General features: G+C 42.2%; 36 protein-coding genes and 1 tRNA gene. 9 read left to right on the top strand and 28 right to left on the bottom strand.

Annotated elements, in window-relative coordinates; genetic code table 11:
* The 9 genes from CYK47_RS11660 to CYK47_RS11620 form a co-directional block, all read right to left on the bottom strand.
* Nucleotides 1-1,208 (bottom strand): SwmB domain-containing protein (locus CYK47_RS11660; protein WP_122901955.1); only part of this gene is annotated, 1,208 nt, incomplete at its 3' end.
* Nucleotides 1,209-1,459: 251 nt separating this feature from the next.
* Complete coding sequence (locus CYK47_RS11655; RefSeq protein WP_122901953.1) at nucleotides 1,460-2,632, bottom strand: beta-barrel domain-containing protein; 1,173 nt, start codon at nucleotides 2,630-2,632, stop codon at nucleotides 1,460-1,462.
* Entirely contained in the window at nucleotides 2,632-4,770 is a 2,139-nt protein-coding gene (locus CYK47_RS11650; protein ID WP_122901951.1) for a type I secretion system permease/ATPase, read from the bottom strand. Before CYK47_RS11650 ends, CYK47_RS11655 begins: the two co-directional genes overlap by 1 nt.
* Complete coding sequence (locus CYK47_RS11645; RefSeq protein WP_122901949.1) at nucleotides 4,770-6,305, bottom strand: TolC family outer membrane protein; 1,536 nt, start codon at nucleotides 6,303-6,305, stop codon at nucleotides 4,770-4,772. Before CYK47_RS11645 ends, CYK47_RS11650 begins: the two co-directional genes overlap by 1 nt.
* Nucleotides 6,306-6,457: 152 nt before the next feature.
* Nucleotides 6,458-7,198, bottom strand: coding sequence for an LPS export ABC transporter ATP-binding protein (gene lptB / locus CYK47_RS11640; RefSeq protein ID WP_122901947.1), 741 nt, complete (start codon nucleotides 7,196-7,198; stop codon nucleotides 6,458-6,460).
* Nucleotides 7,198-7,755: a lipopolysaccharide transport periplasmic protein LptA gene (gene lptA / locus CYK47_RS11635; RefSeq protein WP_122901945.1), complete on the bottom strand. Its 558-nt coding sequence runs from the start codon at nucleotides 7,753-7,755 to the stop codon at nucleotides 7,198-7,200. The genes lptB and lptA overlap by 1 nt, the downstream gene beginning before the upstream one ends.
* The gene (gene lptC, locus CYK47_RS11630; RefSeq protein WP_122901943.1) at nucleotides 7,745-8,287 is read right to left on the bottom strand and encodes an LPS export ABC transporter periplasmic protein LptC; all 543 of its coding nucleotides are present in this window, start codon (nucleotides 8,285-8,287) and stop codon (nucleotides 7,745-7,747) included. The genes lptA and lptC overlap by 11 nt, the downstream gene beginning before the upstream one ends.
* 27 nt (nucleotides 8,288-8,314) lie before the next feature.
* The gene (locus tag CYK47_RS11625) at nucleotides 8,315-8,857 is read right to left on the bottom strand and encodes a KdsC family phosphatase (RefSeq protein ID WP_122901941.1); all 543 of its coding nucleotides are present in this window, start codon (nucleotides 8,855-8,857) and stop codon (nucleotides 8,315-8,317) included.
* The gene (locus CYK47_RS11620; RefSeq protein ID WP_122901939.1) at nucleotides 8,857-9,834 is read right to left on the bottom strand and encodes a KpsF/GutQ family sugar-phosphate isomerase; all 978 of its coding nucleotides are present in this window, start codon (nucleotides 9,832-9,834) and stop codon (nucleotides 8,857-8,859) included. Before CYK47_RS11620 ends, CYK47_RS11625 begins: the two co-directional genes overlap by 1 nt.
* A gap of 229 nt (nucleotides 9,835-10,063) precedes the next feature.
* On the opposite strand from CYK47_RS11620, the gene cysS reads away from it, so the two are divergent.
* Nucleotides 10,064-11,485, top strand: coding sequence for a cysteine--tRNA ligase (cysS, locus tag CYK47_RS11615; protein WP_122901961.1), 1,422 nt, complete (start codon nucleotides 10,064-10,066; stop codon nucleotides 11,483-11,485).
* 62 nt (nucleotides 11,486-11,547) lie between these two features.
* Nucleotides 11,548-11,623 (top strand) — tRNA-Gly (locus CYK47_RS11610).
* 78 nt (nucleotides 11,624-11,701) lie between these two features.
* On the opposite strand, the gene CYK47_RS11605 is transcribed toward CYK47_RS11610, so the two are convergent.
* The 5 genes from CYK47_RS11605 to CYK47_RS11585 all read right to left on the bottom strand — a co-directional run bounded on the left by CYK47_RS11605 (nucleotide 11,702) and on the right by CYK47_RS11585 (nucleotide 17,629).
* The gene (locus CYK47_RS11605) at nucleotides 11,702-12,472 is read right to left on the bottom strand and encodes a Rossmann-like and DUF2520 domain-containing protein (RefSeq protein WP_122901937.1); all 771 of its coding nucleotides are present in this window, start codon (nucleotides 12,470-12,472) and stop codon (nucleotides 11,702-11,704) included.
* Nucleotides 12,473-12,555: 83 nt separating this feature from the next.
* Nucleotides 12,556-14,067 (bottom strand): OmpA family protein, encoded by a 1,512-nt coding sequence (locus tag CYK47_RS11600; protein WP_122901935.1) that lies wholly within the window; start codon nucleotides 14,065-14,067, stop codon nucleotides 12,556-12,558.
* A gap of 126 nt (nucleotides 14,068-14,193) precedes the next feature.
* Complete coding sequence (locus tag CYK47_RS11595; protein WP_122901933.1) at nucleotides 14,194-15,279, bottom strand: lysozyme inhibitor LprI family protein; 1,086 nt, start codon at nucleotides 15,277-15,279, stop codon at nucleotides 14,194-14,196.
* A gap of 87 nt (nucleotides 15,280-15,366) precedes the next feature.
* On the bottom strand, nucleotides 15,367-16,602 hold the full coding sequence (locus tag CYK47_RS11590) for a dihydroorotase (protein ID WP_122901931.1): 1,236 nt from the start codon (nucleotides 16,600-16,602) through the stop codon (nucleotides 15,367-15,369).
* 10 nt (nucleotides 16,603-16,612) lie between these two features.
* Nucleotides 16,613-17,629 (bottom strand): aspartate carbamoyltransferase catalytic subunit, encoded by a 1,017-nt coding sequence (locus tag CYK47_RS11585; RefSeq protein ID WP_122901929.1) that lies wholly within the window; start codon nucleotides 17,627-17,629, stop codon nucleotides 16,613-16,615.
* 345 nt (nucleotides 17,630-17,974) lie between these two features.
* On the opposite strand from CYK47_RS11585, the gene rlmKL reads away from it, so the two are divergent.
* A complete protein-coding gene (rlmKL, locus tag CYK47_RS11580) occupies nucleotides 17,975-20,182 on the top strand; it encodes a bifunctional 23S rRNA (guanine(2069)-N(7))-methyltransferase RlmK/23S rRNA (guanine(2445)-N(2))-methyltransferase RlmL (RefSeq protein ID WP_122901927.1) in 2,208 nt (735 codons plus the stop codon).
* Between the two features lie 47 nt (nucleotides 20,183-20,229).
* Here rlmKL and clpB read toward each other — a convergent pair whose 3' ends face one another.
* Together clpB and CYK47_RS11570 are read right to left on the bottom strand one after the other, a co-directional pair.
* Nucleotides 20,230-22,809 carry an ATP-dependent chaperone ClpB gene (clpB, locus tag CYK47_RS11575; RefSeq protein WP_122901925.1) on the bottom strand — a complete coding sequence of 860 codons (2,580 nt, stop codon included), beginning with the start codon at nucleotides 22,807-22,809 and terminating at the stop codon, nucleotides 20,230-20,232.
* 342 nt (nucleotides 22,810-23,151) lie between these two features.
* Nucleotides 23,152-23,577, bottom strand: coding sequence for an OsmC family protein (locus tag CYK47_RS11570; RefSeq protein ID WP_122901923.1), 426 nt, complete (start codon nucleotides 23,575-23,577; stop codon nucleotides 23,152-23,154).
* A 145-nt stretch (nucleotides 23,578-23,722) separates the two neighbouring features.
* Here CYK47_RS11570 and crp point away from each other — a divergent pair, with 145 nt between their 5' ends.
* Both crp and CYK47_RS11560 read left to right on the top strand, forming a co-directional pair.
* Nucleotides 23,723-24,430 (top strand): cAMP-activated global transcriptional regulator CRP, encoded by a 708-nt coding sequence (gene crp / locus CYK47_RS11565; RefSeq protein WP_122901921.1) that lies wholly within the window; start codon nucleotides 23,723-23,725, stop codon nucleotides 24,428-24,430.
* Between the two features lie 181 nt (nucleotides 24,431-24,611).
* Entirely contained in the window at nucleotides 24,612-25,661 is a 1,050-nt protein-coding gene (locus CYK47_RS11560; protein ID WP_122901919.1) for an NADP(H)-dependent aldo-keto reductase, read from the top strand.
* A gap of 141 nt (nucleotides 25,662-25,802) precedes the next feature.
* On the opposite strand, the gene CYK47_RS11555 is transcribed toward CYK47_RS11560, so the two are convergent.
* From CYK47_RS11555 to CYK47_RS11530, 6 genes are all read right to left on the bottom strand, one after another.
* A complete protein-coding gene (locus CYK47_RS11555) occupies nucleotides 25,803-26,582 on the bottom strand; it encodes a M48 family metallopeptidase (RefSeq protein ID WP_122901917.1) in 780 nt (259 codons plus the stop codon).
* 95 nt (nucleotides 26,583-26,677) lie between these two features.
* Nucleotides 26,678-26,983 carry a hypothetical protein gene (locus CYK47_RS11550; protein ID WP_122901914.1) on the bottom strand — a complete coding sequence of 102 codons (306 nt, stop codon included), beginning with the start codon at nucleotides 26,981-26,983 and terminating at the stop codon, nucleotides 26,678-26,680.
* Nucleotides 26,984-27,124: 141 nt separating this feature from the next.
* Nucleotides 27,125-28,444: an adenylosuccinate synthase gene (locus CYK47_RS11545; protein ID WP_122901912.1), complete on the bottom strand. Its 1,320-nt coding sequence runs from the start codon at nucleotides 28,442-28,444 to the stop codon at nucleotides 27,125-27,127.
* Nucleotides 28,445-28,512: 68 nt separating this feature from the next.
* Nucleotides 28,513-29,679, bottom strand: a complete 1,167-nt coding sequence (locus tag CYK47_RS11540; RefSeq protein ID WP_122901911.1) for an ATP phosphoribosyltransferase regulatory subunit — start codon at nucleotides 29,677-29,679, stop codon at nucleotides 28,513-28,515.
* Between the two features lie 259 nt (nucleotides 29,680-29,938).
* Nucleotides 29,939-30,229 carry a hypothetical protein gene (locus CYK47_RS11535; RefSeq protein ID WP_164709192.1) on the bottom strand — a complete coding sequence of 97 codons (291 nt, stop codon included), beginning with the start codon at nucleotides 30,227-30,229 and terminating at the stop codon, nucleotides 29,939-29,941.
* 3 nt (nucleotides 30,230-30,232) lie between these two features.
* A complete protein-coding gene (locus tag CYK47_RS11530) occupies nucleotides 30,233-31,258 on the bottom strand; it encodes a type I glyceraldehyde-3-phosphate dehydrogenase (RefSeq protein WP_122901908.1) in 1,026 nt (341 codons plus the stop codon).
* Between the two features lie 496 nt (nucleotides 31,259-31,754).
* On the opposite strand from CYK47_RS11530, the gene alaS reads away from it, so the two are divergent.
* From alaS to csrA, 3 genes are all read left to right on the top strand, one after another.
* Complete coding sequence (alaS, locus tag CYK47_RS11525; RefSeq protein WP_171407321.1) at nucleotides 31,755-34,448, top strand: alanine--tRNA ligase; 2,694 nt, start codon at nucleotides 31,755-31,757, stop codon at nucleotides 34,446-34,448.
* 62 nt (nucleotides 34,449-34,510) lie between these two features.
* Nucleotides 34,511-35,791, top strand: coding sequence for an aspartate kinase (locus tag CYK47_RS11520; RefSeq protein ID WP_122901906.1), 1,281 nt, complete (start codon nucleotides 34,511-34,513; stop codon nucleotides 35,789-35,791).
* A gap of 271 nt (nucleotides 35,792-36,062) precedes the next feature.
* Nucleotides 36,063-36,317, top strand: coding sequence for a carbon storage regulator CsrA (csrA, locus tag CYK47_RS11515; RefSeq protein ID WP_122901904.1), 255 nt, complete (start codon nucleotides 36,063-36,065; stop codon nucleotides 36,315-36,317).
* 60 nt (nucleotides 36,318-36,377) lie between these two features.
* Here the strand turns inward: csrA and rnhB are convergent, their stop codons facing one another.
* Complete coding sequence (gene rnhB / locus CYK47_RS11510; RefSeq protein ID WP_122901902.1) at nucleotides 36,378-36,968, bottom strand: ribonuclease HII; 591 nt, start codon at nucleotides 36,966-36,968, stop codon at nucleotides 36,378-36,380.
* 84 nt (nucleotides 36,969-37,052) lie between these two features.
* The gene (locus CYK47_RS11505; RefSeq protein WP_122901900.1) at nucleotides 37,053-37,442 is read right to left on the bottom strand and encodes a hypothetical protein; all 390 of its coding nucleotides are present in this window, start codon (nucleotides 37,440-37,442) and stop codon (nucleotides 37,053-37,055) included.
* A gap of 205 nt (nucleotides 37,443-37,647) precedes the next feature.
* Between CYK47_RS11505 and CYK47_RS11500 the strand changes: the two genes are divergently transcribed.
* Nucleotides 37,648-38,202 (top strand): cytochrome b, encoded by a 555-nt coding sequence (locus tag CYK47_RS11500; protein ID WP_122901898.1) that lies wholly within the window; start codon nucleotides 37,648-37,650, stop codon nucleotides 38,200-38,202.
* Here CYK47_RS11500 and CYK47_RS11495 read toward each other — a convergent pair.
* The 4 genes from CYK47_RS11495 to CYK47_RS11480 all read right to left on the bottom strand — a co-directional run bounded on the left by CYK47_RS11495 (nucleotide 38,199) and on the right by CYK47_RS11480 (nucleotide 41,570).
* Nucleotides 38,199-38,543, bottom strand: a complete 345-nt coding sequence (locus CYK47_RS11495) for a hypothetical protein (RefSeq protein ID WP_164709191.1) — start codon at nucleotides 38,541-38,543, stop codon at nucleotides 38,199-38,201. The genes CYK47_RS11500 and CYK47_RS11495 overlap by 4 nt on opposite strands.
* A gap of 47 nt (nucleotides 38,544-38,590) precedes the next feature.
* On the bottom strand, nucleotides 38,591-39,589 hold the full coding sequence (locus CYK47_RS11490) for an adenosine deaminase (protein ID WP_122901896.1): 999 nt from the start codon (nucleotides 39,587-39,589) through the stop codon (nucleotides 38,591-38,593).
* A gap of 73 nt (nucleotides 39,590-39,662) precedes the next feature.
* Nucleotides 39,663-40,985 (bottom strand): NCS2 family permease, encoded by a 1,323-nt coding sequence (locus tag CYK47_RS11485; RefSeq protein ID WP_122901895.1) that lies wholly within the window; start codon nucleotides 40,983-40,985, stop codon nucleotides 39,663-39,665.
* A gap of 318 nt (nucleotides 40,986-41,303) precedes the next feature.
* The gene (locus CYK47_RS11480) at nucleotides 41,304-41,570 is read right to left on the bottom strand and encodes a hypothetical protein (RefSeq protein WP_122901894.1); all 267 of its coding nucleotides are present in this window, start codon (nucleotides 41,568-41,570) and stop codon (nucleotides 41,304-41,306) included.
* Between the last annotated feature and the right edge of the window lie 157 nt (nucleotides 41,571-41,727).

Here is a 41,727-nt window from a genome sequence, read left to right as displayed (position 1 = left end):
TCAGCAATCTCAACGTCTTTACCATCAACCGTTAAAGTGAAGTCATCTGTGCTTGGTGGGTTTGCTGCGTCGAGATCTTCATTGAAATCAAGCGCAACTTGACCGTTTTCAGTCACTTGGGCGTTTTCAAGCTGTGGTGCAACAGCATCCACTGTTGAGTTGTTTTGAACTGGACCTGTTGTAAAGTCCGCAACATCATTACCCGCTGCGTCTTGCAGTGCCTTGTCGTCATCTTGATCCGATGGATCTTGATAAGACACTTCAACCTCTTGACCCGGCAAGATTGGATTCACCGGCACTAACGTCACTTGGTCACCGTCAACGATCACTTCAGCAATCTCAACGTCTTTACCGTCAACCGTTAAAGTAAAGTCATCTGTGCTTGGCGGGTTTGCTGCGTCTAGATCTTCAGTGAACTCAAGCGCAACTTGACCGTTTTCAGTCACTTGTGCGTTTTCAAGCTGTGGCGCAACAGCATCCACTGTTGAGTTGTTGTCAATAATCCCTGTGGTAAAGTCCGCAACGTCATTGCCCGCTGCATCTTGCAGTGCCTTGTCGTCATCTTGATCCGATGGATCTTGATAAGACACTTCAACCTCTTGACCCGGCAAGATTGGATTCATCGGCACTAACGTCACTTGGTCACCGTCAACGATTACATCAGCAATCTCAACGTCTTTACCATCAACCGTTAAAGTGAAGTCATCTGTGCTTGGTGGGTTTGCTGCGTCGAGATCTTCATTGAAATCAAGCGCAACTTGACCGTTTTCAGTCACTTGGGCGTTTTCAAGTTGTGGTGCAGTACGATCACCAGCCGAACCACCAGCACCGCCTAGCGCCGCAATCCCCACACCGCTTAAGATCGGCCATAAATATGGAAAGCCACTATACTCAGATTCAGCGTATAAAAGTGGCTCAATTTTATCAAGCGGCACATATTCAACCTGTGTTAGGTCGTAATAAAATAATGCCTCTTCGTTGGTACGAAAGACCAGTGAACTTTCTTCAGGTACAAAGTTGACAATTTCTAAAACTTGTCCATTTTTTAAAGTAATAACAACTTTGTTTCCAATGTATTCAATGCTTTTAATGTGTTCAGGATCAATATCAATTAAAACAACTGAATTTTCATTGAGTTCTACGCCAGCTAAAGGATTTTCAACCAAATGATTGTTCCAAGCCGACTTAGAAATTACTTGCACTTGCATATAGCAGCCCCAATTTTTACGTATCTCTACATGATCATTATTTAACTAAAAAACATTAAATAATTTACATATTATTCTAACATAATTTGCCTATTTTTCATACCAAAAAACGTGAATCAAGTCACAATAATATTAGTTAAAGTTGAAAAAATACCTGAATTTTCTCAATAGTTTAAACTTAAAAAAGCAGATTATTCCTATAAAAAAACCCACCAATTTGGCGGGTTTTTAGGTTGAAAATTACGTAAATATTAACGTTCGCGTAATGCTTCTTGTGCTTTGTTAAATGGTTTAATCAAGTAATCAATAATAGTTTTACCACCTGTTTTAATATCCACCGTTGCAACCATACCTGGGGTAATTGCAAATTCTTGACCTGCTTTATTGGTCAGTTTGTCACTGTCGGTACGAATATAAACACGGTAGTAGAACTGATCTTGCTTGACTTCATCACGAATGGTATCTGGTGAGATAATCGTCACCTTACCATCTAAACCGCCATAGATTGAGTAGTCATAAGCTGTGATTTTCACTAAGGCTTCTTGACCTGGACGGATAAAGGCAATATCACGCGGTGAGATACGTGCTTCAATCAGCAATTGCTCATCTAATGGCACAATGGTCATGAGCTTACCATTTTGTGGAATAACCCCACCAATCGTCATGACATCAATTTCCTTAACGACACCACGCATAGGTGATTTAAAAATGGTACGATTTAAAGTATCTGATTTACCACGTACCACTTGTTGTTGGGTTTGAATATCAGTACTGGCTTTAGCCAATTCTTCACGCGACTTCACATAGTATTGGTTACGAATATCATTCATCTGATTGCTTAAGTCATTGGCTTGACGTTTTAAACGCAATACTTCTACTTCGCTGGCTGCCCCTTTGGCTACCAACGGCTCCGTCATACGCAACTCTTGCTCAACCAAGCTTAAAGCCTGACGCAAGCCCGATAAAGATTCTTCTAAGTTAGCGCGGCGTGAATTATATAATGCGGTTTCTTCATTCACTAATTTGGTTTCTTTCATCACTTCAGGTGGAAAAGCCAGTGCAGTTCCGTTGACTTCCGCACGTAAACGCGCAGCTGTCGCTAGTGATGAAAGTAACAGCGATTCAGATTCACCGACATTAGATTCAAACCGAGTTGGATCGAGTTGTGCAAGCACTTGACCTTGCTCGACAATCTCACCTTCTTTGACATTAAGCTTGGTTAAAATACCCCCTTCTAAGGATTGCACCACTTGTTCCTTGGAAGACGGGACAACTTTACCTGTACCTGTTGATACTTCCTCAAGTTTAAATAACCATGCCCAAGTCAACAACGCAGCTAAACCAATACAGATAATCCAAATCATAATACTTGATTTTGGTAATGGTGGTTCGAGCTCGGTGACTTTTTGTACTTTCTTACTCATCATTTCGCTCCTGCTGCGGGTGCCGGACGTTTTTGGGTAGATTGATTTAAAATTTGATCGCGTGGGCCATCCATTACGATTTTACCGTCGTTGACCACAATAATACGATCTACCAACTGCAATACTGCACGGCGATGGGTTGCCACCACCATGGTACGATTGGTGAGCCAGCCTTTGAGATGATCAATTAATTGTTTTTCGGACACGTCATCAATGGCTGCGGTCGGTTCATCCAGTAATAAGATATTCGGCTGACGAATCAATAAGCGTGATAATAAGAGTGCTTGACGTTGCCCGCCTGAGAAGCCAACCCCGCCTTCTAAAATCACATGATCTAAACCTTCTTTTTTCTCTTGCACAAAGTTGATTGCACCGGTGATTTTTAAGGCTTGTAAAATATCATCATCGGTTGCCAATGGCGCACCTAAGGTGAGATTTTCACGGACTGTACCGTAGAACAATTGCGCCCCTTGATTAAGTAAGCCCATATCACGACGCACGTCCGATGGATCGATTAAATTCAGTTCGACACCATCAAGTTTAACCTTACCTTGTACAGGTTCTTGCATCCCTGACAGTAATTGCAATAAGGTCGATTTACCTGCACCATTACGCCCTAAAATAGCAATCTTTTCACCTGGCTTAATCTCAAGCTTTGGAATCACTAAGGTTGGTTTTGGATCATCAGGACCATATTTAAAAGTCACGCCCGCCAATTCATAATGCCCTTGAATCGCTGGACGATGAATTAATGAGGTATGATCAGGCTGATCCACAGGTTTACTCATTAATTCATCTAAACCTTTTTTAGCAACTTTGGCTTGTTGTAAACGCCCAAGTACACCAGCAAGTTGCGAAATTGGCGCTAACATCCGCGATGATAAAATCGAACACGCAACCAATGAACCCACAGTCATCTCACCATCCATGACCGCAAATGCGCCCACCAACACGACAATCGCAAATGCCAAACCCTGCAGTTTTTGTGTCCATGCCGTCATTAAACCCACGATCTTACGTTGACGCATGGCAACATCTGCGGATACTTCGTTCATGTGATTCCATTGGTTTTGGAAACGTGCTTCAGCACGCAGTAACTTAACATCTTCGATGCCTTGTACTGCCTCAACCAACATCGCATTACGAATGGCACTTTCACGCATGCCTTCTTGTGCCAATTTAGCTAATGGTTTTTGCGCTAAAATCCCCGGTAAGATCATAAGCGGTACAATCACCAACATCACCCAGAATAAATTGCCGCCAATCAGCCAGAAAATCCCCAAGAATAAGAAGAAGAATGGTAGATCAGCAATTGCAGTGACCGTGGTTGAAGTCACCAGCTCACGTACCCCTTCAAGTTCACGAATTTGTGAAATGAATGTACCCGTGGATTTAGGACGCTCTTTATTTTTAATCCGAATCGCATGACCAAAGACCCGATCTGAAATTCTTAAGTCTGCACGTTTACCAATGATATCAGAGAGATAAATTCGACTAACACGCAGCACAAATTCAAAGATCGCGGCAATTAAGACCCCACTTGCCAACACCCACAGTGTTGGAATGGATTGAGCTGGAATAACACGGTCATAGACGTTCATCGAGAATACAATGGTCGCGAGGGCTAAAATGTTGGCCAACAATGAGGCAAACATAATATCCATATAACGTTTCCAGTCTTTTAATACAATCGACCAGAACCAATTTTTCTCAAATGGTTTAATGTATTCATCAACACGCGCATCAGGCACTGATTTTTCAGGCCTTAAGATATACACATAGCGCGCATGCTCTTTGAGCTGCTCTAGGGTCAAGGTTTGTGCTAAACCTTGATCACCACTAAATTGCACATTGCTATTGCCTTCGCTGTCGACTGTGTCAATGACTGCAACTTGACCACCATTAAACTCAACCAATACAGGCAAACGCCATGGATTGACCAAGTCCTCAGAAAAAGCGGCTTTACGTATGCTCAAGCCAATTTGGCGTGTCATGACGTTTAGAACATCATCTACAGTTTGGTTGGGATTCCAGTCCAATTGTAAACGAATACGCTCTTCCGACGGTTCAATACGGTAGTGCCGAGCGATGGTTAAAACCGCTTGCAGCCATGGTTGGTAGTTGATTTTCGTACTCATTATTGAACTTCAAACCCCTGAATAGAAATATTATTTAGGTCATATAAATCGCGTGAGCGTCCTGTTTGGGCAATGTAGTTGACAATTGCCGTATAGATATCATAGCGAGCTGCTTCTATCTCTTGCGCTGCACTATGAATCGATTGCTCCGCGTTTAACAGATCCACCACAGTACGCGTACCGAGCTTATATTGTTCTTGGTAGAGCTCTTTGGTGCGTGTTGCAGTTTCCTTACGCGCCATCAATACACTCATTTCACGCTGTTTATTTTCAATTTCTTCTCGTAACACGCGTACTTGATCGAGTACGTTTAAGTATTCGGTGTTCATACGGGCACGGGCTGCTTGTTCTGCATAACTCGCTGCTCGGGTACGTGAAGCCGTCGCGCCACCTTGATAAAAGTTGCTGCTCGCTTCAAGCATAATTGAATTATAAAAACCGTCATCCTTATTATTATTTGGGTTACGCCCATTGACGGCTTGGCTGACTGAGCCTTTGACATTTAAGGTTGGATAATTACTTAAACGGGTTTGCTCAATTTCAGCTTTGGCCACTTGAATTTGCGCTTGTGCCAACATCATTTTGGGCACTTGGTTAAATTCAGGCTCTTGATACAAATTTGAGTCTACAATTAGACGTTCTGGTAGACTCCATTCTAAGCCTGAAACATCAAAGCCCAACAAAGTACGTAGTTTTTGTTGATATTGGCGCAATTGAGTTTGTTGCACAATCAAATTAGAACGTGAAGCCTCTAAATAAGATTGCGCTTGTACTGGGTCGGCTTGACTACTAATGCCAGCGCGTGCACGCAAATTGGCGATTTCGTTAATGCGAGCAATACCACTAATTTGCTGTTCAGCAATTTTGGTGATTTCTTGATAACGTTTAATATTCACAATCGCATTAGCCGCTTGGAAAGCCACGTCATCTACACTCACCAAAACATTGGCTTGTTCAGCTAATAGCTGTGCTTCCTCAACATTGACATTACTCCTGACCTTACCAAAGTCATAGAGCATTTGGGTCACATTTAGACTAAAAACCTGTCTGCCACGTTCACCACTGGTTAAATCACCAGTCCCCAAACCACCTGAAATTTGTGGATAGTAGCCAGCTTTGGCCACGTCAATATTGGCATTTTGCGAGGCTAAACTCGCAATCGCCTGTGAAATATCCGGATTACGTTGCACAGCACGCAAAATCGCTTCATTAAAACTTAAGCGATTGATGCTTGGGGTATAATTTGCCCCGCTTGGTAGGTTCGGATCAAAACGTGTCACCATCGGCAATTCGGGAATCGCGGATGTGTCGATCTGGAAGTTACTCAGCTCTTGAACATTTGCTTTATTAAAGTTTTCGTTACTTTTAGGCGCCAAAAAGTTACGGCTGTTTTCCTTCAAAGTATTGAAATACTGTCTAGGTGTATCCGCATACGCTGTAGCGACCGCAAGAGATAATGTTAAAATTACTCCCTTAATCACATTAGCATGTACCCCACATCCTTGTTTTGCTTTAGTTTCTTGTCTAAATGCCATAATCAATAAGTATGAATGAGCTAATATTTTTGGGTATTTTACCTTGTTTATAAAGAAATATTTGTTTTTTTATTTTCAAGGACTTGTTTTTCCTATCATACATAAAAAAACGACCAGTCATAGACCAGTCGTCGAGTTATTTACAATTTTATTTATACGGTAAAATCTTCGCCCAAATACACTTGCCGCACTTTTTCATTGGCTAAGATATCTTTGGGTGTCCCTTCTGCAATGACCGCACCTTCACTGACAATATAAGCACGCTCACAGATCGCCAAAGTCTCACGCACATTATGGTCAGTAATCAGTACGCCAATACCACGATCCTTTAAAGTGGTAATAATATCTTTGATATCACCCACCGAAATGGGATCCACCCCAGCAAAGGGTTCATCCAGTAACATAAATTTAGGATCAGCCGCTAAAGCTCGTGCGATTTCAGCACGGCGACGTTCCCCCCCAGATACACTCATTCCCAAAGAATCTTTGATATGGGTGATTTTAAAATCTGTTAACAACTCATGCAGACGTTGCTTACGCTGCTCTTTATTGAGATCTTTACGAGTTTCTAAAATCGCCATGATATTTTCCGAAATGGTCAATTTGCGGAAAATCGAAGCTTCTTGCGGTAAATAACCAATGCCTTGACGCGCACGTTCATGCATCGCCAAGTCAGATAGATCGAGATGATCGAGATGAATTTCGCCTTTATCCATGCGCACCAGTCCAACCACCATATAGAAACTGGTGGTTTTCCCCGCACCATTGGGGCCGAGTAAACCTACAATCTGCCCACTTTGCATGCTAAAGGACACATCTTTGACCACCCAGCGTTTACTATAATTTTTGGCTAAATGCTTGATGGTTAAGGTTTGCGGCTGAGAACTAGGCATTAGTCACGCGCTCCTGGGAAGGATTTAGTGCTCGATGGTGGAATAATAATTTGTACACGACCTGTAGATGAACCAGTTTTATTTGGCGTACCAATCGCTTCAATATCACCTTTGTTCATACTATAACGTAAGGTCGCGCCTTTAAGGCTAGCGCCATCTTGCTCAAGCATCGCATTGCCAGACAAGGTCAAAATTCCAGTTTCCGCGTTATACACAATTTTATTGGCTTGACCCTTGGCTAAGCCTTTATTGGCTTCTAGTTTTTGCTGAAAACGTGCTGGTGAGCCTGTTGCCGTAATGGTGCTAATTTCTTTTTTAGCATTTAAATTGGCTACAATGGATGCTGCTTGTAATTTCATGGTGCCTTGTTCCACCACAACGTTACCGCTATAGGTCATCACACCACTTTTTTCATTAAAGCTCCCGCGGTCTGCCACCAAGGAAATTGGCTGATTACGATCAGATGGCAAGGCCCATGCTGTGCTACCTGTAAGCATGGCAAATCCAAGAACAGCTGCTTTTAGCCATGTGCTACTCTGCTGAAAATTACGGTTCATACGTTCCTCGAATATTAAAAAATTCGTATTGCCCTTCATTTAAATTGGCTTTCAAACCTTGGCTTACAAATTCAGCTTGCGGTGATTGCACAATCACCATTTTATCCGTTTCGATATCGCGGCTTTGGGGATATAAGGTCAATTCTGTGGTGTCCAGCTGCATTTTACCTTGGGTTAAAATCTTGCTGGCCGAAACCTGTTCTGAAAGTACCACTTTTTCATTGTCATTATAACTATGCGCTTTTTTTGCAGCAAAAGTAGAGTTAACTTCTCCATTTTGATACATAGAGGCATTTAAGTTATCCAAATTCGCGGTTTGCTTTTGCATGTCTTGCTCCAGTCGATCGACTGTGGCTTTGACATATAACTGCCCATCTTCATTGGTTTGGGTTAAATGAATATTCTCAGCAGAATAAGTCATGCTTTGTGCAGCATCGGCTGCCAGCTTTTGCTCTTTGCCGCTGTAATAGTAGTAACCACCACTTACAGCAGCAACTACAACTGCTGCGACGTATAAAACTTTAGTATCCATCGCTGTGGTTTCACTTAAACGGTTGAATTATTTATGTGGGATTGCGGTATATTTTTCAAGTAACTCTTCGTATACACCTTTTGACATTAACAACATGTCACAAATCTCACGTACTGCACCACGGCCACCAAAGGCTTGGGTGACTAAATCAGCACGGCGACGCACTTCTAAATGACCATTCGGTACAGTCACTTTCATACCTGCAATGGCAAAGGCAGACAAATCTGGCCAATCATCACCCATATATAAGCAATCTTCAGGTTTGATATTAAGCTGTGCACATGCTTCGCGTAAGGCTGTACCTTTGTCTTCACGACCTTGATAGACCAAATCCACACCAAGATCAGACATGCGTTTTTCAACAATGTGACTTTTACGACCAGTAATAATAATGACTTTAAGACCTGCTTGTTGTACCAACTTCATGCCTAAACCATCACGGATATCAAAGGATTTAATCTCATCACCGCTATTGGTTAAGGTCACAAAACCGTCACTTAAGATCCCATCAACATCCAGTACCAAGGCTTCAATGTGACGCGCTTGTTCCAACAAAATATAAGAAGCCATTAATTTACCCCAGCTTGAATTAAATCATGCATGCTAATGACCCCAATCACTTGATTGGCGTCATTCACTACTACAAATTGGTTAATCTTTTTATCACGCAATTTTTCTAAAGCCTCGACTGCGCGTGCCTCTGCCGAAATGGTCGATGGATGTGCAATCATCACCTCAGAGACCGGCAAATTCACATCAAAGCCTTGTTGTTTATCAATTAAACGACGTAAGTCACCATCGGTAAAAATACCCAATAAAGTGTCATTTTCATCCACAACCGTGGTAAGTCCTAAGCGTTTGTCAGAAATCTCATACAACACTTGGTTCATGGGTGTACTTGGTGAAACTTTGGGTAAGTCTTTGCCTGTATGCATTAAGTGCTTAACATGCAATAACAAACGCTTACCTAAGGCACCCGCTGGATGCGAACGCGCAAAATCATCAGCGGTAAAACCACGCGCATCAAGCAGCGCCACAGCCAACGCATCACCTAAAGCTAAGGTTGCTGTGGTACTTGAGGTTGGTGCTAAACCTAAAGGGCAAGCTTCTGTGATATTCCCCAAGGTCAACGCAACATCGGCATTTTGTGGCATTGGGCCAGATGCATCACCACTAATCGTAATGAGTGGCACTTGTAAATGCTTAATCAATGGCATCAGCATCATGATTTCATCGCTTTTGCCCGAATTTGAGATGGCAATGAGCACATCACCGCGCATTAACATGCCTAAATCGCCATGTCCTGCCTCACCGGGATGCATAAAGAATGACGGTGTCCCTGTAGAGGCAAAGGTTGCCGCCATTTTACGCCCAATATGCCCTGACTTGCCCATACCTGTGATCACAAGGCGGCCTTGACATTGCAAGATAATCTCGCAGGCACGGGTAAAACGTGCATCAATCTGGCTTGCTAAGACTTGCAAGGCTTGTTCTTCAATCTTTAATGTTTCTAAGGCAACTTGTTCAAAGTCGACGAGATTGGGCATGTTTGGTGGATTCAATGTCTTAACCTTCACGCTACAGCGTGTATCAGGGGGTATCAGCAAAAATGAATTTTCGCAAATTTTAGCATATCTATGCAAATGGCATTTTTAAAATCGCTTGCTTTTTGCAAGATCACTGCGCTGTTTGGGAAAATAGCCTAGAAAACTTTGTGAAAAATGGGCGTTACGTTATGATTAGCGCATCTTTTTGTTAATTTTTATTGAAAAAGCCATGCAACCATTTGTTCTCTATAACTCAGAGCAGCGCAAAAAAGTAGAATTCGTACCCCGTGTTGAGGGGCAAATTGACATGTATGTCTGCGGTATGACAGTGTATGACTACTGTCATATTGGACATGCGCGTGTCATGGTTGCATTTGACTACATTATTCGTTTCTTACGTAGTCAGGGCTGGAAAGTCAAATATGTACGCAATATCACCGATATTGACGACAAAATCATTAAACGTGCCAATGAAAATGGCGAATCCATTACGCAATTAACCGACCGCTTCATTCAAGCGATGAATGAAGATGCCGAAAATTTAGGTTGCTTACATCCAGATGAAGCACCGCGCGCGACTGACTATATTGGTCAAATGCAAAATATGATTGGCACTTTGGTAGACAATGGCACCGCCTATCCATCAAGCAATGGCGATGTATATTTCCAAGTGGAAAAATTTGCCAAGTACGGTCGTTTATCTGGTCGTAAACTCGAAGACATGCAAGCTGGCGCATCTGAGCGCGTGGATGTTGAAGTTGAGAAAAAACACCCATTTGACTTTGTGTTATGGAAACATGCCAAAGCAAATGAACCGTCTTGGGCGTCACCTTGGGGCAATGGTCGTCCGGGTTGGCACATTGAATGTTCAGCCATGTCAACCTGCTGCTTAGGCAACCATTTTGATATTCATGGCGGTGGTTCAGACTTAACTTTCCCGCACCATGAAAATGAAATCGCGCAATCTGAAGCGTCAACAGGCGAACAATATGTCAATTATTGGATGCATGTCGGCTTTATTAACGTCGATGGCGAGAAAATGTCGAAGTCACTCGGTAACTTCTTCACCATTCGCGATGTAATGGACAAATTCCACCCTGAAGTGATTCGTTACTTTATCGTGTCTTCACACTATCGTAGCCCAGTCAACTTCTCTGATTTTGCCTTAAAAGAAGCCAAAACCACATTAACCCGCTTCTATCACTCATTTAAAGCGTATCAAGCCGTTTATGGCAATGAAGTCATTGGCAGCTTAGATGAAACTTTAGTCGAGCGCTTTAATGCAGCTATGCGTGATGACTTTAATACCTCTGAAGCGATTGCCGTATTATTTGAAATTAACAAATCCTTAAATACCGCAGTGAAAGAGCAAAATGCTGAGCAAGCACATATTGCTTATGCCACTTTACGTCACTTAACCGATATTTTAGGTTTAGTGCAGTACGATGTCGATGAATTCTTAAAATCAGATATTGGTCAGGACGCGTTAGGTTTAAGCCCTGAACAAATTGAAGATTTAATTCAACAACGTAAAGATGCTAAAAAAGCCAAAGAATTCGCGCGTGCCGATGAAATTCGCCAAAGCTTACTTGATCAAGGTGTAGTTTTAGAAGATACCCGTCAAGGTACAGTATGGCGTCGTGCCGATTAATTGAGCATTCGATATTATAGAGCGTTGACATTCTACTTTGATGCTCTATAATAGCCCTCATTGCGGGAATAGCTCAGTTGGTAGAGCATAACCTTGCCAAGGTTGGGGTCGGGAGTTCGAGTCTCCTTTCCCGCTCCAGAATACGAAAAAGCCGAGATCATTGATCTCGGCTTTTTTTATGCTTAAAATTTAAAGGGAGTGATGACTCCCCTATTGTTATTGCTGCTGTTGAATCTGCTGACTCATGAGCGCATAGACTTGTTGCAAATCTTCACGCTTGGCACCCATCAGCATCTGTTGATGCATATTTAAAATATGTTGGTCACCGCGTATGGCCGGCCCTGTTTGCACCTGTTTCGGATCATGCTGAGTGGCTTTATGCGTTGTTTCTCGCATCAGTGGATACAATAAACTAAAATCAACCTGCTGAGCATCGAGAACTTGTTTGGCCATCGCAAAACAAGAATTACTAAAATTACAGGCAAATACCGCAGCCAAATGCAAACTTAAACGTTGTTCTGAGTTATACGCATATACACGCTGACTGATTTGATCGGCTAAAGCTAATAATTGTGCTTGATCCTGCTCATGTTTAGCTTCAATAAACAGTGGTGTATTGGCCCAATCAATTTGGCTTTCAAAACTAAAAGTTTGTAACGGATAAAATACACCGGCTCGCGGATGAATGTGGCTTAAAACATCCAGATGAGTACTACCCGAGGTATGCACAATCAGCACATCTTTTAAATAAGGCGCAACTTCGCTGATCACGCTTTGAATTGCTTGGTCACTCACCGCAATAATCGCGAGGTCAATCTCAGGGTTTAAGGCTTGCACTTGTGTAATGGCATTTGCCCCTACTTGCTGTGCCAATTGCTGTGCTGAACTCAGCCTACGACTGTACACATCTATAACTTGATGCTGCTTGGCTAAAACCTTGGCTAAATGGTGGGCGACGCGTCCTGCACCCAATACACTCATTCGCATAATCTGTTCGGTATTGTAAAATTTCTCACAGCATGCCAATAAAAAAAGGACGAAGCAATTCGTCCTTTTTTATCTAAGGCAGATTAAGGCTGTTTTTTAACGCCTTGATCATCTACTGTACGCACTGTACCTGTTTCGGTATTTACTACTTTAAACTCAATACGACGGTTTTTAAATTTACCCGCCTCAGTGGCATTGTCCGCTACTGGTTTTTCTTGACCAAAACCAACCGCTTTGAGCTGAGCTGGTTGAACACCTTGGCTCACTAAATATTTGGCCACGGCTTGAGCACGTTGTAGTGACAAGGTTTTGTTGGATTCAGCGTTGCCAATGCTATCGGTATGACCTTCTACGGTTAATACCACATGCGGTGCACCTTTCATCAATTCAGCAGCTTGATCTAAGATGGCTTTATTGGTTTCAGGAATCGCACTTGACGCGGTAGCAAAGTTTATAATCTGCAAGTTTAAAGCACTAGCAATATCCAATGCCGTCACGTTATTGCGGTCAATACTTGATAAAGCCTGACCCGCTTGCGTCACACTATCATTAATCGCGCGATCGACTTCGGCAGGCGTACTGGCTGGCAGCGCTGCTGCATCGCTCGCAGCCATAGCGCCCACAGCAGGCAATACTGAAAGTTTCACTTTTTTCAGCAATGGATTGATTTTGGCAGCTAAGTTTTCTGCATCAGCAGGATTCGCTGATTGAATGGTCAGTCTATCGCCTTGCCACTCTAAGTTGGTATTTGGTACACCCTTAACATGCTTTAAGACGGTTGGAATCAAATCTTGATCAGCAAAATTATTGCCATACATCGGGTTACTGTCCGCACCACAGCCAGTTGGGTTATTAAAGATTTGTTTCACCTCTTTTTGTAAAATATCCATGTATTTCGGATTATTTAAATATACCTGACAAGTGACTAAATCACCCGTCGCACCTGTATTTAACTGTAAACGTGCCGCTTCAGTTGCTGCTGCTTGCGTCGCCGCAGATGTTGCAGGATCCACTTTTTTATCACCATTACAGGCTTTAAATAAAAATGCCAACAGTGCTGCGAGAATTAAAAAGGCGATCAAAGGCAGTAAAAACCCTGATTTCTTCTCTTCTTTAGGATGCTGCACAGGTGTAGGCGTTGGATGTACGTTTTGTGCAGTGGCAGTGCTTACACCTAAACCCGTCAAAATTGGTAATGCCCATGTGGGTAAATGGCGTTGAATATTGGCCCACTGGGTACTTAAAAAGTGCGCAATCCCATCGCCATCTGCGGTACCGGCTTCATTTTCAAGTACATTTAAAGTTGGGGCAATGGCTCGGTTTAAGGTCGCTTCGGTTTGATCCACAGGAATAGTCGGACTTAAATGCTGTAATAACTGCTGTTTCAGACCGCTATTGCCATTAAACAGATCAGCAAGCCTTGGATTAAGCTGATTTTGCAAGCTTTGGATTAAGCCTGGCTTAGATTTCAGTAATGCGAGTAGAATCGGATAAAAAGCACCTAATGCCTGATTTTTTTCCACGACATAGTCTTTTTCACCATCTAATACCATCGCAGAGACTTTCTGCTTGAGTACCTCAATGATATCTAACATAACAAGACCTCATTTTATTGTGATTATTTTGTACTTGTAATCTAAGTTACATTTTTAGTGTAAAGAGGCTTTCTTTAGACTATGTAAATAATTGTATGATTTATGGTCAATCCTGATAGACGACAATTACTCTTGTTTTTCTGCAGCGCCTTGCGCCTCTTGTACTACACGCTCAATGCGTATGCGTTCCGCTTCTAAACGCGCTGCTTCATAGGCGCCTTGTTCTTGGCGCTCTCGCGCCAATTGATCTGCTTGTTGTTGCCGCTTGATCGCTTGCGCAGCACGCTGTTGTTGTTCGGCACGTACCTGTACTGCAGCAGCGCGTGCTTCTGCACTTTGTGCGAATTGTTGCTCGAGTTGTTGGATTTTGCTGTTTAAAAGTTGTGTTCTGGCCCGTGTCATTTTAGCTTCACAATCAAAGTACGCAGCCTCCGCTTGCTCGGCGTCTTGGCTTTCCAATTCACATTCGAGTTTGCGTTTTTTCAGCCATAAACGCTGCTCAGGCAATAGGTATTTGCGAATTTGTGGCGTCGTGGCATTCCAAACTAAATTAATTTGTTGATTTGCCACATCACGGCGGTTTTTAGCTTCTTCAGCCAACACATTGCGGTAGGCAGCTTGGGTCTGTTGCTGTTGTTCGATATATTGCTGTTCTTGTTGTTGCTGCTCGGCAATGGCATCTTGTAAAGGGATGCGCAGTAAAGCATCTAGACTCACATCACGAATAAAACTCGCCAATGGTTCGGGATTATCTAAAGTGACATACAGTTTGCTGCCATCATCGGTTGGTTGCACCACATAATGCAGCTGCACCAAGGCTTGAACATGATTTAATTCTAAATTGGCCAATAGCGCTTGCTGAGCGACTGTCGGCTGTTCGCGGATGGCACGTGTGGCATTGGCATCGACTAACATATCTGGCGGCAGTTTGGCCACTAAGGTAGTAATACAACCTAGCTTAGTGGTTTTTTCATCGGCTTGATCGGTACGCACATCGGTCACGTTAAATTGCCATCTTGATAATTGCTGGCGTAATTGCGCCAAATCTATGTGTAGATCAGCATTTTTGGTTAGCTCTTGCAGATATAAAACAGATTGTTGTTGCACGTTTTTTTCTAAATTTTGTATCAGTAATTGTTTGGCACTATCTGCGTTGCATTGATTTTTTTCTAGCGCCTCTTCCCGTTGACAAGCTGCGAGCAATATCGCCACAACCAAGCATCCTATTGTTTTTCGCATAGCATCCCTCTTTGCATAAAAAAAGTCAGCCGAAGCTGACTTTTTACCTGTACTTCAGGTTTATGCATTGAATGTACGCAATGCTTTACCTTTGAGTACCTGTTGCAGCAATGGCGTGTTTTTACCTTGTGACAAAATTGTGGTTTTGTCTACTGTCCATGTCAGTGCTGGGTCCACTAAAACCAAGCCCGCTTCATGCTGCCAACGCTCAGCCATTTGTGCCACTTGCGCTGGTGCAAGCGTGACTTTTTCAACCCATTCCAAAGCTGATAATAAGCCTTCATCGACCAGTTGTATACCAAGGGCGATGAACGTATCAAATGCGCTAATCCCTGGCTCAGTTTCGGCAAAAGGTGCCATTTTTGCTGAGCTACTCAGTGGTTCGTGATGGGTACAAATCGCATCAATCACACCATCTTTTAAACCTTGACGTAAGATTGCTTTGTCTTGTTCTGAGCGTAGCGGTGGGCGCACATGTGCAAGTGAGTTAAAACCATCAATTAAAGCATCGGTTAAATGCAATTGGTGCATCGCCACATCACAAGTGACTGGTAAACCTTTGGCTTTGGCTGCTTGAATCAGTGCAACTGATGCACCGCTTGACAGTAAACCAAAATGCGCACGAACTTTGGTTGCTTCAACCATCAGTAAGTATTTTGCAATCGCGACCGTTTCAGCAAGGGCTGGAATCATTGGTAAGCCTTGGCGTGAAGCGATAAAGCCTTCATGTACGCAGCCATCTTTGGCAATTTGTGGCTCTTCGGCATAGAACACCACAGTCATATTCAGACCTGCTGCGTACTCTAAGGTACGAATCACGACATCATCGTCAGCAAAGGCTGCATTGGCATTGGTCACGGCGCTACAACCGCCTTTTTTAAGACCTGCCATATTAGCCGGTTGATTACCTTTAAGACCTTGGGTTTGTGCGCCAATCACTTCTAAATAAATGCCGCCATCCAACATGGCTTTTTCCACTAAACCATGAATTAAAGCACCATTATCTTGTACGATAGGTTTTGAATCTGGTGGAGTAAAGACATGTAAGATCCCATTTTCACGTGCCGCACGACCTTCTGATTTTAAAGTACCGTGTTGCTGTTGACCCGGCTCACGTAAACGCGCACATAAGTCCACCATGGTTGGCATGAGCCATTTACCTTGACCATCAATAGTTTCATCCACAGTCTCTAGCGCAGCAATGCGTTTGCCATTTTGGATATAGACGGTTTCAATGCTGTCGGTTTGAGCAATTGGGTCAAGTACGCGTACGTTTTCAATTTTTACAATAGTCATGACTGATCCCTTAACCTGCAATCGCTTCAATTAAACCTTGTTCTTCAAGCTGACCTTGCATTGCAAGCGCCAAAACTGCCATACGTACCGCAATACCATTGGTGACCTGATTGAGAATCACTGCCTGTGGGCCGTCGGCAATACTTGAATCAATTTCCACACCGCGGTTCATAGGTCCTGGATGCATCACGATACAATCTGGTTTTGCTAATGCCAAACGTTCTTGGTTTAAACCATACATACGGTAAAATTCAGCTTGAGAAGCCAATGCTGGTGAATCAATGCGTTCGTTTTGAATACGTAAAGTAATAATCACGTCACAGTCTTTGATCCCAGCTTCCATATCATTAAATAAACGTACTTCAGAGCCATATTCGTCAAAACCGTACGGTAAGAGCGTATTTGGTGCAATCACACGAATATCTTTACAGCCTAAAGTTTGTAGTGCTGCAACATCTGAGCGTGCCACGCGTGAATGTTTGATATCACCAATAATAGCAATCGACATATCTTCAAAATTCTTTTTGGTTTCACGGCGAATGGTCAACATATCCAGCATCGCTTGGGTTGGATGCGCGTGACGACCATCACCGGCGTTAATAATTGCCACATTTGGACAAATGTCTTTGGCAATAAAATGCGCTGCGCCTGAAGATGAATGACGCACCACAAAAATATCAGTCGCCATAGCTTCTAAGTTCCATAGCGTATCGCGTAGTGTTTCACCTTTAGAGGTACTTGAACGAGCAATATCAATATTGAGTACGTTAGCAGAGAGACGTTTAGCTGCAGCTTCAAAAGTAGTACGGGTACGGGTTGAATTTTCAAAAAACAAGTTCATCACCGTTTTGCCTTCGAGCAAATTATTGGTGATCAACTGATTTTGTTCATTAAAGAAAGATTGTGCAGTGTCTAAAATTTTAGTCAGGGTTTGTTTTGAAAGACCTTCAATGGTCAAAAAATGTTTTAAATTGCCGTGTTTATTGAGTTGAATCTGGCTCGGGGTGTGTAATGCAGCAACGTGCATGAGAGATTCCTTATCGGTTAAGTTGATGCATTATACAGAGATTAAAGGCTTTGGGCAGATGAGCTGAAGACCATTCGTACAAAAAGCAGCTGAGTAACTAAAAATTAAAACTAAAATTCTTATTTGATAATTCAATTAGATAATTTAAACAGATTCTCGGTATACTGTCTGCTTTCATAAAATAAAGCTTAGATTTTATTCAGAATCTGGCAGCAGCAACAACGCTGATTTTTTCGCATTTTTAAGGCAAAGTATCAAAAGCCCAAAACAATCCAAGCAGTGCTCACCCAAAGTCATGAAAATACGCTAAAATAATAGATTGCTTTATTGCTTTTGGAAATTTACATGAATTCGAAACCCCGTCTTTCTACGTATTGGGTCACCTGTGCAGATGGACTTGAACTCCTCCTTCAAGAAGAAATCGAAAATTTAGGAATTCAAAAGATTGAGCGTTTACCGGGTCGTTTAATTTTCCAAGGCACACTCGAACATGCCTACCGTATTTGCATGTGGTCGCGTTTAGCTTCGCGTGTATTGCTGCCAATCCATACCCATCCAATTGAATTTAGCCATGACGCGCGTGACGTTGCAGAAGAACTCTATGAAGGTGCAATGGCGTTTGATTGGTCGCTGATCTTTGCCCCACAAAGCACTTTTGCGATTCGTTTACATACCGAACGTGAAATTAAAGTGAATACCCAATTTGCCACTTTACGTGCTAAAGATGGTGTGGTGGATTCCTTTATGGAAGCTGTGGGTAAACGTCCAAGTATTGATACCAAAGCACCTGAAATCACCATGTATATTTTGGCAGGTAAAACTGAGCACACCTATTGCTTAGATTTATCAGGTGATTCATTGCATAAACGTGGCTACCGTCATTACATGACTGATGCGCCAATTAAAGAAAACTTAGCGGCGGCCATTTTACATAAAGCACAGTTGGCTAAAGTCGATCCTGAAATCTTACTTGATCCAATGTGTGGTTCAGGTACCTTTATTATCGAATCATTAATGATTTTAACCGACCGTGCCCCAGGTTTAGTGCGTCGTTTTGGCTTTAACGGCTGGAACGGTCATGACCACGAACTGTGGATGAACATTAAGGCTGAAGCTGCTGAGCGTCATCAAGCTGGTTTAGCTAAAGATTTACCCAAAATTTATGCCTTTGATGCCGATTGGGAAGCAGTAAAAGCCACTAAGAAAAATATTGCTGCGGCAGGTTTTGAAAGCCTTCTTGATCAAATTCAAATTGAAGAACGTACCTTAGCCGATTGGCCTGATTTTAAAGCCGAAGCTAAGCGTGCCTTTGTGGTCACCAACCCACCGTACGGTGAGCGTTTAGGTGAGAAATCTTCAAACCGTGCTTTGTACTTAGGTTTATCCGCACTGTTACAAAAGCATTTCCCAAATCAAACTGCAGCAGTCATTGCCTCGCAAATTGAACAAGCCGACGTTCTTGCATTTAACGAGCCACAAACTTTACGTTTAATGAACGGTAAATTACCAATTTACATTCGTTCAGGCAAAATTAAACCAGCAAGCGTGGTGTTACCGTTCTTAGCCGAATGGCAACCACAACAATACGAGCCAATTGAAGGCGCGATTGAGTTTGCTAACCGCTTGACTAAAAACATGCAAACTTTAAAGAAATGGGCAGTTAAAGAAGGCGTATATTGCTTACGTTTATACGATGCCGATTTACCTGACTTTAACATTGCTGTGGATTTATACGGCGATCGTTTGCATGTGCAAGAATATGCGCCACCTAAAACGATTGATCCTGAAAAAGCCAAAAAACGCTTTAACTTAGGTTTACAGGCGATTCGTGCCGTAACAGGTTTAGGTCGTGATGCGATCTTTATTAAAACCCGTGCCCGTCAAGAAGGTAAAAACCAGTACACCAAACAAAGTACTGCGTCTAAGCGTTTTATCGTGCAAGAAGGCAAAGCCAAAGTTTTAGTCAACTTAACCGATTACTTAGATACCGGTCTGTTCCTCGATCACCGTCAAATGCGTTTACGTATTGCCCGTGAAGCCAAAGGTAAGCATTTCTTAAACTTGTATAGCTATACCTCGACAGCAAGCTTACATGCTGCTTTAGGTGGTGCAGCGAGTACCACAAGTGTCGATTTATCGAATACTTACCTAAACTGGTCGAAAGAAAACTTTGTTCTGAATGGTTTAACCGTCGATCATGCTGATGAACAGAATATGTTCTTTGCCTCAGATTGCTTTGAGTGGTTAAAAGAAGGTCATGAACAATATGACTTGATCTTTATTGACCCGCCAACGTTCTCTAACTCGAAGAAATTCTACGGTACCTTTGACGTACAGCGTGACCATTTGTCATTGCTAAAACGTGCCATGAACCGCTTAACCACAGAAGGTACCTTGTACTTCTCAAACAACTACCGTGGTTTTGAAATGGACGAAGAAATTTTAGCGTTCTTTGACGTGGAAGAAATTTCAAGTGAAACCATTGGTCCTGACTTTAAGCGTAACCAAAAAATTCACCGCTCTTGGAAAATCACTCATCCTAAAACTGATTAAGTTGCAGTGATAAAAAAAACCGCGCCAAGGCGCGGTTTTTTTATGTGTTAACTGAGTTTGACTTTATCAAACACCAATTGACCGTTGTCCGCTGTGACTAAGATATTATCACCTGGTACATAGTCACCAGCTAAGATCCGCTGTGCTAAACCATTTTCCACTTGTTGCTGAATGGCACGTTTCAGTGGACGCGCACCATAAACTGGGTCAAAGCCTGCATCAATTAATTGATCAAAAGCAGCATCGTCTAAGGTGAGTTTCAGATCACGTTCAACCAAACGACTGCGTAAACGCTCAAGTTGAATATCGGCAATACCGCGAATTTGGGCTTTTTTCAGCGCATGGAAAATCACCAACTCATCAATACGGTTAATAAACTCCGGACGGAAATGTTCACTCACCGCCGCCATCACCACGGTACGCACTTCATCTTCAGTTGCATTGTTGCCTAGTTCACGTACATCGTTTGAGCCTAAGTTTGAAGTCATCACAATCACGGTATTCTTAAAGTCCACCACACGGCCTTGTGAATCAGTTAAGCGACCATCATCCAACACTTGTAGCAAGATGTTAAACACATCTGGATGGGCTTTTTCTACCTCATCAAACAGCACCACGCTATATGGTTTACGACGTACTGCTTCAGTGAGTACACCGCCTTCTTCATAACCTACATAGCCCGGAGGCGCACCCACTAAACGACTGACCGAATGTTTTTCCATAAATTCAGACATATCAATGCGAATCATGGCAGCATCGTCATCAAACAAGAAGTTGGCTAGCGCTTTGGTAAGTTCTGTTTTACCCACCCCTGTTGGCCCTAAGAATAAGAACGAACCACTTGGACGGTTAGGATCGGATAAACCTGCACGCGAACGACGTACCGCATTCGCCACGGCAACCACCGCTTCATCTTGCCCCACCACACGCTGATGCAAAAAGTCTTCCATGTGTAGCAGTTTTTCACGCTCACCTTGCAGCATTTTCGCCACAGGAATACCGGTTGCCGCACTGACCACCTCAGCAATTTCATTGTCAGTGACTTTGTTACGCAGCAATTTTGGTGCTTCACTTTCAGTTGCAGTTTCAACACGTTCAATTTGCTTTTGCAATTCAGGAATCACGCCATATTGCAAACGCCCTGCCTCTTCTAAATTACCCTCACGCTGTGCTTTTTCTAAAGCAATTCGCGCTTGATCGAGTTTGACTTGCAGATCTTTGTTGCCTTCCACTAAAGCTTTATCGGCACGCCAGATTTCTTCAAGATCGTTATACTCTTTTTCCACTTCGGCAATTTGCGCTTGCAGATGCTCGACTTCAGCTTTGGCACCGGCATCTTCATCTTTTTGCACTGCGGCTAATTGCATTTTCAGCTGAATTAAACGGCGCTCAAGTTTATCTAAACTTTCTGGTTTAGAATCGAGTTCCATTTTAATCCGTGATGCGGCTTCATCAATCAAATCAATGGCTTTATCCGGCAATTGACGATCGGTGATATAACGATGCGACATTTTCGCCGCAGCAATAATTGCCGAATCTAAAATTTGCACCCCATGATGGGTCGCATAACGCTCTTTTAAACCACGTAAAATGGCAATAGTGTCTTCCACACTTGGTTCATCGACCAAGACTTTTTGGAAACGACGCTCTAATGCCGCGTCTTTTTCGATGTACTGACGATATTCATCTAAGGTGGTTGCACCTACGCAGCGTAGCTCACCGCGTGCTAAGGCTGGTTTAAGCATGTTGCCGGCATCCATCGCGCCATCGCCTTTACCTGCACCTACCAGCGTATGCAGCTCGTCAATAAACAAAATGATTTCGCCATCTTGGTTAGCAAGGTCTTTAAGTACCGCTTTTAAACGCTCTTCAAACTCACCACGATATTTAGCACCTGCAAGTAAAGCACCTAAATCCAGTGACAAGACGCGTTTGCCTTTTAAGCTATCTGGCACTTCACCATTGACAATACGCTGCGCTAAACCTTCGACAATCGCAGTTTTACCCACACCTGGCTCACCAATTAAGACAGGGTTATTTTTGGTACGACGCGATAAGACCTGAATCGTACGACGGATTTCATCATCACGGCCAATCACAGGATCTAATTTGCCTGCTAAAGCACGTTCGTTTAAATCAATGGTGTATTTATTGAGTGAGTCACGTTGATCTTCATGATTATTGCTCATGACTTTTTCATCCCCTCGGATTTTTTCGATCACTTGGCGTAAGCTTTGACTGTTTACACCACTTTTTTGCAACAGCTGTTTACTGGCACCCACTTCGCTTAAGCCTAGTAATACCCAATCGGTAGATAAAAACTCATCTCCCGCTTTATTGGCATAACTATCAGCAAGAGTTAGTGCTTTAACTGCTTCAGGATTTAAATTGATATCAGCACTTGGCGTACCGAGTTGAGCAGCTGCATCAAGCGCTTGCTGCAGTGCAGTTTTTAATTGCTGTAAATTGCCACCTGCTTGTTGTAACAGACTTAAGTTACTCGGCTCTTCAAGTAAGCTTGCTAAAATATGAATGGTATCAATCGCGGTATGATCGCGGCTCATGGCCAATGACTGGGCATCAGATAAAGATTGCTGTAAGCGATTGGTAAATTTCTCAAAACGCATTGTTATTGTTCCTCAGCAAATGTTCGACTTGAAGCATATATGGGAGCAGTCCTGTATTTTTCAATTTATTTTTATATATTTTTCAAAAACTTAAATTAAAAATACAGATAAAATACACTATTAATATTGGACTGTTGTGTCTCGATTTCAAGGTCTATGTGCAATTTTTTAAAATATTTTTAATCCAAGTAATTTAGTGCGGATTATTTTAAATAACTTACTCATTTAGTTGGTTTTTTTATAAAAACAAATTGTTACAAAGTTGATTTTTATCACTAAAATTTGGTCAAAAAAAAGACTGATGAACCACCAGTCTTTTGTTTGCTTAAAATTTAAGCTAGATTATTCAGAAACTTCAATAATTTCAAAGTCATGAGTAATTTCAACACCACCATCTGCAAGCATCTTGCTGGCTGAACAATATTTCTCTGCAGATAGCTCAACCGCTTTGGCCACTTGCTTTTCTTTCACGCTACGGCCAGTCACAACAAAGTGTAAATGAATCTTGGTAAACACCGCAGGAACGCTATCGGCACGCTCTGCTTGCAGTTGACATACAACATCGGTCACATCTTGGCGAGATTTCTTTAAGATGGTCACAATATCAAACGAAGCACAGCCACCTAAGCCCATCAAAATTAATTCCATTGGACGTGGACCACGGTTCTGTCCGCCATAGGCTTCTGCACCATCCATGATGATCGAATGACCACTTTCTGATTTGGCTTCAAATGCGACGTTATCAATCCACTGAACTGTTGTTTGCATTGCAACTACCTAAAAAAAGCTATAAATTTACCCTGTAACTGTACACTAACATAAATTGAGTTGATACGGAATTTCATCTCTTGACGTGTGAACAGCAGATTTAGGTTACAACGCCTATCGTTTATCCACATTCGGAATTGTTAGCATGACTGCAAATTTTTCACAATTAAGTACTGATGCCTTATCACCAGGTCAGCTCCCAGACTCTGTTAAAGCACTGCTCAAACGTGCCTATATTAACCGCTATCCAAAACGCACCACAATTGTGGATGCAGGCACAGAATCAAAATCTTTATATTTGATTCTTAAAGGCTCAGTTTCGATTATTTTGCGCGAAGATGATGATCGCGAAATTGTTGTTGCTTATTTAAATCCAGGTGATTTCTTTGGCGAAATGGGATTATTTGAATCTAATCCACAGCGCACCGCAGAAGTACGTACCCGTGATGTATGTGAAATTGCAGAAGTGACTTATGAAAACTTCCATGACTTAAGTAAGCTGTATCCAGACTTAAGCTATGCAGTGTTTGCACAATTGGTGCGTCGTTTAAAAAATACCACACGCAAAGTGACTGACCTTGCCTTTATTGATGTTTCTGGTCGTATTGCACGTTGCTTAATTGATTTGTCTTCACAACCTGAAGCCATGATTTTACCAAACGGTCGTCAAATCCGTATTACTCGTCAAGAAATTGGCCGTATTGTCGGTTGTTCACGCGAAATGGTCGGCCGCGTACTTAAAACCTTAGAAGAACAAGGCATGATCGAAACTGAGGGTAAAGCAATCTTAATTTTCGATAGTTCTTTAGAAGAAAATAAAGTCGCTGATGATGAGTTTGATGACGAAGAGTAAAATCTAACGATTTTAAATTCCAAAAGGCAAATGTTTCGACATTTGCCTTTTTTATTTTTTGTTGTATTTTCAACACTGCTAATTAACAAATTTCGCACAAGCATAGCAATATTCCTCATTTTCTGTGCTGCTTAAAAAGCATTAAGCTTAGGCACATTGCATTATCATCTTGAGAATTAATATGAAATTTAATCCTTTAGCTCAAAGTGGCATTTTAGTGCCAGAAATTTGTTTGGGTACTATGACCTTTGGCGAACAAAATAACCAAGCCGAAGCCTTTGCTCAACTCGATTATGCCCTCGAACGTGGCGTTTATTTCTGGGATACGGCAGAAATGTATCCTGTACCGCCTAAAGCTGAAACGCAAGGTGCAACAGAAACAATCATTGGCAACTATTTCAAACAAAATGGTGGTCGTGACAAAGTTTTTTTAGCCTCTAAAATTGCGGGCCCCGCTCAAGGCGGCAGTCATATTCGTAATGGTCAAACGCGTTTTAACAAAGCAGAAATTCAAGCAGCTTTAGATGGTAATTTACAGCGCTTGCAAACTGATTATATTGATCTGTATCAACTACATTGGCCGCAGCGCCCAACCAACTTCTTTGGAAAGTTAGGCTATAGCAACCAAGATGCACACAATACGCATGATATTACCCCGCTTGAAGAAACCTTAGCCGCCTTAAGCGATGAAGTTCAAGCAGGTCGGATTCGGCATATTGGTTTATCTAATGAAACCCCTTGGGGCACGCTTAAATTTTTGCATTTGGCGGAAAAACTGGGCTTAGAAAAAGTCGTCAGTGTACAAAACCCGTATAACTTGCTCAATCGTAGCTATGAAGTGGGCATGGCTGAAATTGCACAGTATGAAGGCGTGGGGCTACTTGCCTACTCACCACTGGCTTTTGGTTATCTCACAGGTAAATTCCGTCACGGTGCACGTCCTGCCAATGCACGGGTAACTTTGTTTAGCCGCTTTAGTCGCTACAGTAATCCCCAAAGTGAATGGGCCACTGAACAATATGCCCAGCTTGCCGAAAAACACGGCTTAAGCTTAACTCAATTGGCATTGGCATTTATTAAACAGCAGTTTTTTGTCAGCTCTACGATTATCGGTGCGACCAATCTCGAGCAACTCAAAGAAAATATTGATGCCTTTGAGATTGATTTGTCTCCTGAAATCTTACAAGAAATTGAAGCAATCCATATTCAGCAACCTAATCCTGCACCCTGAGTATCAAACAAAGCACTGCTTTGTTTGATACGAAGAGCAAAGATTAATTTTTATTTAAGAGAACGAGCAATCGCTTTGTTTTATATACAAAGAAGCACCCTATAGATTCAAGAAAGGCGACTTAAGGTCGCCTTTTTTATATTATTTTTTATTGCTTTGATTATACAGCGCCTGTGCTTGGGCTAAGTTCTTACGCATTGCTTCGGTACGCGCGCTATTTGATGGATGGGTAGATAAGAAAGTCGCGCCTTGATTGCCGCCATCTAAAGCGCTCATCTTGTTCCAAAGCGTAATTGCAGCTTGTGGATTGTAGCCTGCACGCGCCATCAACATTAAACCACCTTGATCCGCACGGCTTTCTAAATTACGCGAATATGGTAAACCTACACCAATTTGTGAACCCAATTGCGCCGCTGCTGTACCTGCTTCACCCACACCGGCATAACCTAAACCAATATTAAGCGCAATATTGGTTAAAGCTTGTGCACCAATTTTTTGCTTCGCATGTTCTTCTAATGCGTGCACCATTTCATGTCCCATAATGGCGGCAATTTCAGCATCAGTTAATTTTAGTTTATCTACAATGCCCGTATAAAACACCACTTTACCACCTGGTGCCACATAGGCATTGACTTGGTCACTTTTGAGCACCGCCAATTGCCAACTAAATTTACTACCCGTTTGGTTCATCTGGTCTGCATAAGGACGTAGATTATTAAATACCGTATTAATACGGCGATAGGTCGTCGATGACGTATCTAAAATCCCTTTCGAACGGGCTTCAGCAATGGTTTTATTAAAGCCTTCTGTGGCGGTGACATTTAAAGTCGCGCTATCTGCTCCAGCCATATCTGCGACAGTAGCACAGCCTGATAATGTTAGTGCGCTGACAGCAAGAGCACTCAAGGCGAGCTTTTTCATGGGGTATCTCCAAACTATTTTTTTGATGCAATCACATGAATTATAGGTAATTGTTAAATGAATAAATATGTTAAATCTACAACGGTTGATATTATTTATGTAAATTGATACAGCAACCAATAGATCAAACAACCCGCATTTAACAGCAAATAAAACTGCATTAAGGGTTTGATCTTGTTTTCTAAATGCTGATCCTTACGCTTCCAACATAAATAAGCATTTTGAATGAGGATGAGTGGCACCAAAACACAAGCAATCATCACCGTTAAACCAATAAAAATTTGATACATCAACGCTGGGTCATGCGGCTGTGATTGAATCAGAAGCATCGCAATAGTGGGCGCTCCCCCCATAGCAAAAAGAAGCGAATAGAAAATAGTACTGGCAATATTGCGCTGCATCGGTTAAATCTTCCTGATTTTTTATTTTGTTTGATTGTAGCAAGCACAGTATTTGGGTCACTGCCACTTTAGTCGTGACAAGCCTGTTAAAACCAGACATAAAAAAACCCATCCGAAGATGGGTTTTTTTTAAACGATTAATTACGCATCAAATGGATGACGTAAAATAATTGTTTCGTCACGGTCTGGACCTGTTGAAATGATGTCGATTGGACATTCAATCAATTGCTCAAGACGTTTTACATAGTTGATTGCTGCTTGTGGCAATTGCTCTAGTGATTTCGCACCAAAAGTAGACTCAGTCCAACCTGGCATTGTTTCGTAGATTGGTTTTAAAGTTTCAAATGCAAGCGCATCAGAAGAACCTACGCAACCAGAATCTGCAGCTTCATAACCGACACAGATTTTGATTTCTTCTAAACCATCAAGTACGTCAAGTTTAGTTAAGCAAATACCAGAAAGTGAGTTCACTTCTACAGAGCGACGCAGAATTTCAGCATCGAACCAACCACAACGACGTTGACGGCCAGTAGAGGCACCAAATTCTGAACCCACTGTACCTAAGTGTTTACCAATTGCATCACCCACATCGTTCGCAGCATCGTACACAAGCTCAGTTGGGAACGGACCTGCACCTACACGCGTTGTGTAGGCTTTGGTAATACCCAATACATAGTCAAGGTGTAATGGACCAAGACCTGAACCTGAGCTTACGCCACCAGCAGTCGTGTTTGAAGAAGTCACGTACGGGTATGTACCGTGGTCAACATCAAGAAGTGAACCTTGCGCACCTTCAAACATGATGTTGTCACCAGCTTTACGGTACTTATGCAATTCACCAGTCACATCAATCACAAGTGGTGCAACCACTTCACGCCATTGGTCGCAAAGTGCAAGCACATCTTCTAATTTAACCGCTTCTACGCCATAGAATTGGGTTAATTGGAAGTTATGGTATTCAAGTAGCTCAGTTAACTGTACTTTAAGATGCTCACCACCACGTACAAGGTCAGCTACACGAATCGCACGACGTGCAACTTTGTCTTCGTAAGCTGGACCAATACCACGACCCGTTGTACCAATTTTTGCGTTACCACGTTTGATTTCACGCGCTTGATCTAGTGCGATGTGGTTTGGCAAAATTAAAGGACAGTTTGGAGAAATACGTAAACGTTCTTTAACCGGTACGCCTTCTTTTTCAAGAATGTCCATCTCTTTGATCAGTGCTTCTGGAGATAGAACAACACCGTTACCAATTAAGCACAATACGTTTTCACGTAAAATACCAGATGGAATGAGGTGTAATACAGTTTTCTTACCACCAACTACAAGTGTGTGACCTGCGTTGTGTCCGCCTTGGTAACGAACAACCGCTGCCGCTTGATCTGTGAGCAGGTCAACGATTTTACCTTTACCTTCGTCGCCCCATTGGGTACCAAGTACCACAACATTCTTGCCCATAATAGCCTCATTGCATCATGCTTAAAATAAAAAAACTATTGCCAGCGCATAAACTGGCAATAACCGATTTAGATCGATTGAACCTGCCACTGTGCGTCTACAAGCACCAATTGATGCGTTGCAGCAGCAACAGAAGATACATCATCATCACCTAACAGTTGGATTACACTTAGACCCTGTTTACGGCTGTTTTCGATCGCATCTAATAACGCGGCGTCAGTGCCTTTGGGTGCAACCACGACTGCAACCTGTTTACATTGGCTGGCGCTTAGTGCATACAAGTCACATGAGAAACCTGTTGCAGGACGCGCACGACCAAAGTGCTCACCAATACCATCATAACGGCCACCTTGTGCTAGCGGTGCAGCACGATTTGGTGCATACACAGCGTACATCAGACCTGTGTGGTAATGATAAGATCGTAATTCCACCACATCAATGCCAATATGTAACTCAGGCCAGCGTGCTTGGATTGCAGACTTCGTTGAGCTTAGGGCATCAAATGCTTGTTTAAATGCAGGATCTTCAATAATTTCAGCACTTAAATGCGCTTGTAATTGCTCTAAATCACTTGCATAACGGCCAAGGGCATAAAAGTCCTGACCAAAGTTTAAATCTTGAGTAAATTCAGCCAATTCTGGCAATGCTTTACGCTGATACAGATCCGATAAACGGCGTTCAGTGGCTTTATTTAAAGCCGCGTGTTTCACCAAACTACGGAATAGACCAACATGACCTAAATCAAGATGGATACCTTGCACAAAATTTGCTTTTTTGAGCAAACCGAGCATTACATCAATCATCTCTACGTCAGCATCAATACTGTCTGAACCAAATAATTCTGCACCCAATTGTAATGGGGCACGTGTGGTATTAAAACCTTGAGGTTTTGTATGTAATACCGTTCCCGCATAGCAATAACGTGCCACACCATGTACAGGATGTACATGTGCATCGATACGTGCCACTTGTGGTGTCATATCGGCACGCACACCAAGTAAACGGCCAGAAAGCTGGTCGATGACTTTAAAAGTGGCTAAGTCTAAATCTTGATTCGATTCTGAAAGAGAAGAGAGAGATTCGATGTATTCGATGAAAGGTGTGTACACCAACTGATAACCACGCAATGCGAGGAAATCTAATGCGTCACGGCGCAAAGTTTCGATTACTTGCGCCTGTTCGGGTAATACATCAGCTACACCATCAGGTAATAACCATGTCTCTGAAATGGGCATGTTGTAAACCTAAATTCTTGTCAGCGCGGAACAAATCCGCATAAAAAAATCGGGAGCACACCCGATTTCTCTTAGTCTAGCACGATAGTTTAGCCCTTGCACAAGTCTTTTTTACAAATGCTGTGCAAATACTGACTAATTAAAGTTGCGAAGTTTTTGAGTGCTTTTTAACGACTGTTTTGGGCTTTTAGATCCAAGCCCTGAAGCCGATTACTTTATAATAACTCAGCCCATAACAACTCACCTACCCACGCTACAGTTATCGATGCTGTAGCTTCGCCAGTTGTGTCATGATGTCCACCATTTGTGCCTGCTGTTGTTCAAGCTGCTGTAGACGTTGGCACTGTTGGTTATGGCTCGACTGTTGCTGTTGCATTTGTTCAGTTATGTCTTGAATTAAACGCAAAGTTTGCGACAAATGTTGTTCTAAATGCGCATTTTTTGCGTTTAAATGCTCGATATGCTGTTGGGCGTGTTGCTGAGCGCGTTTAGAAATGATCGACAGCCCAATCACACCAAGTAGCGCACATATCGCAATCATTATCGACATGCTTTAAGCCTCAAAAGATTGGCATAAGTCCAATAAACGGTTGGCATAGCCCCATTCATTGTCATACCACGCAAAGACTTTAGCTTGTTGTCCCACCACCATGGTTTGCCCCAAATCCACAATTAAAGAATACGGTGAATGGTTAAAATCACTCGACACCAAGGGTTCATCAGTTACTTGCATAATACAGGCATAATCGCCGTGTGCTGCTTGGCTTAGTACTTTATTAAGACGCGCCACGCTAATCTCAGACTGCGCAATAAAGTTTAAATCAATGGCTGCCACATTAATGGTCGGTACTCGAATCGAATAACCATCAATACGCCCATCCATTTTTGGCATGACCCGTTTAAGCGCACCCAACGCGCTGGATGTGGTTGGAATTATGTTTTGACCTGAAGCACGCGCACGGCGTAAATCACGATGTGCATGATCAAGCACCGATTGATCGGCTGTTACGGCATGAATTTCGGTCATTAAAGCGCTTTCTATACCAAAGGCATCATCAATAATTTTAACCAAAGGCACTAAAGCTTGGGTGGTACAGGAGACACTTGAGATAATTTGATCACTTTGCTGTACGTCATGATGATTGACCCCATAAACAATCGCGGCATCGACTGTATCAAAAGGGGCAGCACCAATAATCACACGTTTAGCACCAGCATAAATATGTTCTGTGGCCGCAGCACGCGAGCGGAATAAACCCGTACATTCAAGTACGACATCCACGTTTAAACGACGCCATGGCAAATCCTGTGGTTGTTTATGCTGTAATACTTCAACCCGCAGCGTTTTTTGCTGGGCTTGAATATTTAAAAAGGTCTGTTCTAAACACTGTTCTACACTGACCTGCCCATGAAAGCGCCCATGGGTCGAATCGTATTTAAACAAATGTAATAAAGTCTCTACATCTGCAACGTCATTAATTGCCACAAGATCAAAATCAAATTGCTGTGGATGTTCAAACCATGCTCGTAAAACATTACGTCCAATCCGTCCAAATCCATTAATGGCTACCCGTTGCATATGCATTCCTTGTTAATTCACGCCAAGCCACTTTATGTTAATAGATTTTCAAGACAACTGTGAGAGAAAATTTTGCGTTTAAATCCAATTTAATGCTTAAAATTTATTCAAATTAGAATTAAATTCGAATTTATTAAAATAAAATTTCAATTAATTGCAAAAAAAATAAAAAATTGCCCTTTTTTTGTTTACTTTGCCAGTTAAAACAAGTAAAAAATGAACGCAGCCGCGGTAAAGCCAATTTTACACCTTTGGGTCAAAAGTTCTTGGCGCGATTGAATCTGTAGCAAAGCATGTTAAAAATCAGCGTATGGCTTTTGTTAAACTCAAGCCAGCAATTGTCAGGCAATCGGCTTAAAAGCATTGGTGGATACAGGTTTTTTCGGTATAATTTGGCGTTTTTTAATCTTTAAGCCCCCGCATTACAGCAAAGACCCAACCGTCTTGTCAGACTGCAATGCTTTTGCCAAATCAGAAATTATGGAGTGACTTGGTTGTGAGTACTCGTTTTATGACATCAGCTGAAATTCGTGAAGCATATTTGCGCTTTTTTGAGACAAAAGGCCATACACGTGTCGCGTCGAGTTCTCTGGTACCCGCCAATGACCCAACGTTATTGTTTACCAACGCTGGTATGAACCAGTTTAAAGACTGCTTCTTGGGTCTTGAAAAACGTGATTATGTTCGTGCAACATCTTCACAAAAATGTGTCCGTGCAGGCGGTAAGCACAACGACCTAGATAACGTGGGTTATACTGCACGTCACCATACATTCTTCGAAATGTTAGGTAACTTCTCGTTTGGCGATTACTTCAAACGTGACGCGATCATGTTTGCTTGGGAATTTTTAACCTCAGATGAATGGTTAGCCCTTCCTAAAGATAAGCTTTACGCCACTGTTTACCATACCGATGACGAAGCATTTGACATCTGGAACAAAGAAATTGGTTTAGATGCCAGCCGTATTATCCGCATTGGCGATAACAAAGGCGAAAAATACGCATCAGATAACTTCTGGGCAATGGGCGATACCGGTCCGTGTGGTCCATGTTCTGAAATCTTCTTTGACCACGGCGACCACATTTGGGGCGGCCTACCAGGTACACCTGAAGAAGATGGCGACCGTTTCATCGAAATTTGGAACAACGTATTCATGCAGTTTAACCGCACGAACGATGGTGTGCTCCACCCTCTTCCAGCGCCTTCTGTTGATACAGGTATGGGGCTCGAGCGTATTTCTGCAGTTTTACAACACGTCAACTCAAACTACGAAATCGATCTTTTCCAACACTTATTAAAAGCTGCCGCTGAAATCATTGGTTTAGACACCACTGAACTTGAAGCAAAAGCACAAGCAGAAAATAAACCTGTTGAATACCCTGCGTCTTTAAAAGTGGTGGCTGACCATGCGCGTTCATGCTGCTTCTTAATCGCAGATGGTGTTAATCCATCGAATGAAGGTCGTGGTTATGTGCTACGTCGTATCATCCGCCGTGCAGTACGTCACGGTAACAAATTGGGTGCGACAGGTTCATTCTTCCACAAAATGTTACAGCCGTTAATTGAAGTCATGGGTCAGGCCTATCCTGAGCTTGCAGCTAACCAAGCACGTATCGAAGCGCAACTGCTAAAAGAAGAAGAGCAATTTGCGAAAACTTTAGAGCAAGGTTTGAAATTGCTTGAAGGCGAACTTGCTAACTTAAAAGGTTCTGTGATTCCTGGCGAAGTGGTATTTAAACTTTACGACACCTATGGCTTTCCAACTGATTTAACCGCAGATATCGCGCGTGAACGTGATTTAACGATTGATGAAGCTGGCTTTGAAACTGAAATGGCGGCACAGCGTCAACGTGCGCGTGATGCAGGTAAATTCGCCATCGACTACAACGCTGTTGTGAATGTGGAAGGTGAAACTCAGTTTGATGGTTACGATGCAACGGCTGGTGAAGGTCAAATCATCGCCATCTACAAAGATGGCGAACAAGTAGATGAAGTGTTTGAAGGCGACGAAGCGTTAATCGTTTTAAACCAAACCCCCTTCTATGCAGAAAGCGGTGGTCAAATCGGTGATACGGGTATCTTCAAAAATGATACGGGTATTTTCGAAGTTCAAGATACTAAAAAATCAGGTGGTGCTTTTGTTCATCAAGGTATCGTGACCATGGGTAGCCTCAAAGCAACCCAATCTGTAGAAGCAACGGTTAAAGCAGATATTCGTGCCGCAACTGCACGTAACCACTCTGCAACTCACCTTTTACACGCTGCCCTACGTCAAATCTTAGGTTCACACGTACAGCAAAAAGGTTCATTGGTTGCATCAGACGTGTTACGTTTTGACTTTGCCAACGACCAACCTGTGACATTTGAACAGCTACAAGAAATTGAACGCTTAGTAAACGCAGAAGTGATTGCCAATACTGCAGTGACCACTGAACTTCTTGACATCGAATCTGCCAAAGCCAAAGGCGCGATGATGCTGTTTGGTGAGAAATACGGTGAAGAAGTTCGTGTACTTTCAATGGGTTCAGTGATTGAAGAGAAAAACTTCTCAATCGAGCTGTGTGGCGGTATTCACGTTAAACGTACTGGTGACATCGGTCTGTTTAAGATCACTTCTGAAGGTGGTGTAGCGGCAGGTGTACGTCGTATTGAAGCAGTTACAGGGGCTAAAGCGGTCGAAGTTTCACAAAAAGCCGATCGTGATATCAACACCATTAACGCTTTATTAAAAGCGCAAAAAGAGCAAACTTTAGAAAAAGTTGAAGCTTTGGTTGATACAGCATCTAGCCTGCAAAAACAAATCGAACAACTCAATCAAAAGTTAGCGAGCCTACAAGCTGCTGAACTCTTAAGCCAAGTTCAAGAGATTGCAGGTCGTCAAACTTTAATTACGACTGTTGAAGGTATGGATGCTAAATCGCTACGTACCTTACACGACGGTGTAAAATCAAAATTAGACAACGCAGTGATTGTACTTGCAGCAGTTGAAGGTGACAAAGTGAGTCTACTTGCTTCTGTAGCCAAAGACTTCACTTCGTCTATTAAAGCGGGTGACATCATCAAACATCTAGCAACTGAGCTAGGTGGTAAAGGTGGTGGTAAACCTGACTTAGCACAAGGTGGCGCGCCACTAAACGAGAAGTTTGCTCCAGTTATGGCTGATTTAACAGCTTGGCTGGCAGCAAAATAAGACTTCACCTTTTGTGTAACTGACCCTAAGGAACTTAGGGTCATGGTTTATATGGAACAACTATGGCATTAATCGTACAAAAATATGGCGGTACCTCTATGGGTACTCCAGAGCGCATTTTAAATGTTGCTCGTCGTGTAAAGCGCTGGCATGAGCACGGCCACAAGGTTGTGGTTGTGGTATCAGCAATGAGTGGCGAAACCAATCGTCTGCTTGCTTTAGCGAAAGCCATTACTGAGACCCCTGACCCACGTGAGTTAGACCAAATGGTGTCTACGGGTGAACAGGTCACGATTTCCATGTTAGCAATGGCGCTCAATTCACTGGGCGTGAGTGCTAAGTCATTGACTGGTCGTCAAGTAGGTATTAAAACCGATAGCGCCTTTAACAAAGCGCGTATTGAATCGATTGATACTGACGTGATGACTGCGCATTTAGATGCAGGTCGTGTGATTGTTGTTGCGGGTTTCCAAGGTTTTGATGCCGAAGGTAACACAACAACCCTAGGTCGTGGTGGTTCAGATACTTCAGGCGTAGCACTGGCTGCTGCACTTAAAGCTGATGAATGCCAAATTTATACCGATGTAGACGGTGTATATACTACTGATCCTCGTGTTGCACCAAAAGCCAAAAAAGTAGATCGTATTTCATTTGAAGAAATGCTAGAAATGGCGTCTTTAGGCTCTAAAGTATTGCAAATTCGTTCAGTTGAATTTGCAGGCAAATACCAAGTGCCTTTACGCGTATTATCAAGCTTTGATAATGATAACGATGGCGCATTTGACGAAGAATTTAAAAACAACGTTGGCACACTTATTACGACTGAATTGGAAGACAACATGGAACAACCAATTATCTCGGGTATCGCATTTAACCGTGACGAAGCGAAATTAACAATTTTAGGTGTGCCTGATGAGCCAGGTATTGCATCTAAAATTTTAAAACCAATTGGTGATGCCAATATCGAAGTCGATATGATCATCCAAAACGTAGAAGAAGATGGTACAACTGACTTCACGTTTACTGTAAATCGTGGTGAACTCGCAAAAGCCAAAGCAATCTTAGAAGAAACTGCAAAAAACATTGGTGCGCGTGAAGTTGCAACGCGTGATGACATCGTAAAAGTGTCGATCGTAGGTGTAGGTATGCGTTCACACGCAGGCGTAGCCAGCAAAATGTTTACTGCCCTTGCTGACGAAGGCATTAACATCTTGATGATTTCAACTTCAGAGATCAAAATTTCTGTGATTATTGAAGAAAATTATCTTGAATTGGCAGTACGTACCCTGCACACTGCTTTTGGCCTAGACCGTGAGTCAGGTGAATCTAGCGTACGCGCTTAAGCTTACGTGACTATAGGAAAATAAGCATATTTAACCTATAGTTGCGAAACGCTACAAAAAAATAGAGCCACTATATTTCCTTTTATAGTGGCTCTGTTATATTAGGAAACAAGGATTTTTTGTAAATCTGTATAAAATATATATTGCGTTATATGACATATAATGCGATACATCTTTTTAGATGAATACTTTTTAATTTCAAGGTTGTGTTTTTTTTACTGGTTTTAAATCTTAAAAATCGCAGTTTATAGCATTTGGCAAGGAGATAAGCATGCTGATTCTGACCCGACGTGTCGGAGAAACTTTAATGATTGGGGACCAAGTCAGTGTGACTGTACTTGGTGTTAAAGGTAACCAAGTCCGTATTGGTGTAAATGCCCCGAAAGAAGTGTCAGTGCATCGTGAAGAAATTTACCAACGCATTCAACATGAACGTGCTATGCATGAACATTTGCAGCACTTAGATCAGGATTATCAACCTTCTTTTGAAGAAGGTGATTTTTCGCAGAATAACTACAATCGTTAAGATCGATGTTTTTCTCCTAAAGCGGCATTTATGCCGCTTTAAATTTGCCTAAAGCTTAGATTAAAGTAGATCTTGCTGCACTTGCATGGCCTGTAGCGCTTTTTTAACTGGGCCAAAGCTACGACGATGCTCCGCAATCACGCCATGCGCTGCAATCGCCTCAAAATGCGCTTTGGTTGGGTAGCCTTTATGCTTGGCAAAACCAAACTGGGGATATTTGGCATCCAACTCCACCATCTGCCGGTCACGGGTGACTTTGGCTAAAATACTGGCTGCTGAAATCTCAGCATGTAAGGCATCTCCTCCAACGACCGCTTCACAGCTCATTGTTAAACCCTGCACCAATTTATTGCCATCAATAAGTACATGCTCAGGTTGTACCTTTAACGCCTCAATTGCACGACGCATCGCCAAAAGAGAAGCTTGTAAAATATTCAGCTCGTCAATCTCTTGCGCACTACTTTCGGCAATCGCCCATGCTAAGGCTTTTTCTTGAATCTCAATAAATAATTGCTCACGTTTTTTTTCAGTGAGTTTTTTTGAGTCATTTAAACCTGCAATTGGCTGATTGGGATCTAAAATCACCGCAGCAGCAACCACTGAACCCACTAAAGGGCCACGGCCTGCTTCATCTGTACCTGCAATTAACATTTTTATCTGCTTCTATATGCTGATTCAATAAAAAACGACCTAAAGCTTAAGCTCAAGGTCGCTGTCATGTGGGCTCATGTAGCCTTAGTTTTGGATGGTTTCAACCACACACGCATTTAGAGTAGATGTCACGACTTTAGATGCAATGCTGGCTTGTTGAGTTTTATCCATTGCAGCAATCAATAATTCTGTCGCAGTCACAGAAGTTGTCGCTTTTTCACCAACACATGAACATACTTCTGTTTGTAATTCTTGTTTTTTCGCATCTGTTAAAAGTTTAGAGCCCGTTTTCCAATAAGTATTGTTTTCAAGTTCAGTCACACATTTGGCTTGTACACCCACTTTCACTGCTGCCATCGCCAATTGCTGTGCGCCTACTGTGGTAGAAGTAGCAGTGGTTGAAGTGCTATCTGTTGCTACACATGCTGTTAAAGCCAAAGTAAGCGGTGCGAATACAGCAACTAATTTTTTCACGAGAATTGTCCTAAATCATCATACGATATGTATAACGCTATTGTGCCCAAATCTTGGCATATAAGAAATTAGCTAAAAAGCTAGATGTATAAAACATAACCAAGCAGCGTTCTAATTTAGAACTTAAAGCGTTGCTGATCTGTGCTATGACAACGCAATTTATACCGCTATATTCGAACAAAATTACATTAAATGAGTAGCTGATATGGATCAATCACCTTATTACACCCGCACCGCACAAGTGTTACATTGGCTCATGGCGATTATTTTTATTGCTGTATGGCTGATTGGATTTTATAGCGGTAATTTTTTAAGTTATGACGTAGATGGCAGTTTTAAAGGTGATGTGATTAGCCTGCATAAAAATTTAGCCACCACGATTATCTTCTTAGTGGTGGTACGGATTTTTTGGCGTTATACCCACCCTGCACCCAAACTGCCCGACAGTATGAGTCCAATGATGCAAAAAATCGCGCATATCGGACATTTAGCATTGTACTTTATGCTATTGGCATTACCTATTACAGGTTGTTTATGGAGCTGGAGTTTAGGTTATCCCGCACCTGTATTGTATCTATTTGATTTACCTGCTTTAGTCAGTAAAAATCCAGAGATTACTGCGATTGCTAAACCGATGCATATTTATTTGTCATGGGGCGCCGCTTTACTCTTAATTGGTCATATTTTAGCAGCACTCAAACATCATTTTATTGATCGCGATCATGTGTTAGATAGTATGACTAAACAACCTAAAGATTAATTCACTGCTGCCGAGATACAACCTTTTAAGCTATTCATAACGGCTTTACGTACCAACTTGTCTTTTTCAGCTTCATTGACTAAGGCAAGCGCAAGCTCTTTGGCGCCCATCTCGTTCATGGCATTGTCACTTACACAACCACAAATGCTCGCTTGGTTACTTTGCTTTTGCTCAGTGGTCATCAACCAGCTTGCCGCTCGCCATATTTTGGAGTCTTTGAGTTCTTGCTGACATTGATAGGCAATGACAGGTTTAAGCATTTTTTGTGTCAGGCTTGGCGCAGCTGATACTGACATATTGATTAAAAATACACTGCTTGCCATACATAAAACTTTGATCATTGACGCGATCACCTCATAAAAAAAGGCAGCCTAAGCTGCCCTGTTGATTATAGTGCTTGAATTTTAGCAATCCACATTTGTTTTTCTGTATCTGAAATAAAAGAGGCTTCAAATGAGTTGATGGCCAATTGTTTTAATTCATCAGCCGTTAAATCTAACGCTTGGGTAATCGCAATAAAGTTATCATTCATGTAACCACCAAAATATGATGGATCATCTGAATTGACGGTGACTTTAACCCCTTGTTGCAATAAACGGCGGATATTATGCTCACGCATATCATCGACTACACAGAGCTTTAAGTTAGACAGTGGACATACTGTTAACGGCATTTTGTCGCGAATTAAACGCTGCATCAGTTCTGGGTCTTCTTCAGAACGTACTCCGTGATCAATACGATTGACTTTGAGCATATCTAAAGCTTGCCAGACATAATCTGCTGGGCCTTCTTCACCCGCATGTGCCACAATTAAAAAGCCTGCTTCACGCGCTTTGGCAAACACGCGAGCAAACTTCTCTGGTGGATGCCCAACTTCGCTTGAATCTAAACCTACACCAATAATCTGATCTTTATACGGTAATGCTTGCTCTAGCGTTTTAAAGGCTGCCTCTTCACTTAAATGACGTAAGAAACACATGATTAAGTGCGAGCTAATCCCAAGCTTAGTCTTGGCATCATCACAGGCACGCTTTAAACCATTCAGTACCGTCGCAAACGCAATACCACGCTCGGTATGGGTTTGTGGATCAAAGAACATTTCGGTATGTACCACGTTATCTTCGGCACATTTTTCAAAATATGCCCAAGCCAAATCGTAAAAGTCCTGCTCTAAAATTAACACCTTTGCACCAGCATAGTAGATGTCTAAAAATGATTGTAAATTATGAAAATTATAGGCCTGACGGACTTCTTCAACGGATTGATATGCAATTTCAATCTGATTACGCTGCGCAATCGCAAACATGAGTTCAGGTTCAAAAGTACCTTCGATATGCACATGCAACTCGGCTTTGGGTAAAGCACGAATTAAATCTAATTGGGTCATGACTGTTTCCTATTTTAGATATAAAAAAGGGTGCTCCCCTTAGATTAGCACCCTTAAGGTTGTTATGACGGGATTAACCACCAAACAGCGCAAATTTCAACGCCCAAAGTAATGCAATAATCCATACCATATATGGCACAGTTTTGGCTTTACCAGTAAGCAATTTAATTAAGGCATAGCTAATAAAGCCCATGGCAATACCATCGGCAATTGAATAGGCATATGGCATAAAGATGATGGTTAAAAACGCAGGAACTGCTTCGGTAATATCATCCCAATCAATATGCGTGATACCTTGAATCATCAACACACCCACAAATAGCAATGCAGGTGCAGTGGCATAGCCTGGTACAGACTGTGCAAGTGGTGCTAAAAATAAGCACAATAAGAACATCACACCAACCACAACAGCAGTCAAACCTGTACGACCACCTGCAGCAACACCCGCTGATGATTCGATATAAGGTGTAGTTGAAGATGTACCCAGTGCTGCACCTGCCACAATCGCAGAAGAGTCCGCAAATAGGGCTTTTTTGAGGCGTGGCAATTTACCATCTTTAAGTAAGCCCGCACGATGGGAAACACCCACCAGCGTGCCAGTTGAGTCAAATAAATCGACCAAGAAGAAAACGAAGATGACACCCACTAAGCTGGCTGTAAATAGACCTTCAAAGTCCATTTGCATAAAGGTAGGGGCAAGAGATGGAATAGAACCCACCACGCCTTGAAACTCGTTATAACCCAAAGCAGTTGCAATCGCAGTAATCGCTAAAATACTAATAATAATCGCGCCACGTACTTTAAAGTGATGCATCACCACCACCATCAGAAAGCCCAATAATGCGAGCAAGACTGAAGGTTGCTTTAAGTCACCTAAGCTCACTAAAGTGGCTGGATTATCAACAATGATGCCAGCATTTTTTAACGACACAAGGGCAAGGAACAGACCAATACCCCCACCGATCGCAAGCTTTAACGACATTGGAATGGCGTTGACAATTGCTTCACGGATTTTAAACATACTGATGGCGATAAACACCATCCCAGAGACAAAAACCGCAGCCAACGCTGTTTGCCATGGCACGCCCATTCCCATACACACCGAATAGGTAAAGTAAGCGTTTAAGCCCATACCCGGTGCCAGTGCAATAGGATAATTCGCAATCAAGCCCATCACCATACAACCAATGGCAGCGGCAAGACAGGTTGCAACAAAGACAGCCCCGTGATCCATACCTGTTTCAGATAGAATCATTGGATTGACAATAATGATGTAACACATCGTTAAAAATGTGGTGATACCTGCTATTACTTCTGTACGAAAACTGGTTTTGTTTTCGCTTAATTTAAACAGACGTTCTAGCATACTTGCGGAAGATGGATTAGGAGTCGTCATGACCTAGCCCCTATAAATAATTGATGCCTAATTGCGGTATTTTAAAAACCCACTTATGACACAAAAGGGAGATTTTGTAGCAGATTAAGCAATGGATATGCCAAATGTTCCATTTTAAAGGAGAAGTCATTTACCCTAGAATCAAGCTTAAATCATAGATTTAAAATTGAAGCAGTGTAAATAAAAAAGCTGCATATCATTTATGCAGCTTTACTCGCCTTGGCTAAATCAAGCACTTACAAACATAAACGCATTAATTTAACAATACACTTGAGCAATTATATCACATTGCTTTTTTATTGTTTCTAAAAAATGCATCTAATTACGATATGCTGCTCCAAAATCATCCACCCGCAATGGTGAATAAAAATGCGCTGAAAATGGGTTATTCTCCTTCACTGACCACAGTGCTAGTGTCAATGGGCTGAAGACGATAATGAGGGTTTTTTGAACATATTGTAAAGAACTTTGCGCCTCACTGACCACAGCGGCCACATGCTGCTTATGTTGTTGCTCTTGGCGATACAACATATAAGTGGCAATACATGCAATAAAAACAGCGAGACTTAAGGTTATTTTTATCATGATCTACTTTTATCCTTTGGGTAAATTTTAGGTAGTGTCCAAATCTAACGTGTTATCCATCTATCTTTCATATCCTGATTATATTTCAATAAAAATAGATGCAAGACAGCTTCGTGATTTTCTTTCTTCTTAGAAAAGCTTAATGTCTTTCGAGTAA

Origin of the sequence: Acinetobacter sp. B51(2017) (genome assembly GCF_003711395.1) — a bacterium.
Taxonomy (GTDB): domain Bacteria; phylum Pseudomonadota; class Gammaproteobacteria; order Pseudomonadales; family Moraxellaceae; genus Acinetobacter.
This window is presented reverse-complemented; position numbering and strand designations above follow the sequence as displayed.

Excerpts from the sequence above, each read along its gene's own strand:
- rlmKL (WP_122901927.1), top strand. The coding sequence starts at position 17,975 with ATGAATTCGAAACCCCGTCTTTCTACGTATTGGGTCACCTGTGCAGAT.
- CYK47_RS11560 (WP_122901919.1), top strand. The coding sequence starts at position 24,612 with ATGAAATTTAATCCTTTAGCTCAAAGTGGCATTTTAGTGCCAGAAATT.
- CYK47_RS11650 (WP_122901951.1), bottom strand. The coding sequence starts at position 4,770 with ATGAGTACGAAAATCAACTACCAACCATGGCTGCAAGCGGTTTTAACC.
- lptB (WP_122901947.1), bottom strand. The coding sequence starts at position 7,198 with ATGCCTAGTTCTCAGCCGCAAACCTTAACCATCAAGCATTTAGCCAAA.
- CYK47_RS11535 (WP_164709192.1), bottom strand. The coding sequence starts at position 30,229 with ATGTCGATAATGATTGCGATATGTGCGCTACTTGGTGTGATTGGGCTG.
- CYK47_RS11620 (WP_122901939.1), bottom strand. The coding sequence starts at position 9,834 with ATGCCCAATCTCGTCGACTTTGAACAAGTTGCCTTAGAAACATTAAAG.
- clpB (WP_122901925.1), bottom strand. The coding sequence starts at position 22,809 with ATGCGTTTTGAGAAATTTACCAATCGCTTACAGCAATCTTTATCTGAT.
- rnhB (WP_122901902.1), bottom strand. The coding sequence starts at position 36,968 with ATGTTAATTGCAGGTACAGATGAAGCAGGCCGTGGCCCTTTAGTGGGT.
- CYK47_RS11555 (WP_122901917.1), bottom strand. The coding sequence starts at position 26,582 with ATGAAAAAGCTCGCCTTGAGTGCTCTTGCTGTCAGCGCACTAACATTA.
- CYK47_RS11480 (WP_122901894.1), bottom strand. The coding sequence starts at position 41,570 with ATGATAAAAATAACCTTAAGTCTCGCTGTTTTTATTGCATGTATTGCC.
- cysS (WP_122901961.1), top strand. The coding sequence starts at position 10,064 with ATGCAACCATTTGTTCTCTATAACTCAGAGCAGCGCAAAAAAGTAGAA.
- CYK47_RS11520 (WP_122901906.1), top strand. The coding sequence starts at position 34,511 with ATGGCATTAATCGTACAAAAATATGGCGGTACCTCTATGGGTACTCCA.
- CYK47_RS11545 (WP_122901912.1), bottom strand. The coding sequence starts at position 28,444 with ATGGGCAAGAATGTTGTGGTACTTGGTACCCAATGGGGCGACGAAGGT.
- CYK47_RS11570 (WP_122901923.1), bottom strand. The coding sequence starts at position 23,577 with ATGCAAACAACAGTTCAGTGGATTGATAACGTCGCATTTGAAGCCAAA.
- csrA (WP_122901904.1), top strand. The coding sequence starts at position 36,063 with ATGCTGATTCTGACCCGACGTGTCGGAGAAACTTTAATGATTGGGGAC.
- CYK47_RS11600 (WP_122901935.1), bottom strand. The coding sequence starts at position 14,067 with ATGTTAGATATCATTGAGGTACTCAAGCAGAAAGTCTCTGCGATGGTA.
- CYK47_RS11530 (WP_122901908.1), bottom strand. The coding sequence starts at position 31,258 with ATGCAACGGGTAGCCATTAATGGATTTGGACGGATTGGACGTAATGTT.
- lptA (WP_122901945.1), bottom strand. The coding sequence starts at position 7,755 with ATGAACCGTAATTTTCAGCAGAGTAGCACATGGCTAAAAGCAGCTGTT.
- lptC (WP_122901943.1), bottom strand. The coding sequence starts at position 8,287 with ATGGATACTAAAGTTTTATACGTCGCAGCAGTTGTAGTTGCTGCTGTA.
- CYK47_RS11500 (WP_122901898.1), top strand. The coding sequence starts at position 37,648 with ATGGATCAATCACCTTATTACACCCGCACCGCACAAGTGTTACATTGG.
- crp (WP_122901921.1), top strand. The coding sequence starts at position 23,723 with ATGACTGCAAATTTTTCACAATTAAGTACTGATGCCTTATCACCAGGT.
- CYK47_RS11645 (WP_122901949.1), bottom strand. The coding sequence starts at position 6,305 with ATGGCATTTAGACAAGAAACTAAAGCAAAACAAGGATGTGGGGTACAT.
- CYK47_RS11495 (WP_164709191.1), bottom strand. The coding sequence starts at position 38,543 with ATGATCAAAGTTTTATGTATGGCAAGCAGTGTATTTTTAATCAATATG.
- CYK47_RS11490 (WP_122901896.1), bottom strand. The coding sequence starts at position 39,589 with ATGACCCAATTAGATTTAATTCGTGCTTTACCCAAAGCCGAGTTGCAT.
- CYK47_RS11625 (WP_122901941.1), bottom strand. The coding sequence starts at position 8,857 with ATGGCTTCTTATATTTTGTTGGAACAAGCGCGTCACATTGAAGCCTTG.
- CYK47_RS11590 (WP_122901931.1), bottom strand. The coding sequence starts at position 16,602 with ATGACTATTGTAAAAATTGAAAACGTACGCGTACTTGACCCAATTGCT.
- CYK47_RS11550 (WP_122901914.1), bottom strand. The coding sequence starts at position 26,983 with ATGCAGCGCAATATTGCCAGTACTATTTTCTATTCGCTTCTTTTTGCT.
- CYK47_RS11485 (WP_122901895.1), bottom strand. The coding sequence starts at position 40,985 with ATGACGACTCCTAATCCATCTTCCGCAAGTATGCTAGAACGTCTGTTT.
- CYK47_RS11655 (WP_122901953.1), bottom strand. The coding sequence starts at position 2,632 with ATGAGTAAGAAAGTACAAAAAGTCACCGAGCTCGAACCACCATTACCA.
- CYK47_RS11585 (WP_122901929.1), bottom strand. The coding sequence starts at position 17,629 with ATGCACGTTGCTGCATTACACACCCCGAGCCAGATTCAACTCAATAAA.
- CYK47_RS11540 (WP_122901911.1), bottom strand. The coding sequence starts at position 29,679 with ATGCCCATTTCAGAGACATGGTTATTACCTGATGGTGTAGCTGATGTA.
- CYK47_RS11605 (WP_122901937.1), bottom strand. The coding sequence starts at position 12,472 with ATGCGAATGAGTGTATTGGGTGCAGGACGCGTCGCCCACCATTTAGCC.